General features: G+C 53.2%; 27 protein-coding genes and 8 pseudogenes (1 of these 35 only partly in view). 14 read left to right on the top strand and 21 right to left on the bottom strand.

Annotation, left to right across the window (positions count from 1 at the left end):
- The 3 genes from rfbB to G5221_RS06810 form a co-directional block, all read right to left on the bottom strand.
- On the bottom strand, positions 1–814 hold an 814-nt coding region (gene rfbB, locus G5221_RS06820), incomplete at its 3' end, for a dTDP-glucose 4,6-dehydratase (RefSeq protein ID WP_421263012.1).
- 589 nt (positions 815–1403) lie between these two features.
- Complete coding sequence (locus G5221_RS06815) at positions 1404–4553, bottom strand: efflux RND transporter permease subunit (RefSeq protein WP_076492306.1); 3150 nt, start codon at positions 4551–4553, stop codon at positions 1404–1406.
- A 17-nt stretch (positions 4554–4570) separates the two neighbouring features.
- Complete coding sequence (locus tag G5221_RS06810) at positions 4571–5764, bottom strand: efflux RND transporter periplasmic adaptor subunit (protein WP_021231193.1); 1194 nt, start codon at positions 5762–5764, stop codon at positions 4571–4573.
- Positions 5765–5904: 140 nt separating this feature from the next.
- On the opposite strand from G5221_RS06810, the gene G5221_RS06805 reads away from it, so the two are divergent.
- The 6 genes from G5221_RS06805 (at position 5905) to G5221_RS06780 (ending at position 9913) form a co-directional block, all read left to right on the top strand.
- Entirely contained in the window at positions 5905–6543 is a 639-nt protein-coding gene (locus G5221_RS06805; RefSeq protein WP_421263011.1) for a TetR family transcriptional regulator, read from the top strand.
- 105 nt (positions 6544–6648) lie between these two features.
- Positions 6649–7200: a hypothetical protein gene (locus G5221_RS06800; RefSeq protein ID WP_421263010.1), complete on the top strand. Its 552-nt coding sequence runs from the start codon at positions 6649–6651 to the stop codon at positions 7198–7200.
- A 192-nt stretch (positions 7201–7392) separates the two neighbouring features.
- Entirely contained in the window at positions 7393–8574 is a 1182-nt protein-coding gene (locus G5221_RS06795; RefSeq protein WP_421263009.1) for a dicarboxylate/amino acid:cation symporter, read from the top strand.
- A 224-nt stretch (positions 8575–8798) separates the two neighbouring features.
- Positions 8799–9113, top strand: a complete 315-nt coding sequence (locus G5221_RS06790) for a DUF134 domain-containing protein (RefSeq protein WP_005344221.1) — start codon at positions 8799–8801, stop codon at positions 9111–9113.
- Positions 9110–9685, top strand: a complete 576-nt coding sequence (locus tag G5221_RS06785; RefSeq protein ID WP_421263008.1) for a NifB/NifX family molybdenum-iron cluster-binding protein — start codon at positions 9110–9112, stop codon at positions 9683–9685. The genes G5221_RS06790 and G5221_RS06785 overlap by 4 nt, the downstream gene beginning before the upstream one ends.
- 42 nt (positions 9686–9727) lie before the next feature.
- On the top strand, positions 9728–9913 hold the full coding sequence (locus tag G5221_RS06780) for a hypothetical protein (RefSeq protein ID WP_005338109.1): 186 nt from the start codon (positions 9728–9730) through the stop codon (positions 9911–9913).
- A gap of 163 nt (positions 9914–10076) precedes the next feature.
- On the opposite strand, the gene G5221_RS06775 is transcribed toward G5221_RS06780, so the two are convergent.
- Both G5221_RS06775 and G5221_RS06770 read right to left on the bottom strand, forming a co-directional pair.
- Positions 10077–11201, bottom strand: a complete 1125-nt coding sequence (locus G5221_RS06775) for an HD domain-containing phosphohydrolase (protein WP_421263007.1) — start codon at positions 11199–11201, stop codon at positions 10077–10079.
- Between the two features lie 811 nt (positions 11202–12012).
- Positions 12013–12252 (bottom strand): hypothetical protein, encoded by a 240-nt coding sequence (locus G5221_RS06770; RefSeq protein WP_042024897.1) that lies wholly within the window; start codon positions 12250–12252, stop codon positions 12013–12015.
- A gap of 110 nt (positions 12253–12362) precedes the next feature.
- Here G5221_RS06770 and G5221_RS06765 point away from each other — a divergent pair, with 110 nt between their 5' ends.
- The gene (locus G5221_RS06765; protein WP_080768707.1) at positions 12363–12590 is read left to right on the top strand and encodes a helix-turn-helix domain-containing protein; all 228 of its coding nucleotides are present in this window, start codon (positions 12363–12365) and stop codon (positions 12588–12590) included.
- A gap of 1252 nt (positions 12591–13842) precedes the next feature.
- Positions 13843–16092 (top strand): hypothetical protein, encoded by a 2250-nt coding sequence (locus G5221_RS06760; protein ID WP_421263006.1) that lies wholly within the window; start codon positions 13843–13845, stop codon positions 16090–16092.
- A gap of 212 nt (positions 16093–16304) precedes the next feature.
- Here the strand turns inward: G5221_RS06760 and G5221_RS06755 are convergent.
- Together G5221_RS06755 and G5221_RS06750 are read right to left on the bottom strand one after the other, a co-directional pair.
- Positions 16305–16478 (bottom strand): annotated as a pseudogene (locus G5221_RS06755) (IS481 family transposase); the annotation flags it as partial.
- Between the two features lie 307 nt (positions 16479–16785).
- Complete coding sequence (locus G5221_RS06750) at positions 16786–17814, bottom strand: IS110 family transposase (RefSeq protein ID WP_421263005.1); 1029 nt, start codon at positions 17812–17814, stop codon at positions 16786–16788.
- A gap of 118 nt (positions 17815–17932) precedes the next feature.
- On the opposite strand from G5221_RS06750, the pseudogene G5221_RS06745 reads away from it, so the two are divergent.
- Positions 17933–18139 (top strand): annotated as a pseudogene (locus tag G5221_RS06745) (IS5/IS1182 family transposase); the annotation flags it as partial.
- A 185-nt stretch (positions 18140–18324) separates the two neighbouring features.
- Here G5221_RS06745 and G5221_RS06740 read toward each other — a convergent pair.
- Positions 18325–18800 (bottom strand): annotated as a pseudogene (locus tag G5221_RS06740) (IS1 family transposase).
- 114 nt (positions 18801–18914) lie between these two features.
- Between G5221_RS06740 and G5221_RS06735 the strand changes: the two are divergent.
- On the top strand, positions 18915–19430 hold the full coding sequence (locus G5221_RS06735; protein ID WP_421263004.1) for an outer membrane beta-barrel protein: 516 nt from the start codon (positions 18915–18917) through the stop codon (positions 19428–19430).
- Positions 19431–19752: 322 nt separating this feature from the next.
- Here G5221_RS06735 and G5221_RS06730 read toward each other — a convergent pair.
- From G5221_RS06730 to G5221_RS06720, 3 genes and pseudogenes are all read right to left on the bottom strand, one after another.
- Positions 19753–20339 (bottom strand): annotated as a pseudogene (locus G5221_RS06730) (Tn3 family transposase).
- Entirely contained in the window at positions 20287–20835 is a 549-nt protein-coding gene (locus G5221_RS06725) for a Tn3 family transposase (RefSeq protein WP_421263003.1), read from the bottom strand. The pseudogene G5221_RS06730 and the gene G5221_RS06725 overlap by 53 nt, the downstream one beginning before the upstream one ends.
- A gap of 333 nt (positions 20836–21168) precedes the next feature.
- A protein-coding gene (locus G5221_RS06720) for an IS3 family transposase (protein ID WP_421263002.1) occupies positions 21169–22304 on the bottom strand; the annotation gives its coding sequence in 2 pieces (ribosomal slippage) (positions 21169–22058 and positions 22058–22304; 1137 coding nt in all).
- Positions 22305–22495: 191 nt separating this feature from the next.
- Here G5221_RS06720 and G5221_RS06715 point away from each other — a divergent pair.
- A pseudogene (locus G5221_RS06715) lies at positions 22496–23494 on the top strand (transposase); the annotation flags it as partial.
- Positions 23495–23708: 214 nt separating this feature from the next.
- Here G5221_RS06715 and G5221_RS06710 read toward each other — a convergent pair.
- Together G5221_RS06710 and G5221_RS06705 are read right to left on the bottom strand one after the other, a co-directional pair.
- A complete protein-coding gene (locus tag G5221_RS06710; protein WP_421263001.1) occupies positions 23709–24653 on the bottom strand; it encodes a LysR family transcriptional regulator in 945 nt (314 codons plus the stop codon).
- An 809-nt stretch (positions 24654–25462) separates the two neighbouring features.
- A complete protein-coding gene (locus G5221_RS06705; RefSeq protein WP_421263000.1) occupies positions 25463–26188 on the bottom strand; it encodes a hypothetical protein in 726 nt (241 codons plus the stop codon).
- Between the two features lie 883 nt (positions 26189–27071).
- Here G5221_RS06705 and G5221_RS06700 point away from each other — a divergent pair.
- Positions 27072–28313, top strand: coding sequence for a reverse transcriptase domain-containing protein (locus tag G5221_RS06700; protein WP_421262999.1), 1242 nt, complete (start codon positions 27072–27074; stop codon positions 28311–28313).
- A 967-nt stretch (positions 28314–29280) separates the two neighbouring features.
- On the opposite strand, the gene G5221_RS06695 is transcribed toward G5221_RS06700, so the two are convergent.
- The 6 genes from G5221_RS06695 to G5221_RS06670 form a co-directional block, all read right to left on the bottom strand.
- Positions 29281–31770, bottom strand: coding sequence for an adhesion domain-containing protein (locus G5221_RS06695; protein ID WP_421262998.1), 2490 nt, complete (start codon positions 31768–31770; stop codon positions 29281–29283).
- Positions 31771–31862: 92 nt separating this feature from the next.
- A complete protein-coding gene (locus tag G5221_RS06690) occupies positions 31863–32930 on the bottom strand; it encodes a hypothetical protein (RefSeq protein WP_421262997.1) in 1068 nt (355 codons plus the stop codon).
- Positions 32931–32940: 10 nt separating this feature from the next.
- On the bottom strand, positions 32941–33723 hold the full coding sequence (locus G5221_RS06685) for a hypothetical protein (protein WP_421262996.1): 783 nt from the start codon (positions 33721–33723) through the stop codon (positions 32941–32943).
- A 9-nt stretch (positions 33724–33732) separates the two neighbouring features.
- A complete protein-coding gene (locus G5221_RS06680) occupies positions 33733–36474 on the bottom strand; it encodes a TcfC E-set like domain-containing protein (RefSeq protein WP_421262995.1) in 2742 nt (913 codons plus the stop codon).
- A gap of 10 nt (positions 36475–36484) precedes the next feature.
- Positions 36485–36973, bottom strand: a complete 489-nt coding sequence (locus G5221_RS06675) for a hypothetical protein (protein WP_421262994.1) — start codon at positions 36971–36973, stop codon at positions 36485–36487.
- 75 nt (positions 36974–37048) lie between these two features.
- Positions 37049–37582, bottom strand: a complete 534-nt coding sequence (locus G5221_RS06670) for a hypothetical protein (protein WP_421262993.1) — start codon at positions 37580–37582, stop codon at positions 37049–37051.
- Between the two features lie 707 nt (positions 37583–38289).
- On the opposite strand from G5221_RS06670, the pseudogene G5221_RS06665 reads away from it, so the two are divergent.
- Positions 38290–39254: pseudogene (locus G5221_RS06665) on the top strand (IS1595 family transposase).
- Positions 39255–39340: 86 nt separating this feature from the next.
- Positions 39341–40137: pseudogene (locus G5221_RS06660) on the top strand (IS5 family transposase); the annotation flags it as partial.
- 646 nt (positions 40138–40783) lie between these two features.
- Here G5221_RS06660 and G5221_RS06655 read toward each other — a convergent pair.
- Together G5221_RS06655 and G5221_RS06650 are read right to left on the bottom strand one after the other, a co-directional pair.
- Positions 40784–41239 (bottom strand): antitoxin Xre/MbcA/ParS toxin-binding domain-containing protein, encoded by a 456-nt coding sequence (locus G5221_RS06655; RefSeq protein ID WP_421263014.1) that lies wholly within the window; start codon positions 41237–41239, stop codon positions 40784–40786.
- A gap of 174 nt (positions 41240–41413) precedes the next feature.
- Positions 41414–41505, bottom strand: a pseudogene (locus G5221_RS06650) (integrase core domain-containing protein); its annotated part runs 214 nt beyond the window's last position; the annotation flags it as partial.

Genomic DNA, 41505 nt, shown 5'->3' with positions numbered 1-41505 from the left:
TGTGCACCACTTCCAGATTCTGCTTCTCGTTATGACCGCCGATGTTGTAGGTCTCACCGACCACGCCTGTGGTCGCCACCTTGTAGAGCGCGCGCGCATGATCTTCTACATAGAGCCAGTCACGGATCTGGTCGCCCTTACCATAGACAGGTAACGGCTTGCCATCCAGCGCGTTAAGAATGACCAGCGGGATCAGCTTCTCGGGGAAGTGATAAGGGCCGTAGTTGTTGGAGCAGTTGGTGACGATGGTCGGCAGACCGTAGGTGCGGCGCCAGGCGCGCACCAGATGGTCGCTGGAAGCCTTGGAGGCAGAATAGGGGCTGCTGGGGGCGTAGGGGGTGGTCTCGGTAAAGAGCGGCAATCGTTCACCGACGGCTACTTCATCCGGATGGGGCAGATCACCATATACCTCGTCGGTGGAGATATGGTGGAAGCGGAAGGCCGCCTTGCGTACCTCGTCCAGACCGTTCCAATAGGCTCGTGCCGCTTCCAGCAACATATAGGTGCCGACGATATTGGTCTCGATAAAGTCAGCCGGTCCTGTGATGGAGCGATCAACATGGCTCTCGGCGGCCAGGTGCATCACCGCATCCGGCTGGTGCTGGGCAAACACCCGATCCAGCTCGGCGCGATTGCAGATATCCACCAGCTCAAACGCATAACGCTCGCTTGACGATACATCGGCCAGGGATTCCAGATTGCCGGCATAGGTGAGTTTATCGAGATTGATAACAGAATCTTGGGTATCACGGATGATATGGCGCACCACGGCAGAGCCGATAAAGCCAGCACCACCGGTCACGAGGATTTTCATAAATATGTATCTCTTGCGAGGCGTTGATATGACATCAGAGAGAGGCTGGCTATCCACTGATGCGTTATTGAAACACCCAATAGACTGCAATTTAACCAGCTCAAACAGCAGCAAAACAATGACTGAACATTATTCAGGCAAATTACTGAATAATCTCAAGGCTACCGCCCCTGGGTTACAGCTCCCAACATGCTGCTTTTGACCTGATTGTGTTTGCTGTTGGTCATCATGTCCTCCAGCATTTTGCTGTCTTGATGGTGTGTAGCACAGCTTTATGGCCCAAGACCAAGAAAGAGCGGACACTACCTATCCAACCCTATAAGACGCAGATTCTATCTTGTTTCCAGCCGAGCTGCACAGCAGAAACTGACTTGCCCCTCACCTCTGAAAAGGTGTCGATAGAAAACTACCTCACGGCGACATAATTTCTCAAAAAGAAGCAGTAGTAACTTAATAATTACGCTTAAGTTACCGTTTTTACGGAAAAAAAATAGAGCGACTTTCGAAGTCGCTCTATTTATTACTCAGTCATACCTGATGTATTTGTCTTATTGTGATCTGCCACCCAGAACTTCAGGGGTCACTTTGCTCAGTCACCTTTTGACTCAACTGCTGCAGCCATGCGCGCCTCTTTGCTCTGGTGGCTGGTGAAGTAACGCATCACCAGCACAAAGAAGAGCGGTACGAAGAAGATGGCCAGCACGGTGGCACTGATCATCCCCCCCATCACGCCGGTACCGATGGCGTTACGACTGCTGGCGCCGGCACCGGAGCTGATCACCAGCGGCAGCACCCCGAGGATAAAGGCGAGCGAGGTCATCAGGATCGGACGCAGACGCAGGCGCGCCGCCTCCACTACGGCTTCACCCAGTCCCATCCCCTTGTCATAGAGTTCTTTGGCAAATTCCACGATCAAAATCGCGTTCTTCGCCGACAAGCCTATGGTGGTGAGCAGACCTACCTGGAAGTAGACATCGTTCTCCAACCCGCGCAGGGTGGCAGCCACAATGGCCCCCAACACCCCGAGCGGCACCACCAGCATCACCGAGAACGGAATGCTCCAGCTCTCGTAGAGGGCCGCCAGACAGAGGAACACCACCAACAAGGAGATGGCGTAGAGCGCAGGTGCCTGTGAACCGGCCTGACGCTCCTGGAAGGATAGCCCGGTCCACTCGATGCCCACCCCTTCCGGCAGCTGTTTCACCATCTGTTCGATGGCGGCCATCGCATCACCGGTACTCTTGCCGGGCGCCGCCTCACCGACGATCTCCATCGCTGGCACACCGTTGTAACGCTCCAGACGGGGTGAGCCGAAGCTCCACTCGGTGCTGGCAAAGGCGGAGAAGGGCACCATCTGACCGGCACTGTTGCGCACATACCAGAGTTTCAGATCTTCCGGGTTCATCCGGAAGGGGGCATCCGCCTGCATGTAGACCTTCTTGATCCGGCCACGGTCAACGAAATCATTGACGTAGGAAGAGCCCCAAGCGGTAGCTAGGGTGTTGTTGATATCCGCGATGGATAGCCCCTGCGCCAGTGCCTTCTCGTAGTCGATCTTGATATCGAGCTGCGGCGTATCTTCCATCCCGTTCGGGCGTACCCGCACCAGAGTGGGATCCTGCGCCGCCATGCCGAGCAGCTGGTTACGCGCCGCCATCAGCTTGTCGTGACCGATACCGCCGCGATCCTGCAGGAAGAAGTCAAAACCGGTCGCCGTCCCCAGCTCCGGGATCGGAGGCAGGTTAAAGGCGAACACTTGCGCCTCCTTGATGCTGAACAGATAGCCCATGGCACGACCGATAATGGCATTGGCGCTGCGATCCGGGCTCTTGCGCTCGCTCCAGTCCTTGAGCTTGATAAAGGCCATCCCCGCGTTCTGGCCACTACCGGCGAAACTGAAGCCGGATACGGTCAGTACAGAATCGACATTATCCTTCTCGTTTTTCAGGAAGTAGTCGCGCATGTCCGCCAGCACCACCTCGGTGCGCTGCTTGGTCGCCCCCACCGGCAGTTGGACCATGGACATGATGACCCCCTGATCCTCTTCCGGCAGGAAGGAGGTGGGCATCCGCATAAAGAGCACGGCCAACACCGCCAGCATGGCGCCGTAGATCAGGCTGTAGCGCACGCCCTGCTTGATCACCTTGCGCACGCCGCTCTGATAGCGGTTGGTACCTGCATCAAAGGCGCGGTTGAACCAGCCAAAGAAGCCGCGCTTGGCACCAAACTCACCATGTTTCATCGGCTTGAGCAGGGTGGCACAAAGGGCCGGGGTCAGGATCAACGCCACCAGCACCGACAGCACCATGGCCGAGACGATGGTCAGCGAGAACTGGCGATAGATGGCGCCGGTCGAGCCGCCGAAGAAGGCCATCGGCACGAACACGGCGGAGAGCACCAACGCGATCCCCACCAGCGCACCAGTGATCTGGGTCATCGATTTGCGGGTCGCTTCCAGCGGGGAGAGATCCTCCTCGCTCATCAGCCGCTCCACATTCTCCACCACCACGATGGCGTCATCCACCAGCAGGCCGATAGCGAGCACCATACCGAACATGGTGAGGGTATTGATGGAGAAACCGAACGCCGCCATCACCCCGAAGGTACCGAGCAGCACCACAGGCACCGCGATGGTCGGGATCAGGGTGGCGCGGAAGTTCTGCAAGAACAGATACATGACGCAGAACACCAGGAAAATCGCCTCGATCAGGGTCTGCACCACCTCCTCGATGGAGATCTTCACAAACGGCGTGGTGTCGTAGGGGTAGACGATCTCCATATTGGCCGGGAAGTAATCCGACAGCTCATTGAGCTTGGCACGCACCTTCTCGGCGGTATCCAGCGCGTTGGCGCCGGTCGCCAGCTTGATGGCAACCGCGGCGGTAGACTGGCCGTTGTAGAGCGCATCGGCGTCATAGCTTTCGCCCGCCAGCTCGACCCGGGCCACATCTTTCAGTCGTACCTTGGAGCCATCCTGATTCACCCGCAGCAGGATGTCGTTGAATTGCTCCACGGTAGAGAGACGGGTCTGCCCCATGATAGTCGCAGTGAACTGCTGATCTTCTACCGACGGTGTGCCGCCCAGCTTGCCGAAGGCCACCTGGGCGTTCTGCGCCTTGATGGCCGCCTGCACATCCCCCGGGGTCATCTGCACCCGGTTGAGTTTGTTGGGATCGAGCCACACCCGCATCGAGTACTGGCTGCCGAACAAGGTGATATCCCCTACCCCGTCCAGACGACTCAGAGGCTCCTTGATATTGGAGACCACATAGTCCGCCAGGTCGTCGTTGTTCATACTGCCATCGCTGGAAATGAACGCCGCGACCATCAGGAAGCTGCTGGAGGTCTTCTGTACCCGGATCCCCTGCTGCTGAACTTCTTGCGGCAGCAGCGACATCGCCTGCTGCAGCTTGTTCTGCACCTGTACCTGGGCGATATCGGGATCGGTCCCCGGCTGGAAGGTGAGGGTCACCGACACCCGCCCCGCGGAGTCAGACTGGGAAGACATGTAGAGCAGGTGATCCAGCCCGGTCATGTTCTGTTCGATGATCTGGGTCACCGAGTCTTCCACCGTTTTGGCGGATGCGCCCGGATAGCTGGCAGAAATACCGACAGCGGGCGGCGCAATGCTCGGATACTGGGCGACCGGCAATTTGATGATGGCCAGGCTGCCCGCCAGCATGATCACCAGCGCGATCACCCAGGCAAAAATGGGTCTGTCTATAAAAAATCGAGCCATGAGGCGACTACTCCATCCTACTTGTTGGCCGGGGTGTTGGACGCAGCTTGAGCAGACGGTGCATCGGCACCCTGCTCGGCGGGATTGACCACGGCGCCCGGTCGTACTTTCTGCAAGCCAGCCACGATCACCCGCTCGCCGGAGGTGAGCCCTGACTCCACCACCCAGTTGCTGCCGACGACCCGGCTCAGCTGCACGTTGCGCAGCTCCACCTTGTTGTCAGCGGTTACCACCATCACGGTGGCACCGCCATTGGGGGTGCGAGTCACGGCCGTTTGCGGCACCAGCAGCCCTTGCGCCCGTTCCCCCTCTTGCAGGGTGGCGCGCATAAACATGCCGGGCAGCAGCAGCTGATGAGGGTTGGGCACAATCACCCGCAGGGTCACCATGCCGGAGGTCTCATCCACGGTCACATCGGAGAACTGCAACGAGCCCTCTTCGCCATAAGTGGAGCCATCTTCCAGCTGGAAGGTCACCTTGGCTCCCTTCTGCTCGTCCTGGGTCAGCTTGCCCTCGGCGACCAGTCGCTTGAGGCGCAGCAGATCGGCGGTGGACTGACGCACATCCACATACATGGGATCGAGCTGCTGAATGGCTGTCAAGCTATCAGCCTGCTGGGCAGTCACCAGCGCCCCCTCGGTCACCGCGGATTTACCGATACGGCCGCTAATGGGGGCGGTGATGCGGGTGTAACCGAGATTGATCTCGGCAGTGCGCAGGGCCGCCTTGCTTGCCATGATCTCCGCCTTGGCCTGCTTCCAGCTCGCATCGGCGTCGTCATAGTCCTGACGGCTGATGGATTTGACCTTGAGCAGCTCCTGATAGCGCTGCGCCTTGAGGCGGGCACTCTGCTCGTTGGCCTCGGCCTTGGCCAGATTGGCCTTGGCGCTGGCAACCGCCGCCTGATAGACAGCCGGATCGATCTGATAGAGCAGATCGCCCGCCTTCACATCGCTCCCCTCGGTAAAGAGGCGCTTGAGGATGATGCCGCTCACCTGCGGACGCACTTCGGCCACCCGCAACGGGGCGCTGCGGCCGGTCAACTCGGTGGTCAACATCAGCGGACCGCTCTGCAGGGTCACCACGTTGACCGCCGCAGGGGGCATGCCCCCCTGTCCCTGAGGTGCGCCCCCCTTGTCACCACAACCTGCCAGCAAGCCTGTAGCCAGCAAGGCAAGACCAACTGAACGAGCAAGAATATGTTTATGCATGAAACACCTGAGCCTTTGCCAGTCAATGAACAATCAGGGCCACATGGGCCCTGTTGGTAAATAGTCGAAAGATGAGGCAATATACATACATTCATAAATGTATGTAAGTGACTTTTTGCTTGCATGAGGCACAAATTTCGATGGCCAGACGAACCAAAGAAGAGGCGCAGCAAACCCGCTGCCACATCATGAGCACGGCGCTGGATCTGTTCTGCTCTCAGGGCCTGGCCAAGACCAGCCTGACCGACATCGCCAGGGCGGCAGACCTGACCCGCGGGGCCATCTATTGGCACTTCAAGAACAAGGATGAACTCTTCATTTCGCTCTGGCAGGAGCTCTGCAGCCCCCTTGCCCACCAGCTCGATGCCTGCCTCAATCCAGATGAGCCGGATCCACTGGGGCAACTGCGCCTCTTCTTCGAAGGGGTGCTCCACAGCTTCATTCACAATCCGGCCCAGCGGCAGATGTTTACCATCTTGTTCAATCTCGAATCGCTGGAGGGGGAGGCCATCTCACTGCGCGAACATATCCGCAGCCAGTCCGCCAACTTCTTTCGGGACCTGGAGACCACCCTGGCCAACGCGGTACGGCGGGGCCAGCTGCCCGCCAGCCTCAACCTGCAGCGCGCCGCCACCCTGCTCCACTGCACTCTGGATGGCTACATCATCAACTGGCTCCACTTTCCGGGGCGAATCGACCTGCAGGGCGAATCCGCCTTTATGATAGAGAGCATGTTCACCATGCTGGCCCAACCCCACGGGCCTGCCTGCAGCCGCTAACCGGCTCCGGCAACTTCATCACATCCAAATCGGGGCCTGACCGCGCGCTTTGGCAGTCAGGCCCCGATTTGTTACCCTGTGCGCCCCCTGCTTGAGGTAACCCCTGTGCCACACTCTGACGCCATCCCCGCTTCCCGGCCATTTAACGACCAGCACGCCCGCGCTCGGGCTGCCTTTGTGGCGCGTCTCAAACCCGGTGCTCACCTGCTCAATGGTCAGTGCGGTACGGGGGAGGATCTCTGCTGGCTGCGTGCAGAAGGGTATGTGCTCACCGCCTGCGAAGCAGTGCTGGCTGACGCCAAAGTTGCCTCGCAGCAATCCGGACAAGCAGTGCGGGTCTGCCCACTGGCGAAGATGCACTCGGTGCTCCCTTACGATGGCATCTGGCTAAGCCGCCCGCTTGATAGCGACGCGGCCACCCTTGTCCACCTGTTGCAACAGCTGGCGACCCTGCTCAAAGCGGGCGCTCCGCTCTGCTTCCCCCTGCCCCCAAGCGGCAAGATAAGTCACGCTCAGCTACAGCAACTGGTCACCACATCCGGGATAGCGCTGCAACTGGCGCCGATGAAAGCCGTATCAGCCAGTACGTCAGATTCCTCAAGTCAAAACGTCAATCAGTACGTCATGTTGCTGCGTGGCGATCATCAGGCCACCTAACGGGCTAATTCATCACGACTTTCCCCGTTCAACGCCAAGCCGACAGCTAGTCGGCGATCTTGGCTTTCGTCAATATTTAACTCGGCATTAACGCAGAAAAGGCAGACATAACACGGCTTACGTGTTAAAAAGTGTGATTAATATCAAAATTTAATAACAAAACAGACAATACAACCAACTCCGGATTTCCTTATGAAACTTGTCCTGAAACTCATTGCTGGCATCCTTGCCGGTCTCTTGCTCGGTCTCTACGCCCCTGAGTGGGTGGCGCGCGTGCTGTTTACGGCCAAGACAGTGATAGGTCAGCTGATCACCTTCACCATTCCGCTCATCATTCTGTTCTTTATCATGAGCGGCATCGCCAGCCTGCCGAAAAACTCCGGCAAGCTGCTGGGCAAAACCGTGGCCCTCTCCTACTGCTCCACCATTCTGGCGGGGCTGTTCGCCTTTACCGTGGCTAGCCACCTGATCCCGCAGTTCACCACCGCCGCCGAGCCCACCACGGCCACGGCCATCAAGCTCGCCTCCTATGTCAATCTGGAGATCCCGCCGCTGTTTGGCGTGATGTCGGCACTGGCCGCCGCCTTCGTGTTCGGCATCGGCATCAGCGCCACCCAGGCCACCGATCTGCGCCGGGTCGCCGATCAGGGTCGTGACATCATCGACCGCCTGCTGGCCAAGGTGATCATTCCGCTGCTGCCGTTCTACATCGCCGGCGTCTTTGTCGAGATGACGGTAGAAGGCACAGTATTCGCCACCCTGAAAACTTTCGGCGTGGTGCTGGTGATGGCGATCCTGATGCACTGGATCTGGCTCTCCGTGCTGTTCGTCGGCACCGGTCTGGCCCTTGGCCGCTCACCGGCCCAGCTCATCAAGAACATGCTGCCCGCCTACTTCACCGCGCTGGGGACCATGTCGAGCGCCGCCACCATTCCGGTCGCCCTGCAATCGAGCAAGAACAACGGGGTGAGCGACAGTATCGCCAACTTTACCGTACCCCTGTGCGCCACCATTCACCTCTGTGGCTCCACCATTACCCTGGTCACCTGTGCCACCGCGGTGATGTTCCTCTCCGAGCATCTGGCCATTCCGGGCATCGAGACCATGCTCCCCTTCATCATGATGCTGGGGGTGATCATGATCGCCGCACCGGGCGCGCCGGGTGGTGGCGTGATGTCGGCGCTGGGCCTGCTCACCTCCATGCTGGGGTTTGGTGAAGCCTCCATCGCCCTGATGATCGCCCTCTATCTGGCGCAAGACAGCTTCGGCACCGCCTGCAACGTCACTGGTGACGGCGTGATCGCCCTCTGGGCGGATCGCTTCGCCAACGGTAGCGAGAGCGCAGCTCCAGTGGCCGAGGCCGAACAGGCGTAAGCTCGCCGGGATAGCCCGACCATCCTCTGCAAAAACCGCAGGCCCGAACCATGTTCGGGCCTGCGTCGTTTCTGCCACCTTCACTGCTTTTGTACGTATTCCCCCTCCCCCTCTTTACCCCTCTCTGCCGTAAACAGCACTGGCTCAGCTCTCTACACCCGACAAAATTATTGGCATATGCCACATATGAGCGTATAAATGGCTTATGCCAATTAGGAGCCACCATGCCAAGACCCAAGATTGCGCGCCAGATCTGTGGCCGCCCCGCCAACAGCTGCTTCAAACCCAATGGCCGCCCCATGCATCAGCTGGAACAGGTCACGCTGGCCCCTGACGAGTTCGAGGCACTGCGCCTCGTCGACCTTCAAGGAATGCAGCAGCAGGAGGCCGCCCTGGTGATGGGGGTTTCCCGCCAGACCCTGGCCAATATCCTGAAAAAAGGGCGCTACAAGGTGGTGGAGTGTCTGAGTCTGGGCAAGGCATTGATGATGCAACCCGCCGAGCCCGACCACCAAACCAGTGGAGAAGAGCCGACATGAATGCTGTCACAACCATGACCGCCAACCCCAGCAACAGCGCCCTGATGCTGAGTCAGGGGCTGCTGGCTGGCCACTTTACCCGTGCCGAGCAGCTGCAAATTCTTAACCCCGAAGGGAACGTTATCGCCACCCTGCCCAATCCGGCCGCAGCCGAAGGCTGCCACGGCAAGCAAGCGCTTCTCGACGCCCTCGCCCATCATCAAGTGGGTCAGGTGGTGGTGCGCAATATCGGCGAGCGAATGCTGGGGCGCCTGCTGGCGGTCAATATCCGGGTGCTGCAGTGTCGCTCTGCCCGCCTGCCGCTGCCCGCGCTGCTAGCCCCCACCAATTTGCAACCTCTTACCGAGGCAAGTCAGGGCCGTCCGTCTCGTCGTCATCAGAGCAAGGCGACTATCCATGCCATCCAGCCCGTCGGCGCAGGCCACCCCCATTGTCACGGTGGTTGCAACAGTGGCTCCGATCACTGTTGCGCCAGTAGTGGCAATCAGGCAGAGAGCTCACGACAAGGCCATACTTGTTGCCACGGCAGTGAAGGCGCCAACCAGCAGGGCGGTTGCTGCCATCATCACTGATGCCATCGCCGTGCATGTCATCACCATCAGGGAGAAGAGATCATGTCCATCTGGTTGTTGAGCCTGCTCGCCTCGTTCGTACTGATCCTGGCCATGGGCACCATCATCTGGTGGCGCCAATACCAGCTTGCCCAGAAGCGGGAAGATAAAGAGGTGCGCCCCTGTGGCTGCTCCAGCGCCTGCGCGGATCACCTCTACCAGATCAGCGAGCCGACGCCCAAAAAGTAACCTGATCGCAAACGCCATAGCCGCAGTTACAAGGTCGACAAAATAAGTGCGCATGGAATAGAAAGGCGCATAAAAGAGAGGTGGCACCTGCTGGTGCACCCTCTCTATTTATTCCTCGTCATGCTTGATCCGCCGTATTGCCCCTTAAGCTCATCACACACGCTCAACCCGGCTCTGCGCCACTGGCCGCCACACCGGATGAACTGGCGGGATCCTGATACTGCTGATAGATGGCATAAAACTCGGCCTTGTTGTGCAGGGCCGCAGCGACACAGGCGGGATCAAACTGGCTGCCGGCATGCTCCTCCAGATAGGCAAACGCCGTCTCGAACGGCCAGGCCTGCTTGTAGGGGCGCTCGCTGGTCAGGGCATCAAAAACATCAGCCACCGTCACGATACGCGCCGGCAGCGGGATCGCCTCCCCCGCCAGGCCCAGCGGATAACCGGTGCCATCAAAACGCTCATGATGGCCTGCGATGATGTTGGTCAGCATATCGGTGTGGTGAATGCCATCGAGGCCAAACTCATTGATCATCAGGCTGATCATCTCTCGCCCCTTGCTGGTGTGAACCTTCATGATCTCGAACTCTTCCGGGGTCAGCTTGCCCGGCTTGAGTAAAATGGCATCCGGCACCGCGATCTTGCCGATGTCGTGCAGCTCGGAGAAGAGGTAGACAAACTCCACCTCCTCGTCGCTCAGCCCGCAAGTCGGGGCCAGCGTCTTGGCGATCAGTCGGGAGTAGGCCGACATCCGATGCAGATGGTTGGCGGTCTCCTCATCCCGATAGCGACTGAACTCACGTGCCGTGGTCAGCGCGCCGCCGAGGGTCTGAATAGAGAAGAACTCCACCGCAATGATGGCGGACAACATCTGGGCATAGGCCGACAGCTCGCTTTGGATCGACTCATCGAAATATCCCGGCTCCATGGCATCGCAAAACAGAAAACCAAACAGCTTGCTGTTGAACAACAGCGGCTCGGTATAGCTGGAGGCATAGCCCGCCTCCAGCAGCTTGCGGCTGTGTTCCGACGCGGAACCACGCAGGGCATCGAGATTGCCAAGCACCCGGGGGTGCTTGTGCTCCGCCAGATAGCGCAAGGATGGAACATCGCTCAGCTTCACCTCATACTGCACCAGCGGCGAGGGCCCCTCGGTGCTGTGGGCGAAGGTCTTGAGCTGATCGGTATGGGGATCGTAAATCGCAATGGCCACCCGACTCAGCTTGTCAAAACGCTCGCGCAGCGTAGCGTGCAGATTCTGCATTCTTTCGCCAAATGAACTTTCCATTGCCTTCTCCACCGGATCACCATGATGGGAGTATAGGGGTACCCGTGACAGGGTTCCCAGCCACAGACCGCGAAATTGACTAATAAGTCAGCAACGCATATTACCAGTCACAAACCTGTGCAGCAGGGACTGCGCGCCAGTCAGGGCTCCACCATCAGCCGCTATTCGCACGGCCCAATCCTGCCCACTCGGAGATATTGTTCAGTTCTGCCATGCTGGCTGTATAGTTTTTGGTTAACCATTCCGGTAAAATCCGCGCCCTTAAAGAAGAGCCACCTAAGAGTGATTGAGCGATGTCCAACACAAAACAGGCCCCCAAAGTAGGATTCGTCTCCTTGGGTTGACCCAAAGCAACAAGACCAATCCATGGCTAATACTGTCAGTAAGGCTTGTGCTGGCGGGCTCCCATCACTGTACCGGTGCCGGAGTTGCAAGCTGTAGTAATGACATGTTGCTCAACACAGGGTCATATATTCCGTTACCTAGGAGGTGTTCGTCCGTTCAACCATCAGGATACGCCCGAACTCGCTCAGGCTGTGCTCGACCTCCTCAGCCGCATCGAGCATGGGATCCTGACTGAACGCCTAGGCTAGGATGTTATGTTGGGTTTACCGATATTAAAGAGGTGCTTAATGACGTCCGTCTCTATGGAGACTCATAAGGCGATAAAAACGCTAATTGGCGCCGGTTATAATCCAAAGAAGCTGAGGCTACGTTGGCATTACTTTACGAGGATGAGCGACAAATAAGTCCACCAATACAGCAAACCGCGAGAAAGACCCGAATGCCCTCCATCATGTCAGAGACTTGTTCACTTTCTTAGCTCCTGAGGTATCGGCCATTGCTGCTTAAAATCCATAAATTCGGCAACAAACGAAACCATAATGCTCTTAACAAATTCATCATATACGGATTGATTGATAGTGACATGTACGAATGACTCCACTCTCAAAGAATCTCCTACTGCGGCTAGGAAATCCGCATCTTGAAAGGTTAGTGTCACTGTGCCACTTTTTTGATTCTGGCTCAGAACGATCTGCTGATTGGACATTTTCCACCTCGAAATGATGCTTATATGCAGTGTCATTATATGCGTGTACTCACAGCCGTGTACAGCACGCCGTATAACGTAGACCATAGATCCTCTAGTGAGGAGATAAAATGGATTCTGACGAGTTTGAGCTGGCGATGCTCGCAACTGCATTCGGTAAAAATGTACGAGAGCTGCGGTCTGCACGAGGTATGCAACAGGAAAAACTAGCACTAATTGCTGGTATAGACCGTGGTCATATGGGAAAAATCGAACGTGGGGAAACTAGGGTAACCCTGGAAAAAGTTTATCAGATCGCCAAGGCCCTAGGGGTCTCGCCTGCATCATTGCTGCCATAACCATAGCTGTTGCTCTAACCAAATGGCCTGCCAATAAACTCGAACATGCCAAACACCTAACCTTATAACTGCATACAAACCACCCAAGTCTGGTCTGGTCTGGTCTGGTCTGGTCTGGTCTGGTCTGGTCTGGTACAGTTTCAGCCAGTGCCAGGCGAAACCACATTCGTTGTCATCAGAAGCATCGTCCAGACGGCCAACTAGAAACCGGCAGATTTCTCAATCCCCTCATTGTTGACCACAACAAAACCATTGAAAACAATAACCCTGAGCTTGGGGGCATTCTGAAAATATCGATGATACTGAGGTTGGTGTACTCAGACTCGACTGCACAGGCATTACACAGCGTATCGAGCGCTGAAATTAATTTAGCTCGACCGGTATGAATCGCTACACCCCATCGTACAGCATCATCCAATCTGCCATCTCAAGCCCTATCCATATCACCAAAAAATGTATTCTGGCTCATAGTTAGCCAGTTCTGAGTGTGCAGCCAAGCTGGGCTGGCTAACATTTCGTTTTAATCATATACACAACCCCGTAGCTCTCATTTCTACTCTGCCACCAGTACAGCGACGAATAACTATGGGGAACGATCCTACCGGCTGAAATAGATAGGACTGCAACGCAGAGCGAAACGGCGTTGGAGCACTCTTGCATCCTAGGTCACATATTTTCATGTCAGATACAATCATAGGTAGAGACATTGTGCAGTCATCTTCGTTTTACCATTTACAACGCGGGCAGACAGCCCACTTTTTGCTTGATATAAAGAGGGTTCAAGCAAGCAGGCGTTGTGATTCTCTATAATCTAAGAGATTTTGTTGTAAAAATAGAAAGTCACATGCAAATCAATAACTTATTACTATATGATTTGTTGACATTTTTTTAGCTAACCATATGTTTTTATGATGCTTTTGTTTTTACAACAAAATGTCCTTCCAACTTAGTCCCTTACACCATAATTACAACAAATCAGAGAAATACAGTCATAGTTTTTCCGATTCAGGAATTAAAAAATATAGCTAAGTGTCTAATTTTAATTGATTATTCATCACTGTTGTAAACTTCATGCATTGTTGTTTAATGCTGATTGTAACCTAATCAATCTTTGCTTCATTGCCAATTTTAAAAATCATGAAATCCCTCGTAAAACTCACAAAAAACCAAAAAAGACATTGATATATAAGAAATTTTAAATAAGTCAAAAGCTATTTTGCGATAATTTTCGTTTTGGTGTGGCGATTGATGTTTGCAGCACTATAATGAACAAAAAGACCAGTTGTTGTATTTTTATGGAGTGGCAATTATGAGCATTAGGCAGTTGAGAGAACGGATCATTCAAGGCATTGAGAGTAGCGACAAAACTGAAAGTGCGCGTTATAGGCACCATCAGACAGCACTCAACATGTTACTGAAAACATCAATTGTGCAGTCCGAGGATGAGCTGGAAACTGCACTGTTAGAAAATCGCAGTGAAACAATAGAAAAGCTGAAAATGACCTTGGCACGTCAGAGCAGGAGTGATACGCGAGGCCCACTGACACGAGTGCGTCGGTTGGCAGAGTTCTACGCTCAAATAAACAACATAGATTTCAGCAAAATGACTTTTTGTGAGGCTCTGGCAGCAGCAGTTCAGAGGAAATACGGTGAGCGTCTCTGGCTCGATGAGGTCACTCCTAAGACGCAGAATAATATTAAGAAAAGCTTCATTACATACAGAGAAGTAGCACGTGAAATTATCAACGCGTCATTATCTAACTGCCCAGAGGCATGGCCAATTCTGAAAAGTAGCCCACAAGCGATTGGCAGCGCAACAAAAGTTTTGCGCGATTATATGATGGGTACATCACACCCTGCCGAGCGAGTACCTGATGTTCGCATCAATTTCATTGAAAGTTATTTCAATTTACCAAAAAACTTGTTGTTAGATAAAATTCATAGAAAAGTTGACCATCAACGCAGAGGAAAAAATCGGTCAGATCTTGATCTGTCGGCTATCAATCGCAGCACATTCATTAGCTCGTCACTGAATCCAAATCTACAGAAGGTTTATGATGAGTATTGTGAGTATAAAATAAATAAAAAACAACCAGCGATAGTAAACATTTCTGACGAGCTTAGGTCAGATCGACGCTATGAGATACGAGCAAAAGTCAATGAAAAAAACAGAAGAAACAATGAATGGACAATCAACGCGAAGGGCGAATGCGGCTCTGCTATCGCATTTAAAAGTCAGCTACTTTCATTTCAACATTTTTGTCATACTGAATTAGCTATTGATTACATGTCTGTTAGCAGTTATCACTTGACAATACCTGAGATTATGCAGGCTATGGCTGAATATTCGGAAGGACTGCAAACGGGTACAAGCCAATTCTCTAGAGTGCTAAATTTTGTAAAACGAGGGTCGGATTCGAAGGGCTACCTAAGGTTTTGTGCCGATCGTGGTAACAGAACAATCGAGGAGTTTTTTAAAGACCTAGATTTTATTATCGAGGAATATCCTAATTGGTTTAAGATGGCAGAGAAAGGCATCAACAGTCGCGGCCAAGCGGGCAAGAAAGGGAAACTGAACATTCAATTCTTACTCAACATACCTGCGTCAGATCGCCGAAATGCGGTTTATAGGGCCAGCCAGTGGTTATTCGATAAAGCAAAAGTATACAAGACCAATGCTGAGCAAAAAAATTTACTTTCGAATAACACAGACGATAAAAAACTAGAGCTGGCGCATAGAAAAAGTGCAGCATCTCAGATTGGCCGTGCGTTGCAGTATTTTAGAGCAGGACTGATACAAACAATCAGTTTTTATCAATCTCCACGCAGCGCAAACTGGACTGAATTGAAATTTTACCCTAATGCGACATCACAGAACAACAACTATGCAAGTATAACATATCATCGTCAGCGTAACCGATTCCAACTATATATCCCATGTTTTGGTACATCGATGGTTAGTGACGATAACACAAAGTACAGATATCTTAAAAACGCAAATGCAAAAAATAGCGTGGATGTTGATGTTGAGTTACCAGAACAGCTTACCCCGCTGATCAAAGAGTATTTGAACATAAGGCGCAGCTATATTGAGTTTGATCTCATGACCTTTGCGGGCGTTCAGTCAATTGACGATATTGATATCTTTTTCCCTTGGCGTAGCATTCGACAAAGCCAAGTAAACAACGAGGAAAACCTTAAAATAAGAAGTAAATATATAGAAATATCATCAAAACTGTCAGATAATTTCATATCACTGACATATCAGGCCTATCTGATGACGATGCCTCATGATAAACAACATGGTATCAACATTCATGCGTTAAGACACCTTGTTGCAGAAACGCATCTCGAGGAACATCCTGGTGATTTTATTGGTGCAGCAGCGAAGCTCAATGATGACGTGGAGCAAATAATTAAGACCTACGGTGATAAGGATAGAGCTAAAGCGATGCGCAGAGTATCTGACAATGAAACGCTGGACTTCTCATTTACGTTATAATAAGCAGTAGAGAATATTTATACAGTTCTAGTTATCACCTGACACCGACCTAAAATCGGTGTCTTGTTTACGCTACTTTCGTGCGCCCTGCCTTTGGTATCAATTTCAGAACCGATTCAACATGCTGTATGGAGCTCTGCTTGCATCCCCCTTTCCTGTTGGTCTGCCTGCCCCTGCACATCCTCCAAAGTCCAATGAGTTGCAATCGCTCCCCCTTTGCAACCAAGCAACCTATCGAGCCAGTCATTGGTTACATAGGTCTGATGAAAGCAGCTGATTTCGTAGCTATAGCTGATGAACTTGCAGGCTTTACTGACGTTATTGAGCATTTTGGCGAGCTCTAGCAGGCTGAGTTTACGACGTGCTACTTTCTCGTTGGTGGTCATACTGTGACTCCGGATAACACGGTAGGGGTACCGTTTTGTTATCCGGTTTGAAGCCGTATGACCACTCCCTTTTGTGGGCAACTGTCAGGTGAATACCATCTCCATACACCTCTATCCCTGATGGAATTCGCTGGCTGGCTCCGCTATCAACGCCACGTACTTGGAGTACTTTGTTTCCCTCGGGTTTTACCAGCCACGGTCTGACCTGTCTCGCCATCACTTCATGATTGCCTGTGCAATCGGTGCTTCCTTACCAATTTTTGGTCATAGGGCTGTCAATCAGCCCTTACATTGCCAAACCTGTTTTTCATGCGGCCATGCCATAGTGGGCATCATATTTTCTGTCGTGTGCCAGCAATGCCCAGATGATTCTAGCCGTCTTGTTGGCTTGCGCTACCGCCGCCACGTTAGGGTTGCGCCGAGCCATCACCCCGGCCAGCCAGCTTCCCGAGAACGACACCTTGCGTTCTGCTACTCGTAGCACCGCCCGAGCGCCATGAATTAACAAGGTGCGCAGATAGCTGTCGCCACGCTTGCTGATCCCAAGCAAGTTCTGTTTACCACCGCTGGAGTGTTGCCGTGGCACTAACCCCAGCCACGCGGCCAATTGCCGGCCATTCTTGAAGTTTTTCGCATTGCCGATGGAAGCAACCAGTGCGCTTGCGGTGATAGGGCCGATACCTGGCAGCTGGGCTAAGGTTTGGCTGGCGGCACTGTCCTTATGCCAGCGAACGATCGCGTCCTCCAATTCGTTTACCTGCATGTCGAGCATCTTGAGGTGCTCGTGAAGTCGCATTAACAAATGGCGAAACGTTCCTGGCAAGCCGTTTTCACTGTCCTCCAGCAGCTCGGGAACGTGTTTGCCTATGTGGGTGATGCCTTGAGGAAGGATGAACCCATATTCTGCTAACAGGCCCCGGATCTGGTTGGCTTGGGCTGTCCTGGCCTTGATGAAGCCTTGTTGGGCACGATGCAAGGCCAGGATGGCCAATTGTTCGCTGCTCTTTATCGGCACGAACCGCATGGTGGGCCGAGTCACAGCTTCACAAATAGCTTCGGCATCCGCAGCATCATTCTTGTTGGTCTTTACATAGGGCTTAACGAACTGAGGCGCCATCAGCTTGACGGTATGCCCCAGCCCTTGCAATTTATTGGCCCAGTAATGGGCACTGCCGCATGCCTCCATGCCGATCAGGCCAGGAGGAAGATTGCTAAAGAATGAGAGCATCTGATCCCGCTTCAACTGTCGCTTGAGGACCGTCTTGCCATGTTGATCAACGCCATGTAATTGGAAGAGATGTTTTGCCAGATCGATGCCGATAGTCGTAGTCTTCATGGTGGTCGCCTCTCTCATCAGTGGGAACTTACATTCGCCACTTTGGCACTCAGATGCCGTTTTGGGGAGGGGCGACCATCCCATTAACGCCGTTTTTAATGTTTGAGTTGTTGATACTTTGTTCTCGCGCAAAGGGGCGACAGCCTGTATCCCGCCTCGCAAGCGCGCTGGGCTCTGGAAAAAGGGGCACCCAAGAAATGAGGCTGTGCTGGTAATGCGCAAGGAAGGGCTGGCGCACTGGAAGAAGATATCGGGATATCACCGTCGCTCGCTGGCAGAAACGGCGATGTATCGGTTCAAGCTGTTGCTGGCGAGGAAAATCAGTGGTTCTGTTGCATTAAGGGAGGGGGTTTAATTGAGGTCTTTTATTTGGTTTTGATATGGGTGTATGTGGATTTCAGTATTTTATGATGAGCTTTTATTTGGTATTTTAATTTGGTAGTTTTATTGATGGCTGATATTGATATATTTTCCGTTTCCGCCACCATAAAATTATGGTGATGCCTCCAATCAGCTGAAATGGTGCCTTTCGATAAAGACACCAACCACTTTCTCGTGGAGCTCAATGGAGCGAGAGACGCAGATGGTTTGCGAGCCAATCGCTTTATGCGCGTTCTGAGTGTCAGGTTGTTACGCTCGATATGCTGGGTGAATATCTTTCCGGTCAGATGCATTTCGCTCGGCACCTCTCTGGCATAGCTTCCCCAATCATCACTGGTGATAAAGCCAATCTGGAACGGAGAAAGAAGGTTCAGCAACCGACGGCATGTCTCATCGTTGCATAGGCAACGACTCTTGTCTTTGACACTAGGCTTGCGGGCTTCATAGGTATAGGTGAGCTGAAACACGTGCGGACAGGCGGGGCAACGATAGCGAACATGGCCAGCAGGGGTCTTTCCATGGCGATATACGTGGTCAGAGTTGCAACGAGGGCAGTGAACGGTGATGGATGCCATGAAACTATGAGTCTCAAAGGCACCCACCATACCAGCTAAACCGATCGGAGGCATCACCAGAACTATATTGCGATGTTGTATTTTTTGGCTACATCATTGTGATGTCATCACTCAAACTTAGATTTATACAATGGAATTTTAATAATGAAAAAAACTAGCATTTTATTGACTCTTGGTTTCGTTATGCTTTCTCACAATGCCCAAGCAGGCAGTGAGCAGTATCTACTCGAAGGTACTCAAGAGCTGAATGTGTCTGGTAATTTGAATTTTGATACCGACAACTACAATATGGTTACCCGTTATGGCTATTTTGTTGCCGACGACTGGGAAATCGGTGGTGATGTAACTGTCGCTCTAAGTGATGAAACTGACTCTGTAGATGCGAGTTTGTTTACCCAATACAACTTTACCAATTCCAGTAATTTCGTTCCGTACATCGGTATTAGTGCCGGTGTTCTGAGTGCTGAAAATGGCAATTCTAATATTTTGCAACAAGATGACTCCGGTTTCGTTTATTCTACTCAATTAGGTGCTAAATATTTCATCACTAAGAATGTGGCCCTAAGCGCTGAATTCGAGCAAAGCTGGTCTGATCTGGAAGTTCAGGGGCTGAAAGATAGCTTCTCAGAAGTCCACATCGGTACCAGCTTCTACTTCTAAAAGAAGTCCCTGACATGACGACATATCTACACTAAGGAATGTGCGAATAAGTCACGTGGGACGAAAGTACAGAGGTTTTGTTGCATTAAGGAAGGGGGCTGGCAAATTCCCCCTTATTTTCTCAAGTAACTAGCCATGTCTCCGACCAGAAAGGCGCTCAAACGACTCCACTACCTTAGAGATCCCCTCATATGAGCGAGGTATGGCGCGGGTTATGGGGTATGATCATCGGAATTGACCCGCAAATACCTCACCACGATCATCCATGCTCGACCACGCCACTATTCTTGGGGTTTGAAGCCCAATGGAACGAAAACGTACGCTAAGGCCAATCCTCTAGTTCCGATGGTTGCTTCAATAGTCTGAGTTGACCATTAAGCACCTGTTCTGCAAGGGTAAATGAGTAGTGACCCAGCATGTTCACATGCTTGTAGCTCAGCGGTGACACTCTAGCCTCGTTCTCTTCCTTTACCTCCTCAATCTGCTGTCTCAAGTGAGACAGGGCGGCTTGCATATAAATCGTGTTCCACAGCTCCAGCGCGTTTGTCACCAGACCCAACGTACCAAGTTGATCTTCCTGCCCCTCCCGGTACCGTTTCCGGATCTCGCCACGCTGTCCATGGCAGATGGCCCGAGCGACTGCGTGACGACTTTCCCCGCGATTTAGTTGGGTTAGGATCCGACGCCGGTAGTCTTCATCATCCACGTAGTTCAGCAGGTAAAGCGTCTTATTGATCCGGCCTGCTTCAATGATGGCTTGTGCCAAGCTGGAAGGTCGGTCACTTTTCAGGAGCGAGCGGATCAGCTCTGATGCCTGACTGTGCCCAGTTTGAGCGAACCGGCAATGCGCATCATGTCATCCCAGTGCTGTTCGATCTTCTGAGTATTGACACAGCTGCGGGCAAGCATCATCCAATGCGCCATAATTGGCAGACTTGTCTAGGCGCCAGAATACGGATTCACCGGCGTCAGCCAAGCGCGGTGAGAACTGGTACCCCAACAGCCAGAACAAGCCCAACACCATGTCGCTGCTACCTGCGGTATCGGTCATGAGCTCCACAGGATTCAGGCCAGTTTGTTGCTCTAGCAGACCTTCCAGTACAACGATGGAATCACGCAATGTGCCAAGGACGACGATGCCATGAAAGCCGGAGAACTGATCCGAGACAAAGTTGTACCAGGTAATGCCACGACTGGAGCCAAAGTATTTCCGGTTCGGCCCGGCATTGATAGTGCGGATGGGCGTGACAAACCGCATGCCATCAGCAGAAGCCACCTCGCCGCCGCTCCACTTCCCGGCCAGGGGGAATGCGGATTGGTAGTCCACCAGTTTGGCGTTTGCCTTCACCAGCGTCTCTGCCCGCAAGTAATTTTGCTTGACCCAGTTCAATCGGTGTCTGGTCAATGCAGGTACCTATTGCTTGATCAACGGCTCCAATCCGATGTTGCAGGCCTCTGCCAGTAACACCGCGCTGATACTGACAACCAGATCCTCGGCTCTTGCATCTGTCATAGAGCTTCTACGACCAATAGACATTTGAGGCCATTTAGAGCCGCTAACAAAACCAAGTTGATTCGAACGATGCTAATCCCCACATAGCCGGCATGACACGAAAAATCATCAGTAACCAGCTATGGAAGTCCTTGCAGCCACTTCTTGCGTATTCCGGTGAAGTTGAACAGTGATTCCGGAATCTGTGAATTGGACTGACCCCACGACGGTAGACATATTCTGTCCTCACGACGAGGCCTGTTCGAAGGCCTCCGGACTGACGCCACCAAGGTGGCTGTGGCGTCGGATCCTGTTATAGAACGCTTCAATGTAATCAAAGATATCAGCGCGGGCCAGATCACGGGTTTTGTAGATCCGTTTTCTGATGCGCTCTTTTTTCAGCGAACTGAAGAACGATTCGGCAACCGCATTATCCCAGCAGTTGCCACGTCGGCTCATACTTGGTGCCAGGTTGTTGGCCCAGCAGAAACGCTGCCAGTCGTCACTACCATATTGGCTACCCTGGTCCGAGTGCACGATGACTTCGGTTTCTGGTTTACGTCGCCATACGGCCATCATCAGTGCATCCAACGCGAGCGCGCGTGAAAGGGTCGGTTTCATCGACCAGCCCACCACGTTACGAGCGAAAAGATCGATGACCACAGCTAGATACAGCCAGCCCTGCCAAGTGCGGATATAGGTGATATCGGTCACCCAAACCTGATTGGCCCGACTAACAGTAAATTGTCGCTGTATACGATTAGGCGCTACGACGGAAGGTCTACCGGATACCCTGCGTGGCGCTTTATAGCCGCGAACAGCTTTGATCCGGTTTAGTTGCATAAGCCGTCCCACCCGATTTTTACCGCAGGTTTCGCCGATCTCATTCAGGTCACCATGAACCCGGCGATAGCCATACACGCCGCCACTCAGAGCATATGAATCGCGGATGAGTGTCAGCAGACGCTGGTTGTCTTTATCACGTGCACAGACCGGATTATGCAGCCATGCATAAAATCCGGCCCGGGCGACATTCAGTACCCGACACATTGTCATGACACCCCATACAGAACGATGCTCATTAATAAAGCGGTACTTCAGTCGGGCTCCCTTGCAAAGTACCGCGCGGCCTTTTTCAGAATATCCCGCTCTTCTTCGGTGCGTTTTAACTGTGCCCGTAGCTTCAGGATCTCACTTTTTGCTTCCAGTAAATCGCGGGCATGCTGCTCGCTATTATCCGGTTTGATGGCCCTCAGCCATTTATAGAGACTGTGAGCAGAAACCCCCAGCCGGTCAGACACCTCTGCCACTGAATAACCACGCTCAGTGATCTGACGGACTGCTTCTTCTTTAAATTCAGGTGTAAATCGTGGTGTGCCCATACGCTCCTCCTATGCTCAAACTCTAGGGCAGGATCGTCTACTGGGGCGGGGTCAGTCCATTTTCAGCAACAAAGTGTCTAGAAAACCAGGGGCGATTCACTGCACCTTCGCTGTTACATAGCAATTCCTAGGGTAAGGAGACACTGCTTCCATGAAGTGTTTCACTCTAAGCAACAGGTTGGCCATTCCTCAATGGCCGCCAAGCGATCGTGCACAACGGCATTTTGCCTGAACGCACCATCCAGACCGGGATCGGCAATGTAGAGATCAAAGTACCCAAGGTGCGCGACAGAAGTGGCTCAGGGATCTACTTTAACAACTCGCTGCTACCGCCCTATCTCAAGCGTTCCAGCAGCATAGAAGAGCTGCTGCCCTGGCTCTACCTCCGGGGGATTTCCACTGGGGACTATCAGGAGGCGCTGGGCGCGTTGCTTGGTGACAAGGCCAAGGGGTTGTCGGCCAATACCATCAGTCGCCTGAAACAGCACTGGAGTGATGAGCATCGGGAGTGGAGCCTGCGGGACCTGAGCCAGAAGCGGTATGTGTACTGTTGGGCTGACGGGATATACAGCAACGTACGCATAGGTGATCGGCTCTGCTTGCTGGTGATCATCGGCGTGACAGAGCATGGCAATAAGGAACTGGTGGCAGTCGAGGATGGCGCCCTGGGTTTTTGGCGAGCGCTGGCCAAGTGCTACCTGGACACGGTCCATCAACAATGCTGGGTGCACAAGACCGCGAACAAGCTGGCAGCGTTGCCCAAATCAGTGCATCCCAAGGTCAAGGATGTACTGCATGAAATCTGGATGGCCGAGACAAGGGATGAGGCTCACACGACGTTTGACCGCATCTTGGCACGTTTTGAAGCGAAGTACCCGAAGGCGATGGAGAAGCTGACGAAAGACCGGGGGGCTGCTGGCGTTCTATGATTTTCCGGCGGAGCACTGGGTGCATATCTGGACGACGAACCCGATAGAATCGACGCTTTCGACGGTTAGGCTACGAAGCAAAAGAGCGCGGAACTGCGGCTCTCGGGAGACCACGCTGGCGATGTTTTCAAGCTGCTTGAAGTGGCACAGAAGAAGTGGAAGCGGCTCAAGGGATTTGCGCTGCTGACGTTGGTCGTGAACAACGTGAAATTCAAGGACGGAGCACAGGTGCTGGATGAGTCAGATAGGAATGCCGCCTGACTTACGCCATACACCAGATTTGACAATAGCTCGAAAAAATTTTACGTCAACATGAAGTTTCAGGCCAGCATACATAAACCCATAATTAAAATATATTTTCTAATAGCACTCAAAAACATTAAACAACAGCGAAGCCTCATATACAAAAATCCATGGCGGGCGTAACAAAGAGCATTCGCATCAGCGGTTCAAAACATCGCCGTTACATATAGTGTTACTTTAACAAAATAGAATGTATGTTTAGATATTTTATAATCGCATCTATAATTACATGGACTCGATACGGCTGATAATCGCGTTTTCTATAAATAAGGTAGAGATTGCTAGTTTGTTCAACTTGAAACTCACCAGGAAAACACGGAAGTAGAGCGCCCGCTTCAAGCTCATCAACCACAACATACAGCGGAGCATAGAGTAGTCCAAGTCCATGTTTTGCCAATTCTATGGCGGGTTGGGAATGGTCACATATATAATTACCTGACACAATCAGGTTCTTTATTTCACCACTACTGTTGTCCCTGTATTGCCACATATTTTGGTTGCCGCCAAGGACAAGTAATTGATGAAGGATACAAGGGTGATTTGAAATATCTTGCGGATCTTCAAAAGAATGTGCCGCCAAGTATTCTGGACTGGCAAACAGTCCCGTTCTAAATGACGCTACAGGGCGGGCAATGAGATTTTCATCCTTGGGCATGTGCAAAGAAAACAAGATATCCCAATCAGGAGACATTGCAGTACCCTGCTCATCTATATCGGGTTGAGGTTGGTGTGTCACAAATGATATTGAGATATCAGGATGTTCGGCTGCTATGGATGGCATAATATGTCTGGTGAGGAAAACAATAGCGCCAGACGGTGCTGCGATAGTAATATGCCCGAGAGGCTTTTTCTTGTAAGCATCAATAAAATTGATGGTCTCTTCATGAGCTTGCAAAAGATGGGTTACGCGTGGCAATAATGTTTCTCCAAATTCGGTTAAAGAAAGGTGCCTTGTTGAACGATGGAATATCTTGAGTCCAACTTGCTCCTCGAAGCTTGCTAGCAATCTGCTAAGATTCGCTTGTGAACTTCCCAAACGAGTAGCAGCCGCACTAATCTGTTTTTCTTCTGCAATACAAAGGATCGCTCTGAGATCCTGTATTTTTATAGTTTTCATTTGTTATCGGCCCAGTCCTTTACTTTATTATTGATAATAGAACAAAAACGATATAAATCAATGTGCGGATATTTTATTTTAATTATGGAAAGCTTGACGCCAAGCATTTTGAGCTCCAATCAACCCCCACAAATATTGCAGATGATAGTCCGGCATTACGGTAAAACAAAAAAAGACTTATACCGCAAGATTCTCAACAAAATATCTGCCTTGGGGATTTCTGACAGACAGACCAAGACTGTTCCGTTTGTTGATCAGGCTCATAAACTTGGTCAATCAATCAGGTCTCAGGCTCCTGCGCGTAGCAGGTCCGTTAGCTGAGCTGTTGACTTAGCCTTTTTGTAGCAGGGCTCTGAGGGTAAGTCTTGTCTGACGTATCACCTTTTTGATTCAAACTCTTTTGGAATCAATCAGCAGAAGACGCCACCTCCGCAGGAGAAATGAATAATTCACTCTTACAGCCATACCTCAGACAAGTGTGGCAGTATTGACAAACAAATGACAATGCCATTCATATTACAATGATAAATACAAGGTTGTTAATGATATAGCCCATACGCCAGTTTCACCAAGTTGGAGTCTGGACACAATATAATCACCTCCCGTTGTTACAAGAACATACATACCCATAACAGGAAAATGAAAAATAGAAAGATATTTTGCAACCACATAAGCATATATTTTTAAAGCCTAACATCAAATAAAAAAGTGTCACAAACCACCTGATATACCGCCGTAGCTAGTACATTCCGTACGTTCCCCATCGACCACCAAATGTGATGCGCACCAATGAAAACAAAAAACGGCAATCAGGCATCGATCCCATTTGACAGCAGACGAGGGCGCCCCAAGTAATCCCCTTTAAGCGCATGATAAGGTGCCATCTTGACCATCTCGAACTGGGTTCGGCTCTGCACCCGATCAATAATGAGGCCGCAGGAAGATTTTTCCACCAGCTCAAAACAGCTGTCCAGAAACTGGTTCGCTTCATGCAAATAACGAGGTGGGTTGGCAAAACGCACATAACGATACAACCCGGAGGTCAAGTACCCCTTGCGCTTGTCCGCTCGCTCCCACTCATACCCGCCCAGACAAACCGCCACCCCGTGCTCACTAAGGTTATGAACCGCCGGATTTACCTGGTTGCACGCAAGTGACAGCCTCTCGTGCACATCGACAATCAAGACCACCCCGTGCTGTTTCATCTTTTCGGAGGTGGCAATGATGTTCGGCGCAACATCCGCCAACACCCTGGGTTCGATTTTGCAACACACCTGCTGCAAGGAGGATTGGGCCGCATCCGCAGAGAGATTTTCAATCAACGTCAACTGCTCACAGGTCAGCGACACCAAATCTCGCTGGCCACACTCCGCATAAAAGATTGCAGCTGACTGACTTACGGGGTGAAACGTCAACTCAATACTCTTCACTACTGCCGTTTTGTAAAATAGCGGCTGTGTATATATCCGAAGCAAATTCAGCAATACAGATATGTCATTATTCACATTGCGCGACAACCACTGAACGCAGCTCATCTATCCACACTCCATGCATTATAAAATGCTATTAAATAACGCGAGAGGCGCGTAGAGAAATATCATTTCACTCATAAACCCATATCAACCCAGCAATAAGTCACATGCATCACTCACTTCACCAGACTAAACGGATTTATTCTGTCAACATCTTCAACACAGATAGAGGCTCGGGCCACGACAACCAGAACCGCCCAGCTGCAACAGAAACAGAATAATGTGACTTGCCTTCAGGAGGGCCATTTAGACATCGGTCAGGTATGTGGAGTCCTTGTATCTGCCGCATGCCAAGGTGACAGCCCCAGCCGTACCGGTTGGTCCATAGCTGATAGTCCGATAAGCTCCTGACATGGAAACATCTGCCGCCGCACACTTGTTGCCGTTGAACTCATCCAGATAGCCGTTGAACTCATCCAGATAACTGATGGTTACGCATTATCAGTGCATTATCCCGGCAATCAGGCCAATGCAAGATTGTAGATATCAAAATCGTCATTTTTTTTGCTGCGCAAATTCATCGGCATCCGCCATTGCCTCGAACAAACCACTGGCGCCAACTGGCTGCCTGCTTTCCAAGGCCATCCAGTCGGTCATTCAATTGCAACAAAGCGCCATCCGAAAGCATTTTCAGGGACCAGGCCAGCATCAAGAGTCCACGACAACACTCCAGCAAGGCAGATAAGTCAGCCAAGATATCGGCAGCCTGCTGGCATTGACTTGCGCATTCCTTACTCATTAGATTCACTCGAACAATCATTTGCAACCCTCGACTCAGCAGTGACAAAATCTGTTCACCAGTAGTGAAGCGAAACGGCCTTGGCATACCCTGATGAATTTGCCAATACACTTTGTAAAATGTCACCAAATCGGAGTAAATCTTGGGATGTCGAAACGCTTCTCGCATTGTTCATTTACCGTTGAAGACGTTAGCCGAGAATTAATCCGCTGCGCCAGTGAATGCGGCAGCAGTTTGCAAAGGTCATTGGCACTTCCCCACCTGGCCACTCTCTGTCGTGAGCTGGGGCAGGACATTGTCACGCACCAGTATCTTCCAGGGCAGTACACCCGCTTTGCTGTCAGCGAACCCAAACTGCGTGAAATCTACGCTCCACAATTTCGGGATCGTCTTGCGCAAACGTGGCTGGTTCGGCATGCGCAACCCTTACTGGAGCGCCGCATGATTGAAGACTCCTTTGCCAATCAAACCGGGCGAGGTCCGCTCAAGGCCGTGCAGCGGGTCCAGCAATTGTGTCGACGTCCCGGTCACCGCTATGTGTTGCAATTGGATGTCCGTAACTTTTTTAACAGTATTCGCCATGATGTCATCATGGCGCAGTGGCATCCTATTCTGGACGCGGCAGGCTTGCCAACGGCCCGGCATGCAGCTGTCGCACACCTGTCACGAGCCATCTTGTGTCACGATGTCGCCAGGTCCCCGTTCAGCACGAGCGGGGACCGCACCTTGCTGGCGCGCATTCCCCCTCATAAGCGTCTCGGATTTGCAGGGCCTGGCATTGGCTTGCCGATTGGCAGCCTCAGCAGCCAGTTATTTGCCAATTTCATGCTCAACCCGCTTGACCAGCAGCTCAAGCACCAACTCAAGGTACGCGGCTATGTACGCTATATGGATGACCTACTCCTGCTTTCAGACCAACGTGACACTCTGCTGGCCTGGCAAGAGGTCATTGCTGACACACTGACCGAGCTAGGACTATCCCTGCACCCAAACAAGCAATATATGGGTATTTGCGAACAGGGGTTTGACTATCTGGGCTACCGGGTCTATCCGCACCACCTTCATATCAGGCAACGCAACCTCAAGGCGCTGCGGGCCCGCATTCGCTGGTTTGAATACCTGATAAGCGGGCACAGCCCACACCCGATACAGCGGCCACCAGGGGGAAAATGGGGGCAACAGCCGTTAAACCCACCGGTACCGGTTGATGGCGCCCTGCTGCGTCAGATGCTGGCAACCCTAAACAGCTACTGGGGTCTGCTGGCTCACGCCAATCACCTGCGCCTACGCAAACACTTTTACGAGCACGAACTGGGACTGCTCAAACCTTACTTTGTGCCGGGGGATGAAAAATACCGCCACCTACGATTGAAATCGGTGTGGCGGTGAAACAGCATAGTCATCTGGTGTAACCCTTAACGCACACACGTCACGAAGTTGTTGTTGCTGTCGTTGTTGCTGTTGACGTTGTTCAGGTTGACATTGTAGTGGTTGCCGGGACTGTTCTCCGTGGACGACCAATAGTTGTTGTTGGTCGGCCAGCCAAGCCCACTCCCCTACACGCCACACTTGTACAGACTCTTCCACCCAGCTTACCACCTTGCGGCGTTCGCCTCTTTATACGGAGGCCATAGGCCTCCGGGCCTGTACCGGTTACACTCCAAGGTCTTTTACCGGACAGCCGTAACCCTCCGGCCCACCAGACGCTGACGGCATACCACCGCCAGCGAGCGCCCCTGATGACCAGCCAACCTAATGACGGGGTGGCGACTTGACGGACACCGCCGACGAACAAAGCACCCGGCGGCAGTTTTCAAGCAATTGAATGGTGTGCGCTAGTGGCGCTCGCCAGACATCCCATTGAGCCAACTGCATCATTAACGCCTCATCCACGACAGGCACAGGCAACGACCTGTGTACACGCAACGCAGTCGCAGGTGGCACAACAGGCGGAGAAACGGCATTCGCGTCACAAAATGCAGCCCAGTCGGGCTCGTCACCATCAACCTCTCCTTCATACCCCCACGGGGTCTCTTGCCAGCTGTCCACGCGCGCGCTGCCGCCCGGGAGGCTAACGCCCCCCACGCGGTAGCGCGCAAGCCAGCTGGCCTCAGGCATGCCCCCGCTGTAACAGCGCTCCCCTTGTAAACAACGCATCGGACGGACCGACACCTTAAGGGGTTGCCCCACCGTTGCCCAGCGCATCAGCGAATGGTTGTAAAGGCGCAAAAATATTCCCTCACGAAAAAACACTATCTTCCCTGGCCTAGCTGACAGGGCAAGCTTCTCCACTATTCTCATCCCCCCTCCCAAAAAACAATAAGGTAAAAAATATAAACCAAAAGGCAAAAAACCCTTAACGCACACACGTCACGAAGTAGTTGCTGCTGTCGAGAGCGCTGTTGACGACGCCGCTGCTCAGGTTGACATTGTAGTGGGTGCCGGGACTGCCCTCCGTGGACGACCAATAGAGGCTGCCGGTCGGCCAGCCAGCATAGCTCTCCATGTTGTCGTAGGTAGCGAATAGCGCCTCCAATTCAGTGCGGGTTGGCAATCGATAACCACCCAGGCCGGTGCAATAGGCATCAGCAGAAGTAAAGTCATGCCTGACATATACGAAGCCATTCTCAGTGTAAGTGCTCGAGTAGGAAATCCCATTGGCATCCGCCTGCGCCTGCGTCAGCGGGCAGGTGTAAGTCAGGCTACCTGCGGTCACCAAGCCCTGGGTGCAACCAGCACCGAAGTCTGGCCCCGCCGACACAAAGGTTGAGGTTGCCGCCACGGCATTGCCCGGAATACCGCTCACCACTGGGTCTATATTAACCGAGACGTCGCCCACCGTGGTGGTGGTGAGAGCCAGGGTTACTTCGCCATTGCCGTCAGTAGTCAGGGGCGTACCACCCGCTTGCGAGGGCGGAGTAAAGTTGACGACCGCGCTGGCGCTGTAGGTGAGTTTAACCTCAGTACCGCTCGGAATCGGATTGCCATCCTTGTCCCGCAACGTGGCGATGACGGTGTTTTGGCTGGTTCCATCCGCCGCGCTGTTATTCACCCCGGCGCGCAGGGCGGTCAGCTTGGCATTTTGCCAAAAGATCACTGGCCCAACGGCAAGGGTGTTGCTATCGCTGGCGCTGGTCAGACTTAGCGAAGCCGAGCCATACTCCTGCGCGGCAGCATTCGCCTCCAGGGTACAGGTTCCCACACAGCCTGCCGGTGAAAGCCGAAAATTGGCCTCACTCAGCGTGCCAGAGCCCGTGTTGGTGCTGGCGGTCAATGCCAAACCAGCGACACCGCCATCACTGACCACTTGCCCAAGTTGCCACCAGGTTGCTCCATCCGAGATGGCGGTATTGGTGTAGCCATTGAGCGGAGTGTTGGGGAATGGGGTGTAACTCATCATGCCGTCATCGGCATACTTGACACAGATAACATATTGGTTGGTCGTGGTGCCCGGGATGTAGGTTTCTGTGGCACCGGAGCTCAGGTTGTAGGTGAGATAGCCAACACCGCTTGCATCAGGAACCAGGTAGTTGCGCAACACAGGGTACTTGGCACGCTCCACATCAACTGCCGTGGTGGTGCGCAGGGTATCGAGATTAGCCTTGGTGGCCAAGCGTTTGCCGTTGCAGTAGGCGCTGGCACCTAGCCCCGTCACGCCCGCAATGGTGTTGCCGGGCGGGGTATCATTCAGGTTGACACCGTCGTCCCAGACGCCTTCGGCCGTCACACTTTTACTTGCCGCCTCACTGTAAAGGGGGGGGGCAAAAAAGGTCAGGTCGCCAATGGTGATATCTGCCCAGTCCTTTACCCGCTCCTTGGGCCCCACGGTAATATTGAGCATACCCATGGTAAACCCACCCTCGTGGTCTCCCACGATATAACTGACAATGTGCGTACCAAGCGTGCCCGCACTGAAGGTAAACTGTTTATTGGTAACCGAATTGGGGTCGACCGGCGTCACCGAGGCGGAATAGCTCTGCACCTCGACCAGTTGCCAGTCTTGCCCCTCAGGGTCACTGATATTGAGATTGACCAGGGAGCCCAAGTCCAGCACTGCATCCTCAAAGGTCACTACCGTGGTGCCCGTTTGCGCCTTGTAGTCGTACTTGGGTGTGCCGATAACAGGCGCTTGGTTGACCGCATCCGACACCGTGACATAGAGCGTCCCCAGTGCGTCTTCATTGGGACGAGCTGGGTCTTTCAAAATAAAGACAATACGGTTCCAGTCCGGCGTGGTAGGCGGTGTGTAGATAATGCTGTCGCCACTGGCTGAGGCACTTCCCTGCACACTGCCCCCTTGCACCTGCAAGGATGTTGGGTCGAGGCTATAACCAGACGGCCAATCCCCCCCCAGCAGAGCGGGCAGGTCGTAAGTAACATCGCCACCGCCCAGCACCACAGCTTGGGATAATGGTGGCAACACCGGCGAGGCTTTGCTGCTGGCCAGCATATTCAGAGATGCCTTGGCACTAGAGGCACTGTTACTGGCGGTGTAGGTATACTGACACAGCCCCCCCTTATCGATAGTGACCTCTGCGGTGAGGCCAGACAGGCCGGATGCATAACACCCGGCCTGCGTGCTCTCCATGGCTGTCAGCACCGCGCCCTGGCCGCGAACAAACGCGGACAGATCGACCCGGGTGGCGGTGTCGGGGCGCACCGCCCCGAAGCCGTCCACGACCGAGACGCTGCCAACCGGCGACGGGGGCAGCGGAGTAGCGCTATTGCTGTCACCCTCGTCACCACCGCCACAGGCGGACAACATGCCCGCCAAGAGCAGGGCAATACCAGTGCGCAGAGCACCAACACCAACTGTGGCACCATGAGCCCTATGAAATAACGACATCTCAAACACCTCTTCACTATTTATGTTCATATTGCATTTCGCGCCTTGCGCTTGTGAGCATTCAGCCCGGAAGGGCTCATGAACGATGACCATTACATATTCGGCTCAAACAACATCGAGAAGACGCCCTGATAAGCACCGGTGCGCAGGGTGGAAACCTCCACATCACTAAAGTCGATGTTGATGGCAAAGTTGATGACCGAGGCGTTCACACCAGCAATACTGGTGCCCGTGGTGGCCAAGTCGGCCAGGGTCAGGTTGCCTTTATCCACCAACAGTTGCTGGGCGCAGGCACCACAGGTCACCGAGAAGGGGATGGTGGTCGCATCCGGCCCGCTCATCTGATACACGTCACCGGTCTTCATCCGCAGACGCAGGCCGTTGGTGAAAAAGCCCGTGGCCACGGCGTTATACACTGTCTCGCCGGCGACATACTGCACCCCACCACGACTGGCGTAACGCGCCGTCATCATCCCCAGTGTCGGACTGGTCAGGGTGATGTCGGTCAGCACCGAGGGCGCGTAGTTGATGCTGATGGTCAGCGGTAGCGTCCAGTTGTAGCGAATGCGCACCCCGGCTCGTTCGTACTCGTAAGCCTGTGGCAACGATACCTGAGTGGTGTAGGTGCCAGGCGCAGCATTGGCGCTGCGAAACGCCTGCAAAATGCTGTCGCTTGTGCCGAGCGAGATAATGGGTCTGGCGTGAGTGAACGGAGTCACCTCGCGCGCAAGGGCAATCCGCTGATTGCCAAGCCCGGTACCTTGCACCTGCACCAAGCCACCACTCAAGGTCACCACCGCGCTGCCGCCACCGCTGTCAGCGGTCATGCCCGTGGCCTCCGGACTGTTGTACTCCATCCCCAGCAACGTCAGGGGAAGGGTGACGCTATCCCCCTCCGGCCCCACCAGGTTGACAGGCAGGGATGGAAGCGTGCTGGCCCCCGGCACAAACGTGCTGGCTGGCACCAACTGCGCCGGGGTAGCCCACACGCTGGGAGCCACCCCACCGTTAAAAGACGACTGCGCCGACACCCAGCGAAAGGTGTCCCCCTTGATGTCTGCCTCTACCGTCATGGCCTGCGCCGACCCCCACAGCAAGGCGCTCGCCAGCAGCAACAGCCGCCACCCACGATTTTCCAATTCCAATGCAGTGCACAGCATAGTGACCTCGTTACAACTGCTTGTTAAGGGTGGTCTGGGCCTTGAACTTATTCCCGTACGACGCCATTTTTGCCTGCAAAGTGGACCGGGATTGCATGGCAGGTGGCAACACTACGTTCAGCTCCCGTCCGGCCAGCACTGTCGCATCGACACTACAGGCCTTGCGGTCTTTGGTGGCTGTGCCATTAGGACAACCATCCAAGTACAAGGTGAAGAAGGTGCCCCCTTTGTTGGTGACCGTAACCTTGTCGCCGCGATAGTGCATTTCATACGCCAGCGGCTGCGTCTCCTTGGCGGGGACAATCAACAGGGGGGCGAAACCAAAAGCCATCTTGACGGCGTTGCCCGTCTCGCCTTCCGCAAAGTAGGGGGTCGGCACGAACGACACCTGAAAGACCCGATCCCGATCCTGACGCCACACTCCGGTGGGTTGGTATTTGAGAGCAAACACCTTTTTAAACCCTGGTTCCAAAATGGTGCGGGCCGGGCTCACTTCCAGCGCCCAGTCACTCAGGTTGGCTCGGGTGTAGGGCGTCTTTTGCAACTGGCCGTTCGTCACTGTGATCTCACTGATGGCCACGTTGATGTACTGGCGATACGTCTCCGAGTTGGTGATGACAAATTCAGCCTCACCCTTTTCATTGGCATACCCCAGCATGGAATCAATACCGATGGCCTGTACCGGCATAGCGGCACACAGGGCCAGCCAGCCCCCCAGAACCAGCGCCCTAACGCCAGCACACAAAGGGGCACAGGGGCCACCCACTACATCCAAATTCATCTTGCTATTCATACTCATACATCACCTTGCAGAAAACAGTTTGTCCACGTTTGCATCATTGAGCACGATGTAGGCCTCCAGACCCTCCAGCATGGCGCGCTGCGCCACGTCGAAGGCCTTGCTGTATTGCACGTACAGATACAGGCTCGGCCCCACCGTCACCGATTGCGCCACCAGTCCGACATCCTTAAGGCGGCCGATAATGGCCTGCGCTTCCTGGCGCGACTCGTATTTACCCAAATAGAGCAGGCTGCTGGCCTGCGTCTGGCCACCGGACGAGAACGCTATGCGCCCCTCTTCCTCCATCAACCCCGGCAAGCAGTAAGTGTGGATGGCGCCCTCCTTCATCAATGCGGGCTCGTTGACACACACCCGGTTCATCGACACCAGCGTGAACTCGCCACCCGCCTTGTAGCTCACCCGAAACACCCCGTCATCAGACACGGGCTCCACACCCGCGCACGCCTCACCAACGCAGCGCACCTGTCGGATCGGCTGTCCCTGAATGTCATTGAGCACAAACAGCTGGGTAACCATCGGCGTGATGTGCGCATCAATGGTGTACACAGTGCCGGGGTAGACGAACTCGCGCCGGATATTGTTGTCGATGTGCAATCTGCTCGACTCCGCATCCATGACAAACTCAGTGTCGGTATAAGGGGTGAGCGGCACAATTGCCTCATCACCGGTCAACCGCCCCAGATAGGTGGCATTAGCGCCACGACGGACGTTGTAGTTCACCCCGTCCAGTGACACCTCTGTGCCCGCCGGGTCAGTGGCAATGTCCGGCACGATGTGCATGAACGACGACCCCATCTCTGGTGTCATGCCCGCCCCTTGCCCCGAAATAAACTGGGTCCCCGTGAGAGTGCCCGACACCATGCGCCGCTCGGCACTGCTGAGGTAGCCGTAGGCGCTGGCGTTAAACCAGTCGGTGCGACCATTGACGGTGCCCGACAAAGCAGCTTCTTGCTGAGTAGGCAAGTCACGCTGCCACGCCAGCGATGCCGTACCGGAGCCAGCCCAGTCACCACTCGCCACACTCTTGGTGATACCGGCCTCACTGCGTGACAAACCGTGACGGTCTGTTGTCATAGCAAGCTGAGCGGTGGCATCATTACCAAGCGCATAAGAAGCGGTCACCCCGAATTTAAGCTCATCGTAAGAGTCGTTCTGGCTATAGGTGGCGTTCAGCCCCAACATCCATTCCTGCCAGTTGGTCGTCCAGCCAGCAGACACGTCATCCACCTTTGATGTGCGCAACTCATCCAGGGTGTAAGCCGACTCACTGTCGTAGTGGGTGTAAGTCACATATCCACTCCCCCCCCACAGCGAAGCGGAATAGGTGGCGCTGTAATTTAAAAAGGACTGCTCGTCGTAGAGTTGCGAAGCAAGACGATACGCCCGGTTGGAGTCATTACTGTCAAAGCGACGCGCCGACAAATAGACTGGCCCCAAGGTGAGCGTGCCGGCCTGATAGCCGTCACCACTGCTAAAGAATCCGGCTTGGTAAGTAGCCAGTAGCCAGTCAGCCCAGGCATAGCTCAACCCTGCCTGAATGTACTGATCGTTCTGGTTGGCCGTCACCCCGCCAGCCAGCAACAAACCGTCCGTCAAACGCCACGAGGTGCGAAGCTGCGCGTAGTTTTTTGAAAAATCCTCCGGCGCGGTGAGCCATTGCAGCTCATCTTGCTCTTGAACCTCGTCAAACTGCCCCGCCGTCAGCACGTAGTCCCAGTCCCCCACTGGCAAACTAAACTGCTGCGAGTTGACAATTTGACGCGACTCCTCAAGCACTACTTTCCCACCAGACCGCAACACCAAGCGTACGTCGTAGGCCCCCGCAGGCAGTTCACTGTAGGCGATGGACTGGCGCCCCTGTGACACCACCTGGGTCAACAGCAGCCGATCTCCCTGATACACCTCCAACTGCCCCGCTTGCGGTGCAAAGAAATAGACCGACTGCAAGCGTTCACTGCCACCACGCACCAAGTTGCGGCTCGACCCCAGTTGCGCAGCATAAGAGGTGTAATCGGCATCATCATTCAAAAAATCAGTGGTATTGAACGAGACCCGATCACGCTCGCTGTATCCCAACACGGCGCGCGTCCCTTTTACCTCAAGGTCGTATACCCCCTTGTACACATCCAGGGTATTGTCAGCGCTCTGGTACTGGGTATTGAACAGCAGGTGACCATACGGCAATCCCAGAGTCGTCAAGTTGGAAACACTCACCCCACCATCAGTTGATTCATCGGCATAGCCGTAGACCCGCGCTTGGTTGACCAACGCATTGCTGGCCCGCTGGGCCGGGTGATAGGTCACCTCTTCCACGTTACGCGCCAACCAGTCCGAGCCCACAAAAATGGCCAAGTTGCCGTTGTCATAATCAAAGACATAGGCGATGTCTTTCTTTGCCACCTCTGGTGCACACACGTCCAGATTCACCTTGCACCCCGGGTTGGCTGGCACTCCCTGTGCAAGCTCACGCGAAATGGCCTCCACCGCGCCGCTGGCCAGCCCCTTATCCGTCAGGTAGCGGCGAAGGGGGGCGACCGCTGTTTCCAACAGCTGAAAATCATCATAGGACACCTGAGCATCGACCTTCAGACCCACCGAATCCCCAGCCAATCGCACCATGACCGTGTCGCGCTGACTGGCAAAAAAATCAGAAAACTCGACCGGGTAACTGGTCGCCATCCCAGACAATGGGCATAACAACACCAGAGCAAGATACAGCTTGCTTTTGCACTTATTGATCACTACATCCTTCCTACACTGTCAATTCAGCCACAACCCCGGCATACCCTTCGCACTGCTGGACAAGGCTGGCTTGAACGAGCGAAGGAAACGACAGCGTCAATACGTGGGCATTCTCAATACCGGTAAACCGGTACTGCTGATTGATCACTATGCTGGCACCATCCAGTGTCGGCGTGGGCACCAGCGGAGTAACGCCATCGCACAGACCGCCCAACTCGGACAGTGACAGATTGTAAGCCACACTCAATCCACTGATAGAGCGCACCTTGAACGGAATATCCAGAGGAAGAAACTGTTGTGAGGCCGAGCTATACACCACCAAAAAAGCGCTTTTGTCTGCCACAATCTCCAAGTCAGAGGAGGCCTGATTGGTAACAATATTGACCGACACCGGCAATACTCGCTCCAGTAGTGCGGCACTCGCCGTTGACGACATCATGAGCATCAGCAGCAAACTCAACATCAACAGTGACAGGACATTCAATGCATATCCCCTCATAGCAACCTCTTTCTCTTCACATTCCAAAAACGGGCCGCCACAATGGCGGCCCATTGATTACCAGAGAGCAACCCGTTACGATGCGGCGCTCACCACGATAGTGGCCTGCACGTTGACATCATCACCGGCATCGGGCTGGTTGGACGGAGTGGCCACAGCGGTCGGTGCCACGATCAGGGTGGTGGCCTCACCAGTAGCCACAGTCACGTCCTGCCCCTTCACCAAAGCAGCCCCATTGGCTTGGATCTCAAAGTACCCGTCGGCTCCCTGCTCCGCAGCCAGACCTGCACTGTTGATAGCCAAGCTACTCAGCTGGTAGGTGTAGGAGGCCGCGGCGTTACCCACAGTCGGTGGCGTGGCATAATCAAACACGTTGAATGCCAAGTCTGTTGAGCCAGTCAGCACACCCTTATCACCAGCGGTGGTAAACGTCAGAATGCCGGCGGGAATATCATCTTTTTGTGGAGTTTTGATGATCCAAGCGCTATCGGTCGACGCGGCCGGGACCGTTCCGGACCAACTGAACACGTGGGAGGCTACAGCAGCGGATGCTGAGCTGACAAAACCCATTGCACCAAGGATGGCAACTGCAACAAATACTTTTTTCATGATTTACTTTCCTTCAAAATTGACTTCAACAAAAAAGCCATAATTCTGTGCGCAATATGCGCACAACAGACAAACAGCGCCACACAAAGTACACTGTCAACACTGGGAGGCTGATAGGTATCAGCCTCCCAAATTAGTTCCGGTATATTGCCGGACACATCCTTTTGATAAGAACGCATCTATACAACCCTTATTAGGCAACCAATAACAGGACTAGGTGATATAACAAGGGGGGGGGATTTAAAGCACGAGAATCAAACTTCTTTCATGCCAGCTCATTTTGACTTACAGATGAGTTCGCTCAACATCAGAAAACCGGCCCTCAACCTCTCAAACCCAGCGGCATTTAATCACCCCTAAACGAGATAGTCACACCTCACAAATGATATGGATATATACACAAAAACACATTTATTGTTAACTAACCTGTCTCGCAACCTTTATTGTATTGCTAACAATTCAATATATATCCTGTCACACATGAACTCATACCGATAATCACATCACTCTATCCCAACCCAATGTGCCATATTAGTTGTGCATGTGGTTTCATGCAGACATCCTGTGTCCTACTCTTTGGGGTTTTGGATTATTACTTCCATATGTGTCCTATGCCTTATGCGTGCCAAATTCGCATAAGGCTTTTTTTTTGGCGCTGTCCCAATTACGTGTTGTTGAAGTAGGCCGTCACCTTGAGGTCTACCATCATGGATACCCCAGCCTTTCAACACCTGTTGTCACTATTTCTCCAGTTAACCCTACGCCAGCACCGTGTTGCTCAGCAGGAACTCACTGTCCCCCCCACACCATTACCTCGGTCAATTCCCAGTTACCGGCATGCAGTGGCTGCCCACATTGTCAGGCCGATGTCACCCAGTTGGCCCCTTGGGGATGGAGTCGGGGACTGCGCCGCTACCGTTGCAAACTGTGTCTGCGCACCAGCACCGTTCTGACCAAAACTCCTCTGGCACGGTTGCGCAAAGCCCAGTGCAGGCAAGACTACGCGCAAGCCCTCATCGAAGGACTGACCGTCCGCCAAGCTGCTCGGCACTGTGGGGTCAGCAAAAACACCGCGTTCCTATGGTGTCACCGCTTCTTGCGGGCCATGGCAGCTCATCAAGCCACACGGGAAGAGGGCATCGTTGAGGTTGATGAGACCTTCTTCCTTGAATCGTTCAAGGGGCAACGGGGACTGCCGCGTCCGCCACGTCACCACGGTGGTAAAGGGCAAACTCGTGGAACCGGGCCAGATTACATTCCGGTGATGGTGGTACAAGATCGTGCAGGCCACCATGCGGATTTTCAGTTGGAGAAAATAGATATCGAGACGGTCATCGCGGTGTTGAAGCCGTGGGTGTCACCGGATGCGGTGTTGTGTAGCGATGGTGTGGGCGTGTATGCCAGTTTCAGCAAAGTGCAGGGCGTCACCCATCAGGTAGTGCACAATCGCCAAGGCGAACGGGTGGTCGGTGCGTATCACATCCAACACGTGAACGGGTATCACCATCGGTTGAAGGAGTGGATGGAGCGGTTCCATGGCGTGGCGACGCACTACCTGAATAACGACCAGGGTTGGCGCAGAATGCTGGATCGTTACGGAAGGGGCGTAAATATCAAAGCATGTTTGCATGAGGCGCTGGGGCGCCCCATGCAACACGTAATTGGGTCATAGCCGGCGTTGTTGCCCAAATCGATGCAGCTTGAATGGAACTAACTAAGGACTTGGTGATCTGATCACCATCATCCCTTTCAAGTCTGCATCATGGGCGCCGGGGCCGCAGTCAGCTCTACACCGACCCGACCATCTATACCTTCCTGATGCACAAGGGGATTTTTAACCTCACTCTGCGGGCCACTCAGGGGCTACTCGACTCCCTGTTCCAGTTGATGAATGTGCCGCTGTGCACACCGGACTACAGCTGTGTCAGCAAGCGCGCTCGCACGGTGAAAGTGTCCTATCGACAACCCGCCAAGAGGCGTATCACCGACTTGGTCATCGACTCAGCCGGGCTGAAGGTGTTTGGGGAAGGCGAGTGGAAGGTCAGAAAACACGGCGCCGAGAAACGGCGAGTGTGGCGCAAGTTGCATCTGGCGGTAGACCCGGTGACCCACGATATCGTGGCGGCGGAAATCTCGCTGGAGAATGTCATGATGTCGAGGTGTTGCCGACTCGGCTCAATCCACTACGGCGCAAACTGGGGCGTGTTTATGCGGATGGCGCCTACGACAGCAAAGCCAGCCATCAGCTTATCTCGCGCAAAGGGGCAACAGCCTGTATTACGCCTCGCAAAAGCGCGGGGTTATGGAAAAAAGGACATGCAAGAAATGAGGCCGTGCTGGTAATGCGTAAGGAAGGGTTGGCGCACTGGAAGAAGATATCGGGGTATCACCGTCGATCGCTGGCAGAGACGGCGATGTATCGGTTCAAGCAGTTACTGGCGGGGAAAATCAGTCTGCGTAACTACAACGGCCAAGTGGGAGAAGTGATGGCGTATGTCAGCGCCATAAATAAACTGAATACCCTTGGCCTACCTGTCAGAAAGCCCCGAGTGTAGCGGTCACCTGGGCTGGGGAAGTCATGACTGCTGACTGATTTGGGCAACAACGCCGGATAGGCATCAATTCAGTCCTTTGTGTGTGGTTTGTTTTGTTTGGCGGTGCAAGAAAATGCTCACCAGTGTCAGGCGGCAGGCGCAGCAGAGGGCGGCGTTACAATAACGACAGTATGCGATTAGTTCATGAGGGATGAATAGCAGCAGAGAAGAGTGTGCATTGGTAAAACAATCATACTCTGCAAAAGCACGTTTTTTATTTCCGCCCAACATGGGCGAATATAGCCATATTTTCTTGATACTATGTTTTCTCTTTTCTCTTTTCTCTTTTCTGTCAGATCATAGAAAAATCATTACTAAGTGATGACGCATTGATTTTCAAGCTAACTTAATGAATTTTAATTCATTGGCACCCTCTCTTCGATTGAATAAAAATAAGGTGTGAGTTTGTAAAACTGGTCTCTCTTCGCTGCGCAGCAGCGGAATGTTGAAATGGAAAAAATTTATTTATCGCTCTCATAATTAGTAAATGGACAGTTTTCCGATTTTTTCAAGTGGGGGGATGTGAAAAAATCTTCAAAATCAATCTGATTGATCAAGCTTTAATCTATTATGCTAATTTTAGCATATAAGCACGCCGACTTATTACTTATTGGCAAACGCCATGCTCAATCCGCCCTACAAGCTCGACAACAGCCTGAACACCCATCTGTGTAGTCAACAACGTGGCTGGAGCCACGCCACCGAGCCCCCAGACTGTGCGGTTTAACCACGACACAGCCATGACGGTATCGTTCCTGTGGAAGAGGAGTACCGCATCGAGGGCCTGTGCAACTCCGTATACCCTAGCACCCTGCGATATTGATAGGGGAACCTCAATCCGAAGCTTTCGGGCCAGTGTACTCCGGCTAATACCAGCCCATTGGCAAACCGTCCCCACATCCGTCTTCATCAATTCAGCGAGCCGATAGAGTATGTCCGGTGATACGCCAGCCACGATCCATTGATGTGCTCCTAGTGAGTCACGAGGAACACCAAGGGCTTCTAGGAGAAAGTTCGCAGTAGCTGCTGCATCACTACCAGGATGATAGGTTGCATAGGACATCATGTAGCATTCCTCATTGTACAAACACGACCTCTCATGAGCTATCCTACCCCAAACTGTCGTTTTGAGTGGAAGATTAGCAACAAAATGCCCCTGCATTGAGGAGGGCTGATGACCGAGTTGGTCTGTACTGAACCAGGTTTAGGCATTGAACTGGGAACTACTTTTCATGTTCTATCGGAGAATGGCTCTGATTGAGAAATCCTGCTGGTGTAGTGGTCCACTAAATCCGGACACTTGGTTAGGCCGATCCTCGGCTTTTGCTG

The sequence above is a fragment of the Aeromonas sp. 602200 genome (assembly GCF_049173895.1).
In the GTDB taxonomy this organism is placed as follows: domain Bacteria; phylum Pseudomonadota; class Gammaproteobacteria; order Enterobacterales; family Aeromonadaceae; genus Aeromonas; species Aeromonas veronii_A.
Note: the sequence above shows the minus strand (reverse complement) of the source record. Positions and strands in the feature narration are given on the sequence as shown.

Coding starts and splice junctions, on each gene's coding strand:
- G5221_RS06770 (WP_042024897.1), bottom strand. CDS start 12,252: ATGTCCAATCAGCAGATCGTTCTGAGCCAGAATCAAAAAAGTGGCACA.
- G5221_RS06655 (WP_421263014.1), bottom strand. CDS start 41,239: ATGTCCTATGCAACCTATCATCCTGGTAGTGATGCAGCAGCTACTGCG.
- G5221_RS06675 (WP_421262994.1), bottom strand. CDS start 36,973: ATGAGGGGATATGCATTGAATGTCCTGTCACTGTTGATGTTGAGTTTG.
- G5221_RS06810 (WP_021231193.1), bottom strand. CDS start 5,764: ATGCATAAACATATTCTTGCTCGTTCAGTTGGTCTTGCCTTGCTGGCT.
- G5221_RS06670 (WP_421262993.1), bottom strand. CDS start 37,582: ATGAAAAAAGTATTTGTTGCAGTTGCCATCCTTGGTGCAATGGGTTTT.
- G5221_RS06790 (WP_005344221.1), top strand. CDS start 8,799: ATGCCAAGACCCAAGATTGCGCGCCAGATCTGTGGCCGCCCCGCCAAC.
- G5221_RS06685 (WP_421262996.1), bottom strand. CDS start 33,723: ATGAATAGCAAGATGAATTTGGATGTAGTGGGTGGCCCCTGTGCCCCT.
- G5221_RS06750 (WP_421263005.1), bottom strand. CDS start 17,814: ATGAAGACTACGACTATCGGCATCGATCTGGCAAAACATCTCTTCCAA.
- G5221_RS06815 (WP_076492306.1), bottom strand. CDS start 4,553: ATGGCTCGATTTTTTATAGACAGACCCATTTTTGCCTGGGTGATCGCG.
- G5221_RS06705 (WP_421263000.1), bottom strand. CDS start 26,188: ATGAGCTGCGTTCAGTGGTTGTCGCGCAATGTGAATAATGACATATCT.
- G5221_RS06805 (WP_421263011.1), top strand. CDS start 5,905: ATGGCCAGACGAACCAAAGAAGAGGCGCAGCAAACCCGCTGCCACATC.
- G5221_RS06700 (WP_421262999.1), top strand. CDS start 27,072: ATGTCGAAACGCTTCTCGCATTGTTCATTTACCGTTGAAGACGTTAGC.
- G5221_RS06795 (WP_421263009.1), top strand. CDS start 7,393: ATGAAACTTGTCCTGAAACTCATTGCTGGCATCCTTGCCGGTCTCTTG.
- G5221_RS06765 (WP_080768707.1), top strand. CDS start 12,363: ATGGATTCTGACGAGTTTGAGCTGGCGATGCTCGCAACTGCATTCGGT.
- G5221_RS06710 (WP_421263001.1), bottom strand. CDS start 24,653: ATGAAAACTATAAAAATACAGGATCTCAGAGCGATCCTTTGTATTGCA.
- G5221_RS06780 (WP_005338109.1), top strand. CDS start 9,728: ATGTCCATCTGGTTGTTGAGCCTGCTCGCCTCGTTCGTACTGATCCTG.
- G5221_RS06735 (WP_421263004.1), top strand. CDS start 18,915: ATGAAAAAAACTAGCATTTTATTGACTCTTGGTTTCGTTATGCTTTCT.
- G5221_RS06690 (WP_421262997.1), bottom strand. CDS start 32,930: ATGCTGTGCACTGCATTGGAATTGGAAAATCGTGGGTGGCGGCTGTTG.
- G5221_RS06695 (WP_421262998.1), bottom strand. CDS start 31,770: ATGTCGTTATTTCATAGGGCTCATGGTGCCACAGTTGGTGTTGGTGCT.
- G5221_RS06775 (WP_421263007.1), bottom strand. CDS start 11,201: ATGGAAAGTTCATTTGGCGAAAGAATGCAGAATCTGCACGCTACGCTG.
- G5221_RS06785 (WP_421263008.1), top strand. CDS start 9,110: ATGAATGCTGTCACAACCATGACCGCCAACCCCAGCAACAGCGCCCTG.